Annotated in this window: 51 protein-coding genes (2 of these 51 running past the window's edge); 23 read left to right on the top strand and 28 right to left on the bottom strand. The window is 71.5% G+C overall.

Annotated elements, in window-relative coordinates:
• Positions 1–769, bottom strand: partial view of a TRAP transporter substrate-binding protein gene (locus BH708_RS14205; protein WP_076809667.1) — the 5' portion only. Its footprint begins 266 nt before the window's first position; 769 of the gene's 1,035 nt are visible here — the first part of the coding sequence; its start codon is at positions 767–769; its stop codon lies beyond the left edge, outside the window.
• Between the two features lie 404 nt (positions 770–1,173).
• Between BH708_RS14205 and BH708_RS14200 the strand changes: the two genes are divergently transcribed.
• Positions 1,174–1,971, top strand: a complete 798-nt coding sequence (locus BH708_RS14200; RefSeq protein WP_076809665.1) for an IclR family transcriptional regulator — start codon at positions 1,174–1,176, stop codon at positions 1,969–1,971.
• Here the strand turns inward: BH708_RS14200 and BH708_RS14195 are convergent.
• Both BH708_RS14195 and BH708_RS14190 read right to left on the bottom strand, forming a co-directional pair.
• Positions 1,927–2,565 carry a hypothetical protein gene (locus tag BH708_RS14195; protein WP_157235974.1) on the bottom strand — a complete coding sequence of 213 codons (639 nt, stop codon included), beginning with the start codon at positions 2,563–2,565 and terminating at the stop codon, positions 1,927–1,929. The genes BH708_RS14200 and BH708_RS14195 overlap by 45 nt on opposite strands.
• A gap of 134 nt (positions 2,566–2,699) precedes the next feature.
• On the bottom strand, positions 2,700–3,416 hold the full coding sequence (locus BH708_RS14190; protein WP_076809660.1) for a hypothetical protein: 717 nt from the start codon (positions 3,414–3,416) through the stop codon (positions 2,700–2,702).
• Positions 3,417–3,735: 319 nt separating this feature from the next.
• Between BH708_RS14190 and BH708_RS14185 the strand changes: the two genes are divergently transcribed.
• The 3 genes from BH708_RS14185 to BH708_RS14175 all read left to right on the top strand — a co-directional run bounded on the left by BH708_RS14185 (position 3,736) and on the right by BH708_RS14175 (position 7,330).
• Positions 3,736–4,698 (top strand): Gfo/Idh/MocA family protein, encoded by a 963-nt coding sequence (locus tag BH708_RS14185; RefSeq protein WP_076809658.1) that lies wholly within the window; start codon positions 3,736–3,738, stop codon positions 4,696–4,698.
• Positions 4,699–4,910: 212 nt separating this feature from the next.
• Positions 4,911–5,924: a Gfo/Idh/MocA family protein gene (locus tag BH708_RS14180; RefSeq protein ID WP_076811335.1), complete on the top strand. Its 1,014-nt coding sequence runs from the start codon at positions 4,911–4,913 to the stop codon at positions 5,922–5,924.
• A 191-nt stretch (positions 5,925–6,115) separates the two neighbouring features.
• Positions 6,116–7,330: an MFS transporter gene (locus tag BH708_RS14175; protein ID WP_076809656.1), complete on the top strand. Its 1,215-nt coding sequence runs from the start codon at positions 6,116–6,118 to the stop codon at positions 7,328–7,330.
• Between the two features lie 19 nt (positions 7,331–7,349).
• Here BH708_RS14175 and BH708_RS14170 read toward each other — a convergent pair whose 3' ends face one another.
• Positions 7,350–7,970, bottom strand: a complete 621-nt coding sequence (locus tag BH708_RS14170; protein WP_076809654.1) for a DinB family protein — start codon at positions 7,968–7,970, stop codon at positions 7,350–7,352.
• A gap of 132 nt (positions 7,971–8,102) precedes the next feature.
• The gene (locus BH708_RS14165) at positions 8,103–8,678 is read right to left on the bottom strand and encodes a DUF664 domain-containing protein (RefSeq protein WP_076809651.1); all 576 of its coding nucleotides are present in this window, start codon (positions 8,676–8,678) and stop codon (positions 8,103–8,105) included.
• Positions 8,679–8,823: 145 nt separating this feature from the next.
• Here BH708_RS14165 and BH708_RS14160 point away from each other — a divergent pair, with 145 nt between their 5' ends.
• Complete coding sequence (locus tag BH708_RS14160) at positions 8,824–9,792, top strand: YafY family protein (protein ID WP_076809649.1); 969 nt, start codon at positions 8,824–8,826, stop codon at positions 9,790–9,792.
• A gap of 214 nt (positions 9,793–10,006) precedes the next feature.
• Here the strand turns inward: BH708_RS14160 and BH708_RS14155 are convergent, their stop codons facing one another.
• The 3 genes from BH708_RS14155 to BH708_RS14145 all read right to left on the bottom strand — a co-directional run bounded on the left by BH708_RS14155 (position 10,007) and on the right by BH708_RS14145 (position 12,768).
• Positions 10,007–10,840, bottom strand: a complete 834-nt coding sequence (locus tag BH708_RS14155) for a sulfite exporter TauE/SafE family protein (protein ID WP_083713611.1) — start codon at positions 10,838–10,840, stop codon at positions 10,007–10,009.
• 232 nt (positions 10,841–11,072) lie between these two features.
• Positions 11,073–11,759, bottom strand: coding sequence for a dihydroxyacetone kinase subunit DhaL (dhaL, locus tag BH708_RS14150; protein WP_076809647.1), 687 nt, complete (start codon positions 11,757–11,759; stop codon positions 11,073–11,075).
• A 10-nt stretch (positions 11,760–11,769) separates the two neighbouring features.
• Positions 11,770–12,768, bottom strand: coding sequence for a dihydroxyacetone kinase subunit DhaK (locus BH708_RS14145; RefSeq protein ID WP_076809646.1), 999 nt, complete (start codon positions 12,766–12,768; stop codon positions 11,770–11,772).
• Between the two features lie 125 nt (positions 12,769–12,893).
• Between BH708_RS14145 and BH708_RS14140 the strand changes: the two genes are divergently transcribed.
• Positions 12,894–13,586, top strand: a complete 693-nt coding sequence (locus BH708_RS14140; protein WP_076811330.1) for a histidine phosphatase family protein — start codon at positions 12,894–12,896, stop codon at positions 13,584–13,586.
• A 73-nt stretch (positions 13,587–13,659) separates the two neighbouring features.
• Here the strand turns inward: BH708_RS14140 and BH708_RS14135 are convergent, their stop codons facing one another.
• The gene (locus BH708_RS14135) at positions 13,660–14,685 is read right to left on the bottom strand and encodes an aldo/keto reductase (RefSeq protein WP_076809643.1); all 1,026 of its coding nucleotides are present in this window, start codon (positions 14,683–14,685) and stop codon (positions 13,660–13,662) included.
• Positions 14,686–15,027: 342 nt separating this feature from the next.
• Between BH708_RS14135 and BH708_RS14130 the strand changes: the two genes are divergently transcribed.
• Positions 15,028–15,693: a bifunctional 2-polyprenyl-6-hydroxyphenol methylase/3-demethylubiquinol 3-O-methyltransferase UbiG gene (locus BH708_RS14130; RefSeq protein WP_076809641.1), complete on the top strand. Its 666-nt coding sequence runs from the start codon at positions 15,028–15,030 to the stop codon at positions 15,691–15,693.
• 47 nt (positions 15,694–15,740) lie between these two features.
• On the opposite strand, the gene BH708_RS14125 is transcribed toward BH708_RS14130, so the two are convergent.
• Entirely contained in the window at positions 15,741–16,502 is a 762-nt protein-coding gene (locus BH708_RS14125) for a glycerophosphodiester phosphodiesterase (RefSeq protein WP_076809639.1), read from the bottom strand.
• Between the two features lie 257 nt (positions 16,503–16,759).
• Here BH708_RS14125 and BH708_RS14120 point away from each other — a divergent pair, with 257 nt between their 5' ends.
• Together BH708_RS14120 and BH708_RS14115 are read left to right on the top strand one after the other, a co-directional pair.
• The gene (locus BH708_RS14120) at positions 16,760–16,960 is read left to right on the top strand and encodes a hypothetical protein (protein ID WP_076809637.1); all 201 of its coding nucleotides are present in this window, start codon (positions 16,760–16,762) and stop codon (positions 16,958–16,960) included.
• Between the two features lie 74 nt (positions 16,961–17,034).
• Positions 17,035–18,282, top strand: coding sequence for an amidohydrolase (locus BH708_RS14115; protein ID WP_076809635.1), 1,248 nt, complete (start codon positions 17,035–17,037; stop codon positions 18,280–18,282).
• 237 nt (positions 18,283–18,519) lie between these two features.
• Here the strand turns inward: BH708_RS14115 and BH708_RS20520 are convergent, their stop codons facing one another.
• The 5 genes from BH708_RS20520 to BH708_RS14090 form a co-directional block, all read right to left on the bottom strand.
• The gene (locus BH708_RS20520) at positions 18,520–21,318 is read right to left on the bottom strand and encodes a PIG-L family deacetylase (protein WP_083713610.1); all 2,799 of its coding nucleotides are present in this window, start codon (positions 21,316–21,318) and stop codon (positions 18,520–18,522) included.
• A gap of 125 nt (positions 21,319–21,443) precedes the next feature.
• Positions 21,444–22,727: a carbohydrate kinase family protein gene (locus BH708_RS14105; RefSeq protein WP_253705338.1), complete on the bottom strand. Its 1,284-nt coding sequence runs from the start codon at positions 22,725–22,727 to the stop codon at positions 21,444–21,446.
• Complete coding sequence (locus tag BH708_RS14100) at positions 22,727–23,530, bottom strand: carbohydrate ABC transporter permease (protein ID WP_076809633.1); 804 nt, start codon at positions 23,528–23,530, stop codon at positions 22,727–22,729. The genes BH708_RS14105 and BH708_RS14100 overlap by 1 nt, the downstream gene beginning before the upstream one ends.
• Positions 23,527–24,414, bottom strand: a complete 888-nt coding sequence (locus tag BH708_RS14095) for a carbohydrate ABC transporter permease (protein ID WP_076809630.1) — start codon at positions 24,412–24,414, stop codon at positions 23,527–23,529. Before BH708_RS14095 ends, BH708_RS14100 begins: the two co-directional genes overlap by 4 nt.
• 8 nt (positions 24,415–24,422) lie before the next feature.
• Positions 24,423–25,895 carry an extracellular solute-binding protein gene (locus BH708_RS14090; protein WP_253705337.1) on the bottom strand — a complete coding sequence of 491 codons (1,473 nt, stop codon included), beginning with the start codon at positions 25,893–25,895 and terminating at the stop codon, positions 24,423–24,425.
• Positions 25,896–25,946: 51 nt separating this feature from the next.
• Here BH708_RS14090 and BH708_RS14085 point away from each other — a divergent pair, with 51 nt between their 5' ends.
• From BH708_RS14085 to BH708_RS14075, 3 genes are all read left to right on the top strand, one after another.
• Positions 25,947–26,717 (top strand): DeoR/GlpR family DNA-binding transcription regulator, encoded by a 771-nt coding sequence (locus BH708_RS14085; RefSeq protein ID WP_076809627.1) that lies wholly within the window; start codon positions 25,947–25,949, stop codon positions 26,715–26,717.
• Entirely contained in the window at positions 26,714–28,210 is a 1,497-nt protein-coding gene (locus BH708_RS14080; protein ID WP_076809624.1) for a 6-phospho-beta-glucosidase, read from the top strand. The genes BH708_RS14085 and BH708_RS14080 overlap by 4 nt, the downstream gene beginning before the upstream one ends.
• 102 nt (positions 28,211–28,312) lie before the next feature.
• The gene (locus BH708_RS14075) at positions 28,313–29,065 is read left to right on the top strand and encodes a TSUP family transporter (protein ID WP_076809622.1); all 753 of its coding nucleotides are present in this window, start codon (positions 28,313–28,315) and stop codon (positions 29,063–29,065) included.
• A 31-nt stretch (positions 29,066–29,096) separates the two neighbouring features.
• Here BH708_RS14075 and BH708_RS14070 read toward each other — a convergent pair whose 3' ends face one another.
• Positions 29,097–30,662: a multicopper oxidase family protein gene (locus tag BH708_RS14070; RefSeq protein WP_216639473.1), complete on the bottom strand. Its 1,566-nt coding sequence runs from the start codon at positions 30,660–30,662 to the stop codon at positions 29,097–29,099.
• A gap of 2 nt (positions 30,663–30,664) precedes the next feature.
• Positions 30,665–31,075 carry a hypothetical protein gene (locus BH708_RS20155; RefSeq protein WP_076809620.1) on the bottom strand — a complete coding sequence of 137 codons (411 nt, stop codon included), beginning with the start codon at positions 31,073–31,075 and terminating at the stop codon, positions 30,665–30,667.
• 105 nt (positions 31,076–31,180) lie between these two features.
• Between BH708_RS20155 and BH708_RS14060 the strand changes: the two genes are divergently transcribed.
• Both BH708_RS14060 and BH708_RS14055 read left to right on the top strand, forming a co-directional pair.
• On the top strand, positions 31,181–31,816 hold the full coding sequence (locus BH708_RS14060) for a TetR/AcrR family transcriptional regulator (RefSeq protein ID WP_076809618.1): 636 nt from the start codon (positions 31,181–31,183) through the stop codon (positions 31,814–31,816).
• Positions 31,816–32,463 (top strand): hypothetical protein, encoded by a 648-nt coding sequence (locus BH708_RS14055; protein WP_076809616.1) that lies wholly within the window; start codon positions 31,816–31,818, stop codon positions 32,461–32,463. The genes BH708_RS14060 and BH708_RS14055 overlap by 1 nt, the downstream gene beginning before the upstream one ends.
• 210 nt (positions 32,464–32,673) lie before the next feature.
• On the opposite strand, the gene BH708_RS14050 is transcribed toward BH708_RS14055, so the two are convergent.
• The gene (locus BH708_RS14050) at positions 32,674–34,113 is read right to left on the bottom strand and encodes an alpha-L-fucosidase (RefSeq protein WP_076809615.1); all 1,440 of its coding nucleotides are present in this window, start codon (positions 34,111–34,113) and stop codon (positions 32,674–32,676) included.
• Positions 34,114–34,235: 122 nt separating this feature from the next.
• On the opposite strand from BH708_RS14050, the gene BH708_RS14045 reads away from it, so the two are divergent.
• Positions 34,236–35,846 (top strand): M81 family metallopeptidase, encoded by a 1,611-nt coding sequence (locus BH708_RS14045; RefSeq protein WP_083713605.1) that lies wholly within the window; start codon positions 34,236–34,238, stop codon positions 35,844–35,846.
• 302 nt (positions 35,847–36,148) lie between these two features.
• Here BH708_RS14045 and BH708_RS14040 read toward each other — a convergent pair whose 3' ends face one another.
• Positions 36,149–36,958: a TetR/AcrR family transcriptional regulator gene (locus BH708_RS14040; protein WP_076809613.1), complete on the bottom strand. Its 810-nt coding sequence runs from the start codon at positions 36,956–36,958 to the stop codon at positions 36,149–36,151.
• A 95-nt stretch (positions 36,959–37,053) separates the two neighbouring features.
• Between BH708_RS14040 and BH708_RS14035 the strand changes: the two genes are divergently transcribed.
• The 5 genes from BH708_RS14035 to BH708_RS14015 all read left to right on the top strand — a co-directional run bounded on the left by BH708_RS14035 (position 37,054) and on the right by BH708_RS14015 (position 41,942).
• The gene (locus BH708_RS14035; RefSeq protein WP_076809611.1) at positions 37,054–37,749 is read left to right on the top strand and encodes a DUF899 family protein; all 696 of its coding nucleotides are present in this window, start codon (positions 37,054–37,056) and stop codon (positions 37,747–37,749) included.
• Positions 37,746–38,252, top strand: coding sequence for an SRPBCC family protein (locus BH708_RS14030; RefSeq protein ID WP_076809609.1), 507 nt, complete (start codon positions 37,746–37,748; stop codon positions 38,250–38,252). The genes BH708_RS14035 and BH708_RS14030 overlap by 4 nt, the downstream gene beginning before the upstream one ends.
• 410 nt (positions 38,253–38,662) lie before the next feature.
• Positions 38,663–39,634 (top strand): hypothetical protein, encoded by a 972-nt coding sequence (locus BH708_RS14025; RefSeq protein ID WP_253705336.1) that lies wholly within the window; start codon positions 38,663–38,665, stop codon positions 39,632–39,634.
• 95 nt (positions 39,635–39,729) lie between these two features.
• Complete coding sequence (locus BH708_RS14020; protein WP_076809606.1) at positions 39,730–40,944, top strand: toxic anion resistance protein; 1,215 nt, start codon at positions 39,730–39,732, stop codon at positions 40,942–40,944.
• A gap of 227 nt (positions 40,945–41,171) precedes the next feature.
• A complete protein-coding gene (locus tag BH708_RS14015) occupies positions 41,172–41,942 on the top strand; it encodes an SDR family NAD(P)-dependent oxidoreductase (protein ID WP_076809604.1) in 771 nt (256 codons plus the stop codon).
• Positions 41,943–42,179: 237 nt separating this feature from the next.
• Here the strand turns inward: BH708_RS14015 and BH708_RS14005 are convergent, their stop codons facing one another.
• The 9 genes from BH708_RS14005 to BH708_RS13965 form a co-directional block, all read right to left on the bottom strand.
• Positions 42,180–42,938 carry a GntR family transcriptional regulator gene (locus BH708_RS14005; protein WP_076809601.1) on the bottom strand — a complete coding sequence of 253 codons (759 nt, stop codon included), beginning with the start codon at positions 42,936–42,938 and terminating at the stop codon, positions 42,180–42,182.
• A gap of 113 nt (positions 42,939–43,051) precedes the next feature.
• On the bottom strand, positions 43,052–44,092 hold the full coding sequence (locus BH708_RS14000) for a Gfo/Idh/MocA family protein (protein ID WP_076809600.1): 1,041 nt from the start codon (positions 44,090–44,092) through the stop codon (positions 43,052–43,054).
• Between the two features lie 38 nt (positions 44,093–44,130).
• A complete protein-coding gene (gene iolB / locus BH708_RS13995; RefSeq protein ID WP_076809599.1) occupies positions 44,131–45,033 on the bottom strand; it encodes a 5-deoxy-glucuronate isomerase in 903 nt (300 codons plus the stop codon).
• Between the two features lie 126 nt (positions 45,034–45,159).
• Positions 45,160–46,062 (bottom strand): deoxyribose-phosphate aldolase, encoded by a 903-nt coding sequence (locus BH708_RS13990; RefSeq protein ID WP_076809597.1) that lies wholly within the window; start codon positions 46,060–46,062, stop codon positions 45,160–45,162.
• Positions 46,059–47,084 carry a 5-dehydro-2-deoxygluconokinase gene (gene iolC / locus BH708_RS13985; protein ID WP_076809595.1) on the bottom strand — a complete coding sequence of 342 codons (1,026 nt, stop codon included), beginning with the start codon at positions 47,082–47,084 and terminating at the stop codon, positions 46,059–46,061. The genes BH708_RS13990 and iolC overlap by 4 nt, the downstream gene beginning before the upstream one ends.
• Before the next feature lie 317 nt (positions 47,085–47,401).
• A complete protein-coding gene (locus tag BH708_RS13980) occupies positions 47,402–47,791 on the bottom strand; it encodes a tautomerase family protein (RefSeq protein WP_076809593.1) in 390 nt (129 codons plus the stop codon).
• Positions 47,792–47,987: 196 nt separating this feature from the next.
• The gene (locus BH708_RS13975) at positions 47,988–48,992 is read right to left on the bottom strand and encodes a sugar phosphate isomerase/epimerase (RefSeq protein ID WP_076809591.1); all 1,005 of its coding nucleotides are present in this window, start codon (positions 48,990–48,992) and stop codon (positions 47,988–47,990) included.
• Positions 48,993–49,075: 83 nt separating this feature from the next.
• A complete protein-coding gene (locus BH708_RS13970) occupies positions 49,076–50,269 on the bottom strand; it encodes a Gfo/Idh/MocA family protein (RefSeq protein ID WP_076809589.1) in 1,194 nt (397 codons plus the stop codon).
• Between the two features lie 185 nt (positions 50,270–50,454).
• Positions 50,455–52,065, bottom strand: coding sequence for an MFS transporter (locus BH708_RS13965; RefSeq protein WP_076809587.1), 1,611 nt, complete (start codon positions 52,063–52,065; stop codon positions 50,455–50,457).
• Between the two features lie 398 nt (positions 52,066–52,463).
• Between BH708_RS13965 and iolD the strand changes: the two genes are divergently transcribed.
• The 3 genes from iolD to BH708_RS13950 all read left to right on the top strand — a co-directional run.
• Complete coding sequence (gene iolD, locus BH708_RS13960; protein WP_076809585.1) at positions 52,464–54,374, top strand: 3D-(3,5/4)-trihydroxycyclohexane-1,2-dione acylhydrolase (decyclizing); 1,911 nt, start codon at positions 52,464–52,466, stop codon at positions 54,372–54,374.
• A 147-nt stretch (positions 54,375–54,521) separates the two neighbouring features.
• Positions 54,522–56,021, top strand: coding sequence for a CoA-acylating methylmalonate-semialdehyde dehydrogenase (locus BH708_RS13955; RefSeq protein ID WP_076809584.1), 1,500 nt, complete (start codon positions 54,522–54,524; stop codon positions 56,019–56,021).
• A 91-nt stretch (positions 56,022–56,112) separates the two neighbouring features.
• A protein-coding gene (locus BH708_RS13950) for a TIM barrel protein (RefSeq protein WP_172805761.1) crosses the window boundary here: on the top strand, positions 56,113–56,187 show its start. It continues 858 nt past the right edge of the window; only the first 75 of its 933 coding nucleotides appear in the window; it begins with the start codon at positions 56,113–56,115; its stop codon lies beyond the right edge, outside the window.

Raw genomic sequence — 56,187 nt, 5'->3', positions numbered from 1 at the left:
TGAGGTAGTCGGGGAACATCAGGTGCTGCGTGTAGGAGTAGTACGGCGCGACCTCGTCGTGCGAGAGGTTCGCGTAGATCGACTCGTTGTTCTCGCCGCCCTCCAGGATCCCCGACTGGATCGCGGTGTACACCTCGCCCTGTCCCATCGGGGCGCCCGACCCGCCCATCAGCTCCATCATGGCGATGTTGGTGTCGGACCCGATCACACGGATCTTCATTCCCGCGAGATCCTCCGGGGTCTCGATGGGCTTCACGGAGTTGTAAACGTTGCGGATACCGCCGTGGAATCCGGCGATCACGGAGATGTTCTTGTTCTCCAGGGAGCTGAACAGCTCACCCGTGATCTCCGGGTCGTCGAGCACCCTGCGCTGGTGCTCCTTGGAGTCGAACACATACGGCAGGTTGAAGACGACGAAGTCCGAGTTGAAGTTCTCCATCAGGGAACCTGCGACCATCGCGAAGTCGACGCTCCCGGCCTGGACGAGCTCGATCGTGTCCGCCTGGGGCCCGAGCGACTCGTTCGGGAACACCTCGAGCGCACAGGCGCCGCCCGTCGCCTCGCTCATCCGCTCCCCCAGGTGGGAGAGCGCCACGTACTGCGGATGCGTCTCGGGCTGGTTGAACGCTACGCGATAGACCGTCTCGGCCTCGATCCCCGAGCCCTCGTCACCGAGCGCGCTCTCGTCGATGGGGGTGAACTGGGCGCAGGCGGTGAGCGACGTCAGCGCCAGAGCGAGGACGCCGCTCAGCAAGGCCTTGCACTTCATCGTGTCTCCTCGTCGGATCGCCGTCGGCGGCGTCCCGTGTCGATGCTTCTCCCCCGCGGGCGGGGAACCTGTCTCCGTGGGAAGGAGCGGCAGTCGAACGGCTCGAGACGCCCTCAGGGGCGATCGCGCCGACCGAATCGACTCACTCCTCGATCCCCGGCCAAGGGGTCATGCGGCCCGACGGCCGGAGGCGAGCAGGGCGAGAGCCTGCTTCCGATCCGTGGCGACGCCGCCTCAATGTGCCACCGCCGGACCGAATCCCTTGCGTTTCGCATGCCAAAACTCTAGTTTTGTTATGCGCGACAAGCATAGACTGTACAGGAGTGCCCGGCAATGCGCTGACTCCTCGGGTTCCCGCACCCGGCTCGCAACCTGTCGCGCAACCTCCCGGAGAGAAGGGACCCATGACCACCACGCCACCTCCTGATGCCTCCCCCGTCGGCAGCGTCGACAAAGCCCTGGTCCTCCTCGAGATCCTCGCGTCGGCGGGACCCGACGGGACGACCCTGCGGGACATCGCCGCGGCCAGCGGCTTCAACAAGGCGTCGGTCCACCGCCTGCTGCGGGCACTCATGCACCGCGGTTTCGCGGACCAGTCCCCGGGCGATCAGCATTACCGGCTCGGTACCGCCGCGCTCGAGCTGGGTCATTCGTTCGGGGACGGCGAGAATCTGCCGGTGCTGTTCGCCCCGGGGCTGGCGAGCGTCTCCCAACGCACCCAGGAGCTGGTCCACCTGGGGCAGATGGACGGCCCCCACGTCCTCTACCTCGACAAGGTCGAGCCCGAGCGCACCCTGCGCGTGTGGTCCAGCATCGGCAAGCGGGCCCCCGCGGCGCGCACCGCCATGGGCCGGGCCCTGCTCGCGGCCGACGGGGTCCGCGGTCCGGCGCTCGACGCGTACGCCCGCGCCACCAGGTCCTCGGCGGCCGAGCCGGGAGCGGTCATCTCCCTCGACCACCTCGCGGAAGTCGTCGACCGGACCGCAGAGCGCGGCTGGTCGATGGAGATCGAGGAGAACGAGGCCGGCATCGCCTGCGTGGGCGTGGCCCTGGTGCGCCCCGGGGGGCGCTCGGTCTCGGTCAGCGTCACCGGGCCGATCGAGCGGATGGACGAGCGGCGCCGCGCCGAGATCGGCGCCCTGCTGCGCGAGGAGCTCTCACGCCTCGCCCCCGCGGGCTTCGAGGTCGCCGCGACGAGCTGAGCGACCCTCCAGGAGACCACCGGCGATCGTGCCCAGCACGCCGGCGAGGACGCAGGTGATCAGCATCGGCCCCGGGCCGGCGATGGAGGTCAGGAGGGTCAGCGACGTCCCGGCGATCGCCGCCGTGAGCACGCCGGTCTTCGTCGGCTCCGCCCACCGACCGAGCACCAGAAGACCGGCCACGAGCAGAGCGATGGCGAGCATGCCAGTCCCCATGCCCAAAGCCGTCTCCCCCATCCCGTCGTGCACGATGACCTCGGCGCCAGACGCGTCGGGGTTCGGGACGATTCGATGTGGGAACACGGGGTAGAAGATCTGCTCACCGTGGGGCCGGAATCCGTGGGGGGCGGCGAGGCCGACGAGCAGGCCGGCGAGCACGCTCAGACGGCCGGAGCGCCCGGGGCGCGGCGCCCTCCACCGGACCGAGCATGCCGCGACCACCGCACAGAGCATTCCCACGAGAAGGATCGCGCCGATCGCGCGCTGCACGAGGACGCGCATCGTGAGCTCGCCCGGGAGGTCCGGTCCTGCACCCCCGGGAACGCGCACGAACAGCGTGAAGGCGCTGCCGAGCAGGAAGGCCCCCGCCGTCACCAGAATCGTCAGCCACCGGTGCCTCCGCGGCGCAGCGTGCACGGCAGCACAGATGACCAAGGCGGCCACAAGGGCGCGCACAGCATCCTGTCCGGCGTCATACGCCAGGAAACTCAGGATGCGGTCGGGCGTGCTCACCGCTCGGTGACCGGCTCGGCGTCGACGGCTCGTCGGGAGCGCGCCCCCGACGCCACGCCACCACCGATCGTGCCGAGCACGAGAACGACCACGATCACGATCAGCTGGGTGGACAGCGGGATGCCCGGCTCAGCGACCGTCGCGGCCTCGCCCAGCGCGCTCGCGAAGACACTGATCCCGATCAGGACGGCGGCCACGATCCCGGCCGCTGCGACCCCGATCTGCAGGGCACGGACGCGACCCCCGGCCGCGACGAGGGCGGCGACCAGCAGGGCCACCACCACGGCCTCGATCGCCACGGCGGTCAGCGCCACCAGCGCCGACTGCGTAACGCCGAACATGGCCGGGAGCGTCTGGCCGGGCTCGGCGAGCCCGATCATCACGCAGGCGAGGATGCCGACCACCGCCGTCATCGCCGAGCCCTCCGAACGGACCACGATGAACACGGCGGAGGCGATCGCGCCCAGCAGTCCCAGCACCAGGGCGACTCCGGAGATCCCGGAGGCGATCCCTCGGAAGCCCGCGAAATGCGCCGCGATCACCGCACCGACCCCGATCAGCAGACCGAGGCCGAGGGCGAGACCCGCGCCGCTCCGGAGTCGGCGGGGGGCGGCGATCACGGCGGCGGCGACGGGGAACGCGATCGGCATCGCGAGCATCACGGCCAACAGCGCGGCGGCGAGGAGCTCCAAGGGGGCCAGATCCAGCGACATGCCTCATCCTCCCCCCGCAGCGCGCGATCGGGGGCGGATTTCGCACAACCGTGACCTCCCGGTCATCTTTCGGCCCCGGAGGGCCGCGCCCATCGAATCGACCCGCCACCTGCTGATCCGCTCAGACGCCGCTCCCTGCCGGTCGCCCGGAGAGCACCTCTCGGGGCCGACCTCGCTGTCCGAAGCGGTTAAGTCTTTGGCAAAAAAGTACGGTGCGAGGGTGCGATCCACGGGCATCTCTCTGTAGGCTGGTTCACACCGTTCGCGGCTGTAAGTCCTGCGGGCACGCCGCTCCCCCGACCCTGGATCGTGAGGATTCGTGTCCGCACCGCTGCGCATCGCTGCGCTCTCCGCCTGGCATGTCCATGCCGAGGAGTACGCCCGAGAAGCCCTGAACCACCCCGATACCGAGCTGGTCGCCGTCTGGGACGACGACGTCGAGCGCGGGAAGGCCCTCGCCGCGACCGTCGGCGTGGACTTCGCCCCGGACCTCGACGCTCTGCTGGCCCGCGAGGACCTCGACGGTGTCACCATCACCACCGCCACCACCGTGCACCGCGAGGTGATCGGGAAGGTCATCGCCGCCGGCAAGCACGTGTTCACCGAGAAGCTGCTGGCCCCGACGCTCGCCGAGTGCGACGAGCTGCTGGAGGCCGCGCGGACCGCCGGCGTGCAGGTCACCGTGTCCTTGCCGCGCCTGGCCCACGGCTACACCGTGGCGCTGCGGGAGGTGCTCGAGGGCGGCACGCTGGGTCGCCTGAGCTACTCCCGAGTGCGCCTGGCCCACAACGGCTCGACGGCCGACTGGCTGCCGGCGCGCTTCTACGACCCGGCGGCGGCCATCGGCGGGGCGTTCAGCGACCTCGCCGCCCACCCCGCCTATCTCACCCAGCTGATCCTGGGCACCGACGTCACCGTCGCCTCGGCCACCTACACCGATATGACCGGTCGCGGCGTCGAGGACAACGCGGTGGTCACCGTGACCAGTCCCGATGGCGCGATCGGCGTGGTCGAGACCGGCTTCGTGACCCCGGCGAGCCCGTTCTCCATCGAGGTGCAGGGCACCTCCGGCACCCTGACCTACGGGCTCGGGGCCGACGGCGGCATGGTCCTGGACACCGGCGACGGGCCCGTCGCCCTCGACGTCCCGGCCGACGTCCCGAACCCCTTCGCCCAGTGGGTCCAGGCGATCCGCAGCGGGCAGGAGACCACCGAGAACCTCGAGCGCGCCCGGGCACTGACCGCCCTGGTCGTCGCGGCCAACGCCGCCGCGGCCGCCTGATCCCGCTCGGCGGACCGGACCGGGGTCGAGAGATGCCGTCGACCATCCCGTCCCCCACCCACCGGCCGATTCCGTAGACCGGACCCGTCGGCCACGGCCGCATCCGATCCGTCCCACCACCGCGACACCCGGCGCTTCCCACGTGCCAGATGCCGCCGACCCCGACACCCGACCCCTCTGACCACGAGCTCGACCCCATCGAGGAGCACCCCATGACCAGCACCGTGAAGTCCCCCGTCCGCATCGGCATCATCGGCGGCGGCGGCATCGCCAACGCCCACCTCAACGGCTACCGCCAGATCCCCGACCGCGTCACCATCACCGCGATCGCCGACGCCAGCGAGGAGACCCTCGCCAAGCGCGTCGAGGAGACCGGCGCGACGGGCTACGCCGATTTCACCGAGATGGTGAAAGACCCGAACGTCGACGCCGTCGACATCTGCCTGCCCCACCACCTGCACACCCCCGCGATCGTCGCGGCCGCCGAGGCGGGCAAGCACATCCTGTGCGAGAAGCCGCTGTGTCTGACTCCGGAGGAGGCCACGACGGTCTCGCAGGTGATCGAGAAGACGGGCGTGACCCTGATGTGCGCCCACAACCAGCTGTTCATGCCGGCCGTGGCCAAGGCCAAGGAGGTCATCGACTCCGGCGCTCTCGGCCCGATCTACGAGGTTCGCACCACCGACTCCTTCTTCAACGACTTCGACCCGGAGTCGATGGGCTGGCGCGGGCACACCGCCACCTCCGGCGGCGGCGAGCTGATCGACACCGGCTACCACCCCACGTACCTGATGCTGCATCTGGCCGGCGCCACCCCGGTCAGCGCGTTCGCCATGCTCTCGACCCACCGCCTGAAGTTCATGGAGGGCGAGGACTCCGCACAGGTGCTGGTGCGCTTCGACAACGGCGCGGTGGGCCAGATGGTCACGTCGTGGGCCTACGCCGCCGCGCCCGGCACGGATCGCTTCTCCGCCGTCGGTGAGAAGGGCTCGCTGAGCTCGGACGGCTCCACCTTGCGCGTGCAGCTGCGCGGCGAGGAGGTGCAGGTCTTCGAGCACGAGCAGGTGGACACCTTCGCCGCCGAGATCGCGCACTTCGTGGACGTGCTCACCACGGGCGATCGGCCGCTGAACAACCAGGTCGAGGGCGTCAGCGTGCTCGGCGTGATCCTCGCGGCCTACGAGTCCTCGACGACCGGCAAGGTCGCCGACGTCATCAGCCTCTGACGCCGCGAGCCGACGACGCGCTGACGACGCGATGACGACGTGCTGACATCGGGTCGGAGCCGGTCATGTCCGGGCGGCTCCGACCCTGAGTCAGCTCTCGAGCTCTGCGGTGCCGTGACCACACACGCTGATGGTCACGACAGCGCAGAGCTCGCCGGCCATCGTGACGTCGTGGACGCCGCTCCCCTGCCATGACCACCAGCAATGCTCCGGCCACCACATCGCCACCCGCTGTCCCGTATCGGACGCTGATCTGGCTCGCGGTCGCGACCTTCACCACCGGGATCGACGGCTACGTGCTGGCCGGCCTGCTCCCGGACATCGCCGCGGATCTCGAGGTCACCGCGGCCCTGGCCGGACAGCTGGTGTCGGTCTTCGCCCTCACCTCGGCCGTCGCCGGCCCGGTGCTCGGGGCGGCCACCGGCGGGTGGGAACAGCGCCGCACCATCCTGGCGGCGCTGTCCACCTTCGTGCTCGGCAATATGATCACCGCTGTCGCCCCGACCTATGCGCTGGCGCTGGGAGGACGCGTGCTCGCGGCGCTCGGCGGCTGTCTCCTGGCCGCGGCGGTGACCGGGTACGTCGTGCATCTTGTCGCGGAGCGGCACCGGGGCCGCGCGCTGTCGTTCGTGCTCGGAGGCTGGATGACCGCCACCGCGCTCGGGGTCCCCGTCGGCCTGATCCTCGGCCAGTCCACCTGGCGGCTGCCGCTGGTGCTGGTCTCGGTGGTCGGCGCGGTCGCGCTCGTCGGCATCGGACTGCGCCTGCCGCCGCTGCGCTATCCCTCCTCGTCACTCGTCGACCGGTTGCGGCCACTGGCCCGGCCGCGCCTGGTCGCCGGGCTGCTGGTCTCCACCGGGGTGCTGTGCGCGAGCTACACCTGTTTCACCTATGCGGTGCTGATCCTGCAGCCCTCCCATCCGGCCGGGTGGATGATCATCGTGATCATGTGCGGCTACGGGTTGGCGAGCATGCTCGGCAATGCCGTCACGGGGCGTCTGGTGGACCGCTTCTCGCCCGTGCGGGTGCTCACCGTGATCCTCGCGGCATTGCTGGTCAACTCCCTGTTCGGGGCCCTCGCCCTCTCCCTGGCCGCCCCGCTGGCCGTCGCCGCGGGGAGCCTGGCGTGGTTCCTGCTGGCGGGCATCGGCAACGGGGGCCATGCCGTCCCGCAGCAGACGCGCCTGGCGGCGATGGCCCCGGGGTCCGTCGCCGTGGTGATGGCGCTGAACGCGAGCGCGATCTCGCTGGGCAGCGCCCTCGGCGGCGGTCTCGGCGGGGTGGCCCTGGCTTCCGGGCTCTCCCCCGGTCACCTGCCGCTGATCGCGGCGGCGGTCCTGGCTCTGACGCTGCCGCTGCACCTGCTGGTGGCCCGATGGACGCGAGCGGCGGCGGCGAGGTCCTGAGGGGCCGCTGCGAGCGCCCTCATCCCCGGTGCGCCCACAGGTCCCGCAGCAGCGCGATCTCGGCGAGGTGGTGGATGAGCTCGCGGTTGATGTGGGCGACGAGGGTGGCGCGGGAGTACTCGGCCCACGGCCCCTCGGCCTCACCGACGGCGACCTGCAGGTCGTCCTCGCTCCAGGTGCGCACGCCGGCGATCCACCGCTCGTACGCGGCATCGAACTGCGCCAGAGCCTCCTGCGCGGTGTCGGGGTAGTCCCAGGTCATGTAGTCCGCGGGCGGGCCGCCGAAATGCGCATGGCTGCGCGTCCCGAGCACGCCGACGATGATGTGCCCGAACCGCCAGGCGATGGTGGTCAGCGGGGCCGGATCGGGTTCGGGGAACTCGAAGTCGATGACCACGTCCCCGGAGCCGCCCTGGATCGAGGTCGGCGGCCTCTCGCCGTCGGCCGCGCGGGGGTGGATGGTCCAGGCGGTGCCGCTCGCGGTGGGGTCGAAGTAGTACTCCGCATCGGTCAGCCCGTCGAGCTGGGGCCGTGCGAACTCGCCGACGTGGTACTCGATCTGGTCGAGCAGCACAGTGGGCAGGTCACCGTCCCTCCCGATGGGCTCTGCGGCTGCACTGTTCGGATCGTTGCTGGTCATGGCGATTCTCCTTGCTCTCGTGATCGTGCGCTCGGTCGATCTGGGCCGCGCCGTGCGGCCTTCGCGGCCCTGGGTCGGAGGCCGGCGATCCGACGGGGTCGGCCCCGTCAGGGTGCTCCGTCCGCTCGATGCTCACCAGCCCGCCGGCGGCCACTCCTGGCCGGCCGCCAGGGCGTTCAGCTCGTAGGCGCCCTTCCCGTCGATGCTCTCGCGCAGGATGTCGGCGTGCCCGGCGTGCCGGGCGTTCTCCTCGATCTGGTGCAGGGCGTACCAGCGCACGGTCCAGGTCGTCCTGCCCTCGAACCAGGGCTGGTCGGGGAACTGGCCCTCGGCCTCAGGGTCCGACGCCCGCAGGGCAGCGGTGAGATGCTCGGCGACCTGCTGGAGCTCGGCGATGAGCGATTCGGCGGTGTCCTCCTCCCGCACGGCCTCCGGCGCGATGCCGCCCTCGGCCTGGAACTGCGCCGGCGTGCGCTGCGGATCATCCCCTGCTCCCGGAGCGGCGGCGATGCGCATCGCCGCGCTGTCGGAGACGAGGATGACGTGGCGGGCGAGAGCCCCCAGACTCATCGCCGACGCGCTCGGGGTCTGACGGATCTGTGCGGGGGTGAGCCCGTGCAGGGCGGTCGCGACCTGCTCGATCTGCTGGCCGGCGAAGGTGGCGAGGCTGTCGAGCTCATGGGTGGTCTCTGCGGTCAGGAACGGCATCGTGGTCTCCTTCGATCGGTGCGGCGGCGAGCCTGAGGGCCGGCGCCGGACGGGCGGGCCCGGATGGCCCTCCCTGTGCTGTCGGATCACACCTTTCCGGCATGGGCGGACAGATCCTGTCCGCGAAGTGGGCCAGACTGCTCCCATGAGCGACGTGACCACGAGAGCCCTGCGGCTGCTCGCGCTGCTGCAGTCCCGCTCCGTCTGGACCGGCCCGGAGCTGGGCGCCGAGCTCGGCGTGACGGTACGGACGGTGCGGCGCGACATCGACCGGCTGCGGGCGATGGGGTATCCGGTGCTGACCTCGGCCGGGCACGGCGGCGGCTACCAGCTCGGAGCCGGCCGGGAGCTGCCGCCGCTGCTGCTGGGCGCGCGCGAGGCCGTCGCGGTCGCCGTCGGCCTGCGCCTGACCGCCACCTCCGGTCTCGAGGGTCTCGACGCGGACGCGCTGCGTGCTCTGGCGGCGCTGGACCGGATCCTGCCGCCCGAGGTGCGCTCGGAGGTCTCCGCGGTGGCCGAGGCGATGGGGGTGGTCGCCCGCCCGCTGCCCGCCGCCCGTGCGGAGGTGCTGCTCGCGCTGGCCACCGCCGTGCGCGACGGGCTGCGGGTGCGCGTGGACTACGAGCGCCTCGACGGGGAGCGCTTCGAGCGCCGCATCGAGCCGCGGCGGGTGCTCTCGATCGACGGACACTGGTACCTGTTCGCCTGGGACCTGGAGCGCGAGGACTGGCGCACCTTCCGGCTGGACCGCATGCATGCGGTGCACGCGAGCACCTTCCGCATCACGCCGCGGCCGACGCCCGACATCGAGGCCACCGTGCGCGCCTCCATCACCCATGGCGCCTATGCGCGGACCCTGACCGTGCGGCTGCTCGCCCCCTACACGGAGATCGCCGACCGGGTCCCGCCGCGCACCGCGACCGTCACGCCCGACGGGGACGGAGCGTGCATCCTCCGGGCGGGGACCGAGGCCGACGACCTGCACTGGATCGCCCTGCACCTGTGTCGTCTGGGCGCTCCGATCGAGGTGATCGAGCCGCCCGAGCTGGTCACCGTGCTGCAGGAGATCAGCGCCCGGGCGGCCACGGCCCACCTGGCCCCCGACGCACCGTGAGCGTCGAGGGCGGACGAGGGGACGGGCATCCTGAGACTCGTCCCACCCGAGCTGAGGACGTGCCACGCCGAGGACGGGACCTGCTTCACCGGCCTGGGCCGACGGGCAGCTGTTGGGCACCTTCCGCTACGGCTCCTCGACCATGGCCTACCGGGTCTACAAGGATGCTTTCGACGGGTTCTGGTTCACCGGGGCCTGATCCGACCGGAGCGCGTCAGATGATCAGCAGCGCGAGCGCCGAGCCGACGGTGAGCACCAGCACCGTGGACTCGAAGACCCGCTGCGGGATCCGACGGGCGATCTTCGTCCCGCAATAGGCACCCAGCAGCACCAGCGGCACCATCATCAGGTCCATGACCAGGGTGTCCCGGGTGATCAGGCCGAGGCCCGCGGAGAACGGGAGCTTGACCACGTTGACGATCGCGAAGAACCAGGCGGAGGTGCCCAGGAACGTGAGCACCGGCATCCGCATCGCGTAGAAGTACATCGACATCACGGGTCCGCCGGCGTTGGCGACCATGGTCGTGAAGCCGCCGAGCGCCCCGTACCCGGCCCGGCTGAGGGCGACCCCGAGGCGGGAGGGCCCAGCGGTCGGCGCAGGCGCCGTGCTCGTGCCGGATCCGACGGTGGTCGCTTCCTCCGTCTCCGGCGCCTTCGTCCGGGCGGCGCGGCGGCGCCAGACGGTCACCGCGATCAAGGCCAGCAGGATCACGCCGATGGTGGTGCGCACCGTGTCCCCGCCGACGGTCGCGAAGAAGACCGTGCCCAGCACGATGCCGATCAGCACGCTGGGGATCAGCCGCACCAGGGTGCGCACGTCCGGCTCGCGCCGGTAGACCCACAGCGCGGTCGCGTCGCCCACCATGAGCAGGAGCAGCAGCGCGGCGGTGGATTCCTTGGCGGGCAGGGCGAGGGCGAACAGGCCCACGGCGATCGTGCCGCCCCCGGGCATCGCGGTCTTGGACAGGCCGACGACGACGGCACCGACCGCCACCAGCAGCCAGGAGGCCGTGGCGAGCGTGGGGATCAGGGCAGCGAGGTCGGACACGGGAGTCGAAGCTACCAGCGACGATCACCGAGAGCCGTGCCGGTCCACCGCGCGTTCCAACCGTCGGTCCACCGGGCCCGCCCGCCGTCGGCGCGTCGCACGCTCCCGCCGTCGGTCCATCGCGCGCTCCCGCCGGCCCGTCGCACGCTCCCGCCCCCGCCCATCGTGCCGCTCGAGCGGGCGGGGCGGCCAGGCGGGGCGGGGCGGCCAGGCGGGGCGGGCCGAGATCCTGTCAGGCGATCCAGGAGAGGTCGACGGTGCCCGATCCGTCGGCGCCGGCGCGGGCGGAGCCGATCACGAGGGCCATGGCGGCGGAGCCGGGGTCGATGACGCCCTGGGAGGCGTCGCCGACGTAGCTGGCGCGGCCGCGGCGCGCGGTGGTCTGCGCCGTGGCGGCGGCCGCGGCGATCGCGGCGTCCTCCGCCGCGAACAGGGCCTCGACGGCGGTGGTCTCGACATCGGCCTCGAGGGTCGTGCGCAGGGCGGCGACGGCCGGGTCGAGGGCGTCGATCATCGTCTTGTCGCCCACCTTCGCCTCGCCGTAGCGCTGCACCGTGGCCTGGCCGGCGGCGAGCGCGTCGGCGAACTGCGCCGCGGTGGGAGCGTTGCCGTCCTCCGCCGCCTTCGCGAGCTCGCGGAAGAACATGCCGAACAGGGGCCCGCTGGTCCCGCCCACGCCGAGCCACGCCATGTACAGCGCGGTCAGCCACTCGCGGTAGCTGGTGGGGTCGTCGGCCTCGAGGTTGGCGTCGAGGTGCTTCACCGCGGTGCGGATGTTGGTGCCGAAGTCGCCGTCGCCGGCGCGGCGGTCGAGGTCGCCGAGGTCGTCGGCGGCGCCGACGAGGGCCTCGCGCAGGGTGAGGACGAACGCGCGGCCGAAACCTCCGGGGAGGGGGATGCTGGGGGTCTGATCGTTCATGACGTGCTCCTTACCAGGTCAGGGACGGGGTGCGGACGGGTGCGTCCCAGAGTCGGCGCAGCTCGTCGTCCAACGGCATCAGGGTGATCGAGACTCCGTGCATGTCCAGGCTGGTCACGTAGGGGCCGACGAGCGAGCGGCTGATCGTGATGCCCTCCCCGTCGAGCCGGTGGTGCAGGGCGCGGGCGACGAGATTCAGCTCCAGCGGGTAGGTGGAGCCCAGGCCGTTGACGATCGCGATGACCTCGTCGCCGCGACTCAGGTCGAGATCGTCCAGCAACGGCTCGAGCAGCAGGTCGGTGAGCCCGTTCGCGTTGGTGAAGGAGGCGCGCTTCGCCGCCCGTTCACCGTGGATCCCGACGCCGAGCTCGACCTCGTCGTCCTCGAGAGCGAACTGGGGCTCCGCGTCCCCGGGATGCGTGCCGGCGGACAGGGCGAGGCTCATGGTGCGGGCCGACGCCGCGGCGCGGCGGCCGATCGCGGCGACCTCGGCCAGGCTCGCGCCCTCCTCCGCGGCGGCGCCGCAGACCTTCTCGATGATGACGGTGGCGGCGGTGCCGCGCCGGCCGGGCCCCTCCTCGTCACCGGTGTCGGTGGCGAGGTCGTCGTCGACCAGCACCATCTCGGACTCCAGAGCGTCGTCCTCGGTGATCTCCCCGGCGATGCGGAAGTTCAGCACGTCGCCGGTGTAGTTCTTGACGATCTGGACCACGCCGCGGCCGGAGTCCGCCGCCTTGGTCGCCTCCAGGACCTGCAGGGCGGTGGGGCTGGCGAAGACGGCGCCGGCGACGGCGACGTCGAGCATCCCGGCGCCGACGAACCCCGCGTGCAGGGGCTCATGGCCGGATCCGCCGCCGGAGACCAGGCCCACCTTGTCGCGGGCGGGCTCGGCGCGGGTGAGGAAGCGGTGCTCGGCGTGCAGCGCGAGCAGGTCGGGGTGGCTCAGGGCGAAGCCCTCGAGGGCCTCGGGGATCAGGTCGTCCGGGTCGTTGACGATGCTGCGGCGCATGGATGCTCCTTCGTCGGAGGGGATGAGGCCCAGGCTACGCCGTGGCCGAGCCGCCGACGGCGGGCGGTCGGATCCGTGGGGCCTGCTGGGAGCGGCGATGATCCCGGTGCCCTATGGTCCTGGACATGCGTCTTCTCCTCCTCCGCCATGGCCAGACCTCGAGCAACGTCCAGGGAGCGCTGGACACCGAGCGCCCCGGCGCCGGCCTGACGGACCTCGGCCACGAGCAGGCCCGGGCGGTCCCCGAGGCACTGGCGGGGGAGGACATCGCCTCGCTGCGCGTCTCCCCGCTGCTGCGCACCCAGCAGACCGCCGCCCCGCTGGCGTCGGCGCGCGGGCTCACCGCCGAGGTCGCCGAGGGTCTCGAGGAGATCGCCGCCGGGGATCACGAGATGGGCCGCGGCCACGCCGCGGTCGCCGCCTACCAGGAGAACCTCGTGCGCTGGGCGGAGGGCGACCTCGACCACGCGATCCCCGGGGGCGAGGACGGGCACGCCTTCTTCGCCCGCTACGACGCCGCGCTGCGATCGATCGGCGACGAGCATCCCGAGGACGCCACCATCGCCGTGGTCAGCCACGGCGCCGCGATCCGCATCTATGCCACCGTCGCGGCGGGCCTCGCCCTGGAGACCTTGGATGACCAACCGCTGTACAACACGGGCCTGGTGGTGCTGACGGGGCATCCCGACCGCGGCTGGGAACTGAGCTCCTGGGTCAACGACCCCGTCGGCGGGGCGCAGCTGCGCGGCGACACCAGCCACGACGTCACGGCCGACGACACCACCGATGCCGTGGAGGACGCGACCGAGGACCGGTGAGATCGGGCGGACAGTTGGTCGTCGCGCACCGCCGGCCGCGCCGGCGTGGTCCGGTCCGCGACACCGTTCCAGCTCACCATCGCGGGTGGATCGACTCCCGCAGCAGCTCGTCGTAGGTCTCCCGCACGGTCTCGTCGAAGCGGGCGAGGATCTGCTGCTGCTCGTCGGTGGCGACGCTGCCCGCAGCGGCGTTGCGCCGGGCCTGCTCACCGCTGCTGGCCCCGGGGATCGCGGCGGTCACGCCGTCCTGGGCGAGGATCCAGCGCAGCGACGCCTCCGGCAGTGGCATCTCCCAGCGCAGCGCGTGCTCGAGGCGCGCGACGGCCTCCAGCCCCAGCTCGTACTCGACACCGGCGAAGGTCTCGCCCTGGTCGAAGGCCTGCCCGTGGCGGTTGAAGCTGCGGTGGTCGTTCGCGGCGAAGCTGGTGTCCGCGGAGAACTTGCCGGTGAGCAGACCGGAGGCGAGCGGGACGCGGGCGATGATCGCCACGCCCTTCTCGCGAGCCCGCGGCACGACGGCCTCGAGGGGCTTGAGTCGGAACGGGTTCAGGACGATCTGGATCGAGGCGAGATGCTCGCGCTCGAGGCTGATCAGCGCCTCCTCACACGTCTCCACGCTCACGCCCCACGCAGCGATCTTCTTCTCCGCGGCGAGGGAGTCGAGCACATCGAAGACCCGGTCGTCGCGGTAGATCTCCGGCGGCGGGCAGTGCAGCTGGACGAGGTCGAGAGTGTCCATCGCGAGGTTCTGTCGCGAGCGCTCCACCCAGGCGCGCAGATGCTCCTCGGTGAAGGACGCCGGGGCGAAGGGATCGGCCCGACGGGAGACCTTGGTGGCCAGGAACAGCGGGGCCGACGGGCCGGCGCCCTCGGCCCCGTCCGCGGCCGCGTTCCGCATCTGGCCCACCAGGCGCTCACTGCGGCCGTCGCCGTACACATCGGCCGTGTCGAAGAAGCTCACGCCCGCCTCCAGCGCGGCATCGAGCACGGCATGGGCGGCATCGTCGGAGACCTCGCCCCAATCGGCGCCGATCTGCCAGCATCCCTGGCCGATCACGGACAGCGGGCGGCCCAGCCGGGTAGGGGTGCGGTGCTGCATGGACATCGTTGACCTCGGTTCATCAGGGAGCCGCTGAGCTGCGGCGCCAGGTGCGGTGCCCAGTCTCCCAGACGGCGCCCGACCACCTCAGGCAAAGGGCCCGGTCCACTGCATCTCCCCGTCGACGACAACGTCGGACGGCATCATGCCGAGCCGCCCCACGATCCGTGGGGACGCTCCGTGGCCTGGGTGGAGGTGAGCGATGATCAGCGCGACGCCACGTTCGCGCAGGTCGTCCACGAGGAGCAGAGCGGCCCGACCCGCCTATCCGCGCCCCTGCCCCACCGGGCGTTCCGCGCACGAGCACTTCCTCACCGCCCCTGGACCTGCCACTCTCGTTCCATGGCCCACGAGCACCAGCACGCCGCCCCGCACGATCACACCGCAGCTGATCCGTCCCTCTCCCCCACCGATCACTGGGAGCAGCGCTACGCCGACTCCGAGCGCATCTGGTCCGGGCAGGTCAACGCGACCCTCGCCGAGGTGACCGCCGACCTCACTCCCGGCACCGCGATCGACCTCGGCTGCGGCGAGGGCGGGGACGTGCTATGGCTGGCCGAGCAGGGCTGGATCGCGCACGGCCTGGACATCTCCCCCACCGCCGTCGACCGCGCCCGGTCCGAGGCCTCAGCCCGCGGTCTCGAGGGTGCCTCGTTCACCGCGACGGACCTCGATGCCTGGCGGCCGGAGCCGGAGTCTGCAGACCTGGTCACCGCCTCCTTCTTCCAGTCCGAGGTGGCGCTGGACCGGGTGTCGATCCTGCGGCGCGCCGCCGCCGCGCTGCGCCCCGGCGGACATCTGGTGACCATCTCCCATGCGGCCCCGCCCTCCTGGGCCGAGCACCATCCCGCGCACATGGTCGACGTGCGTACGGAGGCGGAGCAGCTCGCACAGCCCGCCGCCGACTGGGTGGTGGAGGTCGCCGAGGACCGCCGGCGTCCCGCCGTCAGCCCCGACGGCACGCACGGTGAGCACCTGGATGCCGTCATGGTGCTGCGCCGCCGGTGAGCTCCGCCGACGGGGAGCCCCCGCTGTCGGCGCCACGGAGTGGCTGATCAGCCATCCCCGGAGCGAGCCTGCTCGTACCAGCCGAACGCCGCCTCGGGATCGTCGGCCGTGGTCCCGTCGAGCCCCAGCTCGAGCGCGCGACGAACATCGTCCTCGCTGCGGGTGGGCCAGCCGTGCACCAGCCGGCCCGCGGCGTGCTGCTCGGCGACCACCTCGGCGGTCAGGCCCTTCCACCCGCAGTACAGGGCGTCCGCGCCGGTCCGCTCGAGGATGCTCTCCAGATCCTCGTGGCGGTCCTCGGGCAGCGGCAGGCCGTGGATGATCTGACCGCGGGGGATCTGCGGCATCAGCTCCCGGGCGTGGACCAGGGCCTCGGTGTCGAAGCTGGTCAGACGCACCCTGTGAGTGAGCGCCGGAAGTTGATCGACCCGCTCGGCCAGCAGCGGCACCACGGCCGGATCCTTGATCTCGACCTGCAGGAAGACGCTGGTCGCCTTGATGGCCTCCTCGAGGGTGGTCACCCGATGGCCGCCGCGCAGCACCACAGTCTGCAGCTCGACCCATTCCATGGAGTCCACGGGACCGAGCCCGCGATCTTCCTCGGCCATCATGCGATCCAGGCTGCGGTCGTGGGTGAGCACGAGGCGGCCGTCGGCGCTGGGTCGGATGTCGAGCTCGATCTCCTGGCAGCCGACGCGCTCGGCCTCCTCGAAGGACGCGATCGTGTTCTCGAGGACGCTCGCCATCGCTCCGCGGTGGCCGACGATGGTGAACGGTCGCTCGGGGCGGGCGGGATCGCTGCTGGTCATAGTGCTGGACTCCGTCGGCTCTGTCGGATGGTGGATCGCGGATCGACCGCGGTGGCGGGGTCCAGCCTCTCACCACGAGCGTGCTTCCCGTGCCCGAACCACGCTGCGAGCTCCCGGGCGGCCACGCCCGACGGTAGGTTGACACCGACCAGAGCGTCCGGCGCGCGAGTTCGGAGCGGTTGCCGCGCGGGCGCCGACCGTCGACCGGTGCGCCGGAGGAAGCCGACCGGAGCGCCGGCGGAAATAGGGGTGGGACAGTGAATATCTTCTTCGGCCTGAGCGGGTGGGAGCTGACTGTTCTGGTCGGCATGGGCATCACCGTGCTCGTGCTGCTGGTGGTCGGAGCGGCCCTGGTGAAGCTCACGTTCTTCGTCCCCGCACCCCGTCGGGACGACGACGAGGACGATGATGGGGACGACGAGGACGGCGACCACGGCGAGGGCTACGACGACGAGTGACGGGGACTTCCCCTCGCGCCGTGCGGATCGACCCGTCGCGCCGTGCGGATCGACCCGACCGACAAGGAGAACTCATGACCGTGCTCAGCACCGCGATGAATGCCGCGCTCCAGGAGCAGACCTCCTGGCAGGAGGCGCTGCTGAAGGACTTCCACCGCCACCCGGAGCTGTCGATGCGGGAGGAGCGCACCCGCGACGTGATCGCCGCGCAGCTGACGAAGTACGGCTACGAGGTCCACGAGATCGGCGGCGGCGTGGTCGGCGTGCTCACGGGCGGCGAGGGTGGCCAGGGCGGCCGGGGCGGCGAGGGCCGCACCGTCCTGTTCCGCGCCGACATCGACGGCCTGCCCGTGCAGGAGGCCTCCGGCCTGGACTACGCCTCGACCGCGACGCAGACCGATGCGGACGGGGTCGAGCAGCCGACGATGCACGCGTGCGGCCACGACTTCCACATCACCGCCGGACTCGGCGCCGCCAAGCTGCTGGCCGAGCGTCGCGAGGACTGGTCGGGGACGTACATCGCCCTGTTCCAGCCCGGAGAGGAGAAGGCCGCCGGGGCCCGCTCCATGGTCGAGGCCGGCGTGGTCGAGCAGGTCCCCACCCCCGACGTGTGCCTGGGACAGCACGTGCTCACCGATCCGGTGGCCGGGAAGGTGGCCGTGACCTCGGGACCGGTGATGTCCACGGCGACATCGGCCCGGATCGTGGTCCACGGCGCCGGCTCCCACGGCTCGATGCCGCATCTCGGGGTGGACCCGGTGGTGCTGGCCTCCGCGATCGTCACCCGGGTCCAGACCCTGGTGGCCCGGGAGCTGTCCCCGGCGGACTTCGGGGTGGTCACCGTCGGCTCCCTGCAGGCCGGCTCCAGCGCCAACATCATCCCCGACAGCGCGACGATGCTGCTGAACTTCCGCGCCTACGACGAGGACATCCTGGACCACTTGATCGCGGGCGTCGAACGGATGGTGCGGGCCGAGTGCGAGGCCGCCCGGTCCCCGCGCGAGCCGGAGATCGAGATCTCCGACCGCTACCCGCTGACCACGAACGATGATGCGGCGGCCGAGGTGGTGCGCGACGGTTTCGTGGCGCAGTTCGGGCAGGAGCGGGTCGAGGAGATGTCCCCGGTGACCGCCTCCGAGGACTTCTCGATCGTGCCGGACGCCTTCGGGGCGCCGTACTGCTATTGGGGCGTCGGCGCCTATGCCGAGGGGCGGGAGACCTACCCCAACCACAGCCCGCTGTGGTCCCCGGACCTCCAGCCGACCATTGGCGTCGCCACCGAGGCGGCCGCGACCGCCGTGCTCGCCCACCTGCGCGGCTGACCCCGTGCCGGCCCGACGACCCCCGTCGTCGGGCCGGCTCCCCCAGCGAGGACGGGCCCCCGCCCCGTCCCCGCGTCCCCCGCAGGACCCGCACCCGGTGCCCAGAATCTAGGGGCGATCCGGGCGGAGCGCGATGGGGCGGACTCCCCCGGTCGGACTCCCCGGGGAGTTCTCCCCATGACCGGGCGGGGCGACGCGAGAGCTCGGGCCGGGTCTGCTGCACGCACCGGGACCGAGTCACTCCAGGACGGTGCTCGCGGCGGCGGTGCCGTCCTCCGTCTCCAGGGACGCGGCCAGGGTCAGCGTCCCGTCCTCGGCGACCTCCCCGGCCAGCGGCACCGCGAGCGTCTCCGTGCCGGCGCCGACCTCCCGGGCGTCGAGGGCGCCGACGATGGCGCTGCCGTCCCACAGGTACAGGCGCACCGTCCCCGCCTCCCGGGTGCGCACCCGGGCGGAGACACCGTCGGCCGTGCGCGAGACCTTGTCCAGCCGCAGGGCCTTGGCCGACAGCGCGGGCGCGCCGCCGAGGCCGGTGCCGTCGTCGGCCGCCTGGATGATCGAGGCCGGGGACTGGACGGACCGGGCGGCGGTGTCCGGGATCCGCGGCTCGACCGGGTCCGACGGGGCCTCGGCGAGCCCGGGGAGCTCGAGCAGCCCCCACCGGTAGGGGTCGGCCTGGACCCCGGGGAAGGTCGACCAGCCGATCCGGGACTGCCCGGTCCGGTCCTGGGTGTCGGAGTCGTAGACGACGACGTTGAAGCCGAGGTGCGCCGGGTCGATGCCGTCGGGCAGCTCCGAGAAGGGGATGCGGGTCTCGACCACGTAGCCCTCGTAAGGGTCGGAGATGATCGCGTCGATCCGCACGCCGGGGGCCGTCTCCTCGATCGGCCCCTGCCGGTTGTCATGGTCGCGGCCGGCGGCGGGGCCACCGATCCCGCCGTCGAACGCGGTGCCCGGCAGCGCGCCGAGGATGAACGTGGTCGCCGTGTTCTCCGAGGCGGCGCGAGGATCGATCATGATCTCGATCGAGTCGGTGCGGAAACGCTGCTTGTTGTCCTCCGGGGGCAGCAGCGCGCCCGAGGTGTCGTCCACGACCTTCACGAACACGCAGAGACTCTCGTCGTCGTAGGTCACCCAGGTGGTGCCGGAGGCGTCCTCGGGCGTCACCTCGTCCCCCTCCCAGAGGGTCCCGATGTCGATGCCGTCCCCCGGATACTCCCCGGTGCCGCGGGCGGCATCGACCTCGATGCCCTCGGTCCGGGTGGCCACCAGGCGGGGCACCAGATGCAGCCCTTGGGAGCGGGGCGCCGTGACACCGGCGGCGGTTGCCGTCACGGTGACGGGGTAGACGCCGCCGTCGGGGGCCCGGTTCGCCGTGGGCAGCGAGGCGTCGGTGTTCTCGATCCGCACCTCGATGGTGCTCTCCCCGCCCGCGGGGATCGCCTCGACCAGCAGCTGGGCCGGATCGACCGAGAATCCTTCGGGGAGGTCGAGGACCACCTCGGCGTCCTGCTCGTCCTCGGACAGGTTGTGCGCCACGACCTCGAGGGTCTCGGCGAGCCCGGAGCCGAGCGCACGGCGCGTCGGCACCAGCGTGTCCAGCCGCTGCATCCCGAGCTCTTCCGTCCACGCCAGGAACTCCGCGATCTCCGGTCGTTCGGCGAGGCCGGCCTCGACCGGGCCGGCGGTGCGCAGCGGGAGCACGTTCTGCCCGCTCGACCCGCGCGAGGAGGCCCGGGCGCGCAGGAGCAGGTGCTCACCCGGGGTGGCGTCCTCGGCGACGGTGACCGTGAAGGCCGCGGTGCGCTCCTGCTTCGCCGGCACCGTACCGATCTCCTGCGAGCCGCCGACGGACCAGCCCTGCGGCACCTCGAGCTCGACGGCGGTTCCGGGCAGGGCTCGGCCCGGGGAGCCGACCGTGACGGTCACCTCGAGGTCCTGGCCCGGCAGGACGGCGAAGCGGTCGGCGTCGATCTCCACGGTGGTGCCGAGCGGCAGTCCGCCGTCGATCGGCAGACTCGCCCCCTGCAGCGCGGCCGTGTCGGAGGAGGTGGGGTCCACCACCGGGGTCCGGGAGGCGAGCAGCGTGAACCAGGTGGCGGGGATCTGCGCGGGGTCGGTGGGCGAGGGCGGGATGGCGAACCAGCCCTGGGTGCGGTAGCTGTGGACGGCGTCGTCCCGCACGGCGCTCCAGCGCTTGCCGTGACGCTCGGATCCGGTGCCGTCCCAGGCGCCGAAGACGATGTCGCTGGCCACCTCCGGCTCGAACCCCTGGGCGACGGCGTCCGGTCCGGTGCTCGCGCTGCCGTCGGACCCCGATCGCAGGATCCTGCGCGGGGAGAAGGGCCGCAGACCCTCCTCGACGTGCTCGGGGAACACGTCCTCGCGGCCGGCGAGCAGGTATGCCTCGACGGCGAACTTCGCGGCCTGCTGGTGGTTGCCGTGGTTGCCCTCGACGGCGGAGGGGTTCATGGTGATGATGACGTCGGGCCGGGTCGCCCGGACCACGCGGATCACGCGGCTGAGCACCTCGGAGCCGCCCCACACCTCGTCGGTCAGCGGGGCCGAGAGGGTGTAGAAGAAGTCGACGGCGTCGAGGTTGACGACGTGCTCGATGCCCGCGTAGCCGACGGCGGTGCGCTCCTCGGTCTCGCGGATCAGTCCGAGGGCGGGGCCCTCCTCGAGGCCGACGGCGTTGCCGCCGCCCTCCCCGCGGGTGACGGTGATGACCCCGGCCCGCTGTCCCGCGAACTCGTTCCACTGGCCGAGGGCCGCGAGCGTCCACGCCTCGTCGTCGGGATGGGCCCCGATGTACAGGATGTCGAGGTCGACGGTCCCGTCGGCCAGCGCCCTCTCCTCCGGGGTGAGGGAGCTGAGGTCCAGGGCGGTGGCGCCGGCGGCGAGGCCCAGCGCAGCGGACCCCTGCAGCAGTCGGCGCCTGCTGAACGGACCGCGCCGGGCGTCGGCTGATCGGAGGTCGGTCGGCGCGGCCGGATCGATGCAGGAGGAGGCGTTCACGGGGGCAGGGTGCGACATGGGGTTCTCGTCTCTCACGGGGCGCCGCGGCGATGCGGCACGAGGTCGGGATGTCTCGAGATGGTCTCGGGCGGCTCCCGCGACCTCGCGTCGTCGCGCGGCCGCGGCAGCTCTCGATGCCCCGCTCAGTGCTTGCCGGCGTCCGAGCGCAGGGCGAAGGTGCCCTGGGCGCGGCGTCGGCCCTGGACCTGGTGGTCGGGGACGACGTCGTCGAGGAATCGGTAGCCGTCGCGGGTGTAGGCGGCGCGCAGGTCCCCGCCGTCGGCCGCGTCGGAGAGGTGGCGCCACCAGTCGGTGATGTCGCCCCAGCCGGGGGCGGCCAGGGACCCGCCGAACTGCTGGACGGCCAGCGCGGAGCAGAGCGAGGCGAACTTCAACCGCTCGGCCAGCGGCCAGTCCGCGAGGCTGCCCAGCACCATGGCGGCGGCGAAGACGTCCCCGGCACCGGTGGTGTCGATCGCGGTCACGGGCACGGCCGGGCAGTAGGCCTCCTCGCCGGTGGAGGCGTCGATCGCGTAGGAGCCGGCGGCGCCGTCGGTCACCACGGCCAGCGGCACCTTCTCCGCGAGCGCCCGCACGGCCCGGTCGGGGCTCTCGGTGCGGGTGTAGCCCATGGCCTCGACGGCGTTGGGGGTGAAGGCGTGGCAGTGGGCCAGCGGCGCGAGGTCGGCCAGGTCCCAGCGGCCGGTCTCGTCGAAGCCGATGTCGGCGAAGATCTTCGACCCGCGACGGGCGAGGTCCGCCCACCAGCCGGTCTCTCCCGCCAGGTCGACGACGGCGGCGCGGGCCGCCGGGGCGCGGGCGATCATCACCGAGAGCGGTTCGGGCAGGTCGTGGCCGTGGGTGACCATCGCCCGGTCGCCCTGGGCGGCGACGGAGGCGGTCAGCGGCGAGTGGAAGTCGGGGAAGCGCCTCGAGGCGGAGAGGTCGATGCCCTCCTCGTGCGCCATCGTGTGCCACATCCAGTCCGCGTAGGCGTCGTCGCCGAAGCCGGCCACCAGCCCGGTGCGCAGGCCGAGGCGGGCGGCGGCGACGGCGAGGTTCGCGATGCCGCCGGGGCTGGATCCCATGCCCTTGCTCCACAGCTCCTCGCCGGGAGCGGGCAGACGCTCCAGCCCGGTGAAGACGATGTCGAAGAAGACGGTTCCGGACAGCAGCACGTCCAGCGGCGGGTCCTCCTGGCCGCGGGTCGCGGCCAGGGGATCCCAGTCGGAGGCGGCGTCGATGGCGGCGGCCTCCCGGGCGGTGAGCCAGGGGCGCTCCGCGGCCGACGTCGGCGGGGCCGGGTCCGCCGGCGCGCTGTCCGTGGTCGGGGAGTCGGGGTCCGACGGCGGACGGCTCGGCGCGGGACGGGCCGCGTCAGGACGGTCCGGGGCCGGGGTATCGGGGGTCGGTCGGTTCTCGGTCATCACTTCACGGCTCCTTCGAGCATTCCGCGGATGAAGTGCCTCTGCAGGAACAGGAACATGATCACCATCGGCAGCGCGACGATGACGGCTCCGGCCGAGAGCAGGGCGAGCTCGGCGGTGTACTGGCCCTGGAAGTTGGACAGACCCAGCGGGGCGGTGCGCAGGTTCCCGCCGGGGGCCATGACCAGGGCGATGAGGAATTCGTTCCAGGTCCACATGAACACCAGCACCAGCAATGTGGTCAGGGCCGGGACCGAGGCGGGCACGACCACGCTGCGCAGGGAGCGGACCGGACCCGCCCCGTCCAGCGCCGCGGCCTCCAGCAGGCTCACGGGCAGGGTGCGGAACTGGGCTCGCAGCCAGAAGGTGCCGAAGGCGACGGACTGGGCGATCTGCGGCAGGGCGATCGCGGCGTAGGTGTCGGTCAGGCCCAGGGACCGCAGGTCGAAGAACAGCGGGATGACGGTCGCCTCGGTGGGGATCATCAGCCCCAGCAGGAACACGTAGAACAGCACGGTCGAGCCGCGGAAGCGCATGGTTCCGAAGGCGTAGCCGGACAGCACCGACAGCGTCACGGCGGCGGTGACCACGATCGCGGCGACGATCAGGGAGTTGCCCAGCGAACGGCCGAAGCCGCCCACCTGCCAGGCCTCGACGAAGTTGCCCGGATGCAGTCCGGCCGGATCACCGATCTGCGGGGAGACGGCCGTGGCGAGGATCGTGAGGATCGGGGCCAGGGCGAACAGGGCGAACAGCACCAGCACGACGTAGTTCATCGTGCGCTCAGCGGCGGAGACCCTCATGACGCGCGTTCCCCGATCCGGGTGACCAGCACGTTGATCGCGAACACCAGGAGAGTGAGCACCACGGCGACGGCGCTGGCGGAGCCGACCTCCCGCAGCTGGAACGCCCGGTAGTACACCTCGTAGCTGGGCACGGTGGTGGCATTGCCGGGCCCGCCGGAGGTGGTCATGTAGACCAGGTCGAAGGTCTTCAGCGCGGCGATGATCGTCAGCACCAGGGCGACGACGATCTCGCCGCGCACCGAGGGCAGGGTGATGGCGAAGAACTCCCGCACCGGGCCGGCGCCGTCCAGGCGCGCCGCCTCGAAGAGGTCGTCGGGAATGCGGCTCATGCCCGCCAGCAGCAGCAGCATCACCAGCCCCATCTCCAGCCAGGTGCCGATGAATCCGACGGCGGGCAGCGCCGCTCCCGGATCGCCCAGCCAGCCGCGGGCCAGATCGTCGAGCCCGACGGCGCGCAGCAGCTCGTTCAGCGGTCCGTTCGGGGCGTAGATGTTCCGCCAGGCCACCGCGACCACGACCAGCGCGATCACCTGGGGCAGGAAGATCACCGAGCGGAAGAAGCCCATCCCGCGCACCTGCCCGCGGCGGAAGATCGCGGCCAGCACCAGACCGATCGCCAAGGGCAGCAGGGCGTAGAACGCGATCAGCACGAGGGCGTTGCCGATGGCGGCCCGGAACGCCTCGTCCCCGGCGAGGTCGACGTAGTTCGCCAGGCCCACGAAGGTCGAGGGCCCGAATCCGGGCCAGTCGTACAGCGAGAACTGGGCGGCCCGGACCAGCGGGTACAGCGAGAACGCCGCATAGACGGCGAACGCGGGCAGGATGAACAGGTACGGGGTCACGCGCGAGCGCACGACCGCCGAGGGCGGGCTCTTCGACATCGGCGGCGTCAGCCCTCCGCGGTGAATTCCACGTAGTCGGTCTGCAGCTCCTCCGCGGCGCCCTCCGGGTCGCTCTGGCCGCCGATGACCTGCTGCAGGGCGGATCCGGCGGTGTCGGCGAAGGTCGGCGTGGCGTAGTCGAGGTAGGGCAGCAGCACCCCGTCGATCGAGACCTTGTCGAAGGCCTCGTAGATCTCCTTGTTCACGCCGGATTCCGGGGCGAGCTCCGCGGTGCGCAGCACGGGCATGCCGCCGGCCTTCGCGATCAGCTCCATCGCGGAGTCCGAGGTGATGTAGTCGATGTAGGCGGCGGCCGCGTCGGCGTTCGCCGCGGCGGCCGGGATCGAGAACGGGAGCCCGGTCCCGCCGGTGGTGGCGAGCTTCCCCTCGACCCCCTCCGGCGGAGCCATGAAGTGCAGGTCCTCCCCCATCACGGCCTCCATGTCCGGGCCCAGCCAGGAACCGCCGATCAGCAGCACGCCGTCGCCCTCGGTGTACTCCGCCCACGCGGTGTCGTAGGCGAGGCCGTTGGGCGAGCCGCCGAGCGCTCCGCTGCTCGCCCAGTCGGCGAGCTGGGTGAGGGCATCGACGCTCTCCGGGCTGGTCCAGTCCGCGCCCTCGTTGCCCATGGCCAGCTTGATGATGTCGTCGGTGGGCACGAAGTCGGCCTGCAGCGGGCCGAAGACGTGCAGCGCCGGCCACTGCTCGAGGTTGCCGAGTTTGATCGGCAGCTCCCCGGCCTCCAACGCGGTCTCGACCAGGGAGTACACCGCGTCCCAGGACGCCGGGGGCTCGACCCCCAGAGCCTCGAGCTTCGCCGCGCTGTAGAAGATCCCGCACACCTCGCCGGTCTGCGGGAGTCCCCACAGGGAGCCCTTGCCGAAGGTGACGGCGTCCGCGGAGTAGCGCATCTTCGACAGCACCGATTCGGGGAAGCGGTCCTCCCAGCCGTAGGCCTCGGCGTAGCCGGTGAGGTCGGTGAGCTGCCCGGCCTTGACGAACTCGCCCATGTCGCCGCGGGCGTTGTTGACCTGCAGGACGTCCGGGACGTCGTTGCCGGACAGCGCCAGACCGGACTGCTGCTGCAGGTCGTCGAAGGACTGCTTGACCCGATCGATCGTGATGTTCGGGTACTCCTTCTCGAACGCCTCGATGAGCGATTCGATGGCGTCGTTCTGGGCGCCGCGGACCTCCTGGTCCCAGACCTTCAGGGTGATCTCGCCCATCGCCGCCGGATCGGTCTCGATGTCGGAGGCGGAGGGCCCGGAGCCGCCGCGGTCGCTCGCGCCGGAATCGCTCTCGGAGCCGGGGGCGCAGGCCGCGAGGAGACCGAGGCCTCCGACGGCGGCGCTCGTGCCGAGCAGATGACGACGGGACAGACGACGCATGGGGTCCTCCTGGATGCGGGCGGCGACAGCCGCGGTGCTGTGGCGCAGAGCACCATGGTGCCACACCATGCTCGCATATGCAGGCTCGTGCACAGTCACGCTCGTTCATGCTCGAGATTGCGCGGACGGTGCTACGGTGACGCCATGCTCAGCGAAGAACGCCACGAGGCCATCGTCGCCCTCGTGCGCCGCCACGGCTCTGCGACCGTCAGCCGCTTGAGCGCGGACTTCGCCGTCTCCGAGGCCACCATCCGCCGCGACCTCGAGCTGCTCTCGGACTCCGGCGCGGTGCGCCGCGTGCGCGGCGGGGCCTGCGACGTGCGCGGCAGCATCCGCCCCGAGGCCGACGTGAGGGCCTTCGCCGACGTGGCCACCTCCGCGTCGACGGCGAAGCGCCGGATCGCCGAGCGCGCCGTGGCCTGCATCGCCGAGGGCGACGTGATCGCCCTGGACATCGGCACCACCGTCGCCGCGATGTGCCCCCTGCTCGCGCACCGGTCGCTGACCGTCGTCACCGCCTCGCTCGCCGTGGTCCAGGCCCTCGCCGAGGCGCCCGACGTGGACATCGTCGTGCTCGGCGGGCTGCTGCGCCCGAACTACCAGTCCCTCGTGGGCACCCTGACCGAGTCCGCGCTGCGCCAGGTGAGGGTCGATACCGCGTTCCTCGGCACCTCCGGGATCCGGCCCGACGGGACCGTGCTCGACTCGACCCCCAGCGAGGTTCCGGTCAAGCGCGGCCTGCTCGAGGTGTCGACCTCGGCGTTCCTGCTGGCCGACCACGAGAAGCTGCCCGGCTCGGGCTTCCTCGAGGTCTCCTGCCTGAACAGGTTCACGGGCCTGATCACCGACCGCTGCCCCGATCCCGATGCACTCACCCTCCCCGAGGGGGAGGACCTGGAGGTCCTGCTGCCATGAAGCTGACGATCCTAGGCGGCGGCGGATTCCGCGTGCCCTTGGTGTACGAGGCCGTGGCCACCGGCGCCACCGGACTGCAGGTCGACGAGATCGCCCTGCAGGACGTCGACGCCGGCCGGCTGCACGCGATCGCCGACGTCATCGCCGGGCTGCAGGCGCAGCTGCAGGCCGACGGACGGGTCGCCCATGCCCCGCACCTGAGCACCACCACCGATCTGCGCGAGGCCGTCACCGGGGCCGACTTCGTCTTCAGCGCCGTGCGGGTGGGCGGCGCCGAGGCCCGCACCGTCGACGAGCGCGTGGCCCTGGACCTGGGGCTGCTGGGCCAGGAGACCATCGGCCCCGGCGGCCTCGCGTACGCCCTGCGCACCATCCCTGTCGCCCTCGACATCGCCCGCACGATCGCCGAGGTCGCGCCGAGGGCGTGGACCATCAACTTCACCAACCCGGCCGGCATCGTCACCGAGGCGATGCGCTCGGTCCTCGGGGACCGCGTGGTGGGCATCTGCGACACCCCCATCGGGCTGGTGCGGCGGGTCGGTCGCCTGCTGGGCATGGACCTCGTCGCCGGCGAGCGCGGTGCCGAGGTCGACTACATCGGGTTGAACCATCTGGGCTGGCTGCGCTCGGTGACGGTCGACGGGTCCGATCGCCTGCCGGGCCTGCTGGCCGACGACGCCGCACTGGAGGAGATCGAGGAAGCGCGCCTGATCGGGAAGGATTGGGTCCGGGCCGACGGGGCGCTGCCGAACGAGTACCTCTTCTATTACCTGCACACCACCGCGGCCCTCGAGCGGATCACCGCCGCCGCGACCACGCGCGGGGAGTTCCTCGCCAAGCAGCAGGGCGACTTCTACCTCGCGGCGGCAGACGCCGTCGCGCCGGCCACGCCGGCCACGCCCGCCACGCCCGCCACGCCCGCGATGGAGCCCACGTCCGCGCATGCGGTCGCCCCGACGGACGCGTCCTGCTGCACCTCGCCGCTGGAGCTCTGGCGCTCCACCCTCCACGAGCGCGAGGCGACCTACATGGCCGAGTCCCGCGACGAGGAGCGCCGCGAGGAGGACGTCGCCGGCGGCGGCTACCAGGAGGTGGCGCTGCGGCTGATGACGGCGCTGGCCACCGGCCGGAGCGAGCGGATGATCCTCGACGTCGGCAACATCGCCGCCGATCGACAGCAGGCGCCGGCCTCCGAGCGGATCGTCCCGGAGCTTCCGGCCGACGCCGTGCTCGAGGTGCTGTGCGAGGTGGACGGCACCGGCGTGCACCCGCTGCCCGTGGCACCCCTCGAACTGGGACGGCTGGGCATGATGAGTTCACTGCGCGCGGCCGAGCGGAAGATCCTCGAAGCTGCCACCACCGGCTCCCGCGATGCCGCCTGGCAGGGCTTCGCCACGCATCCCCTGGTCAGCTCCCCGGAGCTGGGGGCGAAGCTGGTGGAGGGCTACATCGCCGGTCACCCGCAGATCGCGGAGCTGCTGGGCCCCCGCTGACGGACGCCCTGGCGGCCCCACGCGCTTCCCCGAGAGGATGGTGTTCGATCACCGACACCGACCAGGAAGCGTGTGAGCCGCCGTGGACCATGAGCTGATCGTGTGACCCTCGCGACGTCGATCTCCCTACTCGCCCTCGTCCTCATGGCCGCGACCATCCAGCGGGTGGTCGGCCTGGGCCTGGGCATGCTCTTCGCGCCCTACGCGGTCGTGCTGATCGGGGCGCACGAGGGGATCATGCTCGCCAACTTCCTGGGCACCCTGATGCCGATCCTGCTGCTGCCCCGGATCTGGTCCGACATCGAGTGGCGCACGGTCGCCTGGATCGGACTGCCCGCCGTGGCGGTGATGCCCGCGGCGGCCTGGGTCTCCTCGATCTCCCCGCCCGGCCCGCTGTATCTCGTCGTCGCCTCCCTGGTGCTGCTGAGCCTGATGATCTCGGTGGCGCTGGTGCGCGTGCAGAGGACCGTCGAGGGGCGACGTGCCCAGGTCATCACCGGCATCGGCTCGGGACTGGGCACCGTCCTGGGCGGGGTGGGCGGACCGGCCGTGACCGTGTACGCGGTGCTCTCCCGCTGGCCGGTGCTGCCGATGGTGGCGACCCTGCAGCCGCTGTGGATCCTGGTCTCGTCGGTCTCCTTCGCCTCCAAGCTGGCATGGGACGACGGTCAGCTGCCCGACATGCCCGCCGGGATGTGGATCGCGATCGCGGTGATCGTCGTCGGATCGATCTTCCTCGGCGAGGCCGTGCAGAAGCGGCTGCGGGAGAAAGCCATCCAACGCATGGTGATGGCGATGGGCTTCGTCGGCGCTCTGCTCGCGCTGGGCACCGGGGTGCGGCTGCTGGTGGGCTGACCAGGTTCTCCCGGGTCGCCGCGGAGAGCCATCAGACCACGTCGAAGTTCGCCATCATCATCATGTCCTCGTGCTCGAGGTTGTGGCAGTGGAAGACGTACCGGCCCCGGTACCCGTCGAAACGGACGATGATGCGCGCCGTCTCGGCCGGCCGCAGGTCGATGGTGTCCTTCCACCCGCCGTCGAACGGTCCGGGGCCACCGGTTCCGCGCCCGAGCACCTGGAAGGGCGACAGGTGGAGGTGGACCGGGTGGTGGAAGTCGCCGGTGAGCTCCCAGATCTCGGTGCTGCCCAGTTCGACGGTCGCGTGCACCCTGTGGGGATCGAACGGCTCGCCGTTGACGACCCATCCGTGCATGCCGTCGATGGACTGCGAACGGAAGGTCATCGCGCGACGCCGGACAGCATCGGATTCCTGCAGCACGTCGATATCACTGCTCAGCTGGTCCGGGATCGCTCGATCATCGCTCACCCGGCGCGTGATGTCGAAGCGCATCACGTCGGCGGTGGTGCCCGAGCCCAGATCGTTCACGAGCCGCACCTGCGCCCCCGGCGCCAGCGATCGGAAGTCCACCAGTACATCGAAGCGTTCGGCGGGGGCGAGGGTCAGCTCCTCGTGCCGCATCGGCTCTGCGAGCAGCCCGTGATCGGAGCCGATCTGGATGATCGGGAGGTCGGTCTCCTCTCCGTCGACCTCGAGACGCAACCGGTACCGCCGTGCGTTCGAGGCGTTCAGCAGCCGCAATCGGTACAGAGCGGTGTCAACCTCGTGACGGGGCCACGCCCGGCCATTGACGAGGATGACGTCTCCGAGCATGCCCGACTCGTACGGACTGCGCACGCCGGGCGGGTCGACGAGGTCGGGATCGAGACTCGGGTACAGGAACTGCCCCTGGGCATCGAAGGCACGATCCATCAGGGCGAGCGGCAGTTCTCGCTCCCCGTTGGGCAGATCCAGCCGCTCCTCCTCGGCGTCCGTGACCAGGTGGAACCCGGCCAGCCCCCTCCACACCGCCGGCCCGGTGAAATCCATGCGGTGATCGTGGTACCACAGCGTCGCGCCGCGCTGCTGCAGCGGGTACTCGTAGGTGCGGGTGCGAACCGTCGTGTCCCGGCCGTGTCCGGACCCTTTCCAGGTGGCGTCGGGCAGGATGAGATCGGTGGGGTATCCGTCGTGCTCCGGCGGTGTGACACCGCCGTGCAGATGCACCACGGTGGGCACGGGGAGGTCGTTCGTGTGCGTGATGACGGTGCGCCGCCCGACCTCGGAGCGGAAGGTCGGCCCCGGGAAGCTGCCGTTATAGCTCCAGACCGTCGTGCGGTAGCCCGGCAGCACGTCGATCGGCACCGGATACTGGCGCACGTGGTACTCATCGACCCCCTCGGCACGACGGACGGGAGCCGCCTCCGGGGGCATGACCAAGGGGCTGCGGAACGGCGGGGGCAGCGGAATCTTGCTGCGCAGGATCGAGCCGGTGGAGCTCTGCCCGCGCCAACCGGCCACGGTGGGGACCGCCAGCACACCGGCCGCCACGGCTCCCGCTCCGACCCCGAGAGCGGTGCGTCGGCTGATCCCGGGACGACCGCTTCCAGCCACGGTCACCGCCTGCCCTCTCGCCGCACGGACGTCCAGGCGTACCAGGCGAGCAGCCACACCAGGCCGATCAGCACCACACCGAGCGGCACGTGCAGCCACACCATGCGCGCCGCACCGGTGCCGGCCTGGGCCTGGGACACCGCGAACACCCCCAGGGTGCCGAGCAGCGGCAGCAGCGGCCCTCGGGCGACCCATCTGAGCGCGCCCGCGGCCAGCAGCGCGAGCACCATCACGACGTCCAGGGTGGTCGTGCCGACCTGGTGGAAGCGCAGGAAGGCGTAGTCGCCCTGCAGGAACTGCCCGGCCGACACCGCCTGAAACAGGTATCCCGCCGCCGCCACCGTGAGCAGGACCCGCCACGCCCACAGGAAGGGGGCAGTGCTGCGCTCTCGCCGTTCGGTCGCATCTGTCATGCGGAAAAACTACAGTGTTCGCGCTTATCTGTCTACAGTGTAGACATCGAGCACGGGAACGACGGAACGACGGAACGACGGAACGACGGTGCAAGGATGGTGCGCATGAGCAGTCAGCAGTCAGCACGATCCCTCACCCGCGCGAGCATCGCCCACGCCGCCCTGGGCCTGATCGACGCGGCCGGGATCGACGCGTTCTCGATGCGCAAGCTGGGCGCCCGGCTCGGGGTGGATGCCATGGTGATCTACCGCCGATTCGAGGACCGCGAGGACCTGTTCGACGAGGTCGTCGCAGAGATGCATCGGGGCGTGGACGTTTCGGGGCTGCCGTGGGAGGAGCCCTGGCCGGTTCTCGTCCGCGCGTACGGCACCGCTCTGTGCGACGCACTGTTGGCCCACCCCCCGGCGGTGCTGCTGTTCGCGCGCCGACCGGTCCGCTCCGCGGACGCGACCGAGTGGGCGGTGCGAGCCCTGCTGAAGATGGCCGACGAGGGCGTCCCGAGCCCGGATGCGCTGCAAGTGGCGCGCTGTGTCAACGAGTTCGTCGTCGGCCACGCGCTCGCGATGAGCAACCAGGACGAACAGGCGAAGCGCAGCGGCCGTCCGGAGGAGGGCTCGGCCGGATTCTCCGTCTTGGCCGCAGCCGCGGCGAGCACAGAACGCGGGGGCCACTTCGACCTCGGCCTGACGGCGATGATCGACGGACTGCGTCGAGCAACGCTCCCTCACCAGGGGGCCTGATGGCCGCGACGATCACTGCCGTGGGCGGGCTCGGGTTCGTGATGGTCGCGATCGCCGTCAACATCATCTACGGCCGAAGCGGTCTGCCGCTGCCGACTGCGGGCGGGGATACCGAGCAGGTCACCGCGGCATTCGACGGCGCCGGGTCCGCACTGCGGCGCTCTGCGGTCCTCGCGCCTCTCTCGTGGCTGTGCCTGACCGTCTTCGCCGCCGGACTGGTCGCGCAGCTGTGGGGCACCACGCCGACGGCGCAGACCTGGGCGCTGGTGGGCCTCGGCGGGGTTCTCCTGCAGAACGCGACCTTCACCGTCGTCGAGGCTCTGCGGTTCGCCGTCGCCGAGGGCGCCGCACGAGCCCGCGGCACCGTCGGCGGGCTGTGGATCCTGAGCATCGTGCTGTTCGGGTTCAACCAGGTGTTCCTGGCGGCTGCTCTGCTGGGCTTCACCCTCGCCGGTCTCATCGCCGGCCTGGTTCCGGTGTGGCATGCCGTGATCGGATTCCTGGCTGCATCACTGCTGTTCGTCGCCGCGTCCGCGACGCCGTACCGCATCTCGCGCCCCCATGTCTCCGGGCTGATGGGCCTGGTGGGCTGGCTCGGCTGGATCATCTGGATCGTCATCTACAGCGTGGTGCTGCTGGCCAGCTGAGCCAGGCCCTCGGCAATGGCGGCCCGAGCCCCTTCGACCACTCGACCTGTGCCTGGTGAACGATCGACTCCGGCTCCCGCGACTGTTCGACCTGAGCGTCGCAAATGTTCGACCTCTCAACCGGGGACAGGCGATCGAGGAGGTCCTGTCGGGGGCGGACGTCGTCGTCGAATTCGGGAGTGACCAGGTCTTCTTCCAGATCTGTGAGCGTCACCGCAGAGGCAGATCCACGACCGAGACTGCTCGTTCCCCCGCCCCAGGGATCAGCGTGATGCGATCGCTCGTGAGCCACACGCCAGGTGTCCGTACATCACCTGCGGCCGACGTGCTGGTTGCGCCGGATTCGGCACCGGCCATCGGCACGTGCGCGATCTCCCGGACCGCGGCCGACACCGACTTATCGAGCGTCACCGGGCCGACCGATGGATAGAGCAGCAGCACATGCAGCACCTGGCTCCCGCCGGCCCCCTCGGTCCCGTCATTCCCGTCGGCCGCCGGCCCGAGCGTGAAGCGCACCCCCTCCGGCGGGGTCCGCACCGCCTCGTGGAACCAGGGCCGGGTCCCGTAGATCGCCGTCCCGAGCCGGCCCAGCCACTCCCCCAGCTCCGTCAGGGCACTGCGCTGCAGGTCGGGGATCGACCCGTCGGCGCGGGGGCCGACGTTGATCAGCAGGTTCCCGTTCTTGGAGACCACGTCGGCCAGCAGGCGGATCAGCGCGGTTCCGTCCAGGGCGTGCTCGGCGGACTCGTCGGCGTTGTATCCGAAGGAGAGCCCGAGCCCGCGGGTCGATTCGAAGACCTCCTGCTGCACCTCGGTGATGTCCTGGTATTCGCGGGTGAGCACACCACGGACGGGCACGCCCCAGCGGTCGTTCACGAGGCCGTCCGGCACGGCGGCGAGGTGCTCGCGGAAGAGCTCCTGGAGGGCATCGGGCCCGTCGGCCTTGCCGGCGTCGGGCCAGTCGATGTCGTTCCACAGCAGGTCCGGGGAGAAGCCGTCGATCAGCTCGCGCAGCTGGGCGGCGGTGAAGGCCGCGAACTCCTCGTCGTTGCGGCGCAGCGCGAACAGATCATCGTGCGAGGTCAGGGGCGGGAACTCGCTGGCGTGCCAGTCGTGGGCCCCCGAGTAGTACAGCCCCAGGCGCAGGCCGGCCCCGCGCACGGCGGCGGCGACCTCGGCGATCAGATCCCGGCCCGGACCGCGCCGAGCGGCGGTGAACGGCGTGGTCGCGGAGTCCCACAGACAGAACCCGTCGTGGTGCTTCGTCGTCGGCACCACGTAGCGGGCACCGGCCCGTCCGGCCAGGTCGACGATCCCGGCGACGGCGTCGGGAGCAGGATGCCAGTCGTCGGCGAAGTCCTCGTAGGAGTGCCCGACGCCGTAGAGCCGCTCGTGCCGCTCCCGGGTGGGGCTGCCCGCGATGCGCACGGTGTTCGCGTACCACTCGGCGTACTGGTGGCGGGCGTAGGCGGTCTCGGCGGTGACGTCGCGACGATCCAGCACGTCCGCCCAGGCGGGCACCGAGTACAGACCCCAGTGCACGAACAGCCCGAGCTTGGCGTCGCGGTACCAGCCGGGCACGGTGAGGTCCGGGTAGGCCGTCGCCGGGGCGGCGTCGGCGGGACCGTTGCGGTCATCGAAGCTGATCATGGGTGGGCTCCTGCGAGCGCCTCGGCGCGCTCATGGCGGTTCGACCGTCGGGATGGCGGGAACGACGGACGGGTGGAAGGATGTCCACACCAGTATCAACCGCTTAAGCCTCGGGAGCATCCATGTCTGCCACGACACCGTCCCCGTCTCCGTCCGGGCGGGACCGCCCTGCCGCAGGGGATGGCCCTGCTGCCGGGGACGGCCCCGCCGGACCCCGCATCGGCCTCGCCGGGATCGCGATCGAGTCCTCCACCTTCACCCCCTACCGCTCCGGGGCCGACGATTTCGAGGTGCGCCGCGGGACCGCGGAGATCCTGGACCGCTTCCCCTTCTTCGCCGATGCCTCGGAATCCGGACGGGTGCTGCGCGGGGCGGCGGACTACGTCGGCGTCCTCCACGCCCGCGCCCTGCCCGGCGGGCAGCTCGAGCGCGAGGTCTACGAGGGCTGGAAGCGCGAGATCGTCGAGGGACTGGCCGCAGCGCACGCGGAGCAGTCGCTGGACGGCTTCTTCTTCGACATCCACGGGGCGATGAGCGTGGTGGGGCTCGAGGACGCCGAGGGGGATCTGATCACCGCGATCCGCGGCACGATCGGCCCCGACGTGGTGGTGGGCACCGCGATGGACCTGCACGGCAATGTCTCCGAGACCCTGTTCGAGGCGTGCGACCTGCTGACCTGCTACCGCCACGCCCCGCACATCGACGCCTGGGAGACGCGAGAGCGAGGTCTGCGCGATCTCGTCGCCGCCGCGGCCCGGGTGCGGGACGGCGGTGCCCTGCCGTACAAGGCGCTGGTGCACGTGCCGATCCTGCTGCCCGGGGAGAAGACCTCCACCCGGATCGAACCGGCCGCCTCGATCTACGGCGGGATCCCCGCGCTCACCGAGCGCGACGGCATCACCGACGTCTCCTGCTGGATCGGCTTCGCCTGGGCCGATCAGCCCCGCTGCCAGGCCGCGATCGTCGCCGTCGGGGACGACGAGGCGGCGGTCCAGGACGCCGCCCTCGAGCTGGCCGGCTCTCTCTGGCAGGCCCGTCATCGCTTCGAGTTCGTCGCCCCGACGGGCACCTTCACCCAGTGCCTGGACCGCGCGATCGCCTCCGAGGCCCGCCCGTTCTGGATCTCCGACTCCGGGGACAACCCCGGCGCCGGCGGCGCCGACGACACCACCTACTGCCTGGCCCGGCTCCTGGACCGCGAGGAGATCCTCTCCGGGCAGGTCAGCGCGATGATGGTCTCCCTGGTCGATCCGGTCTCGGCCGACACGGCGTGGGAGCTGGGCGTCGGCGGGCGCGGGGGGTTCACCATCGGCGGCCGGATCGATTCCCGCGATCCGGGACCGGTGTCGCTGCGCGCCGAGGTGGCGGCGCTGGACGAGTCGGGGCCGACGGGCCGCGCCGCGGCGCTGCGGGTGCTCGACGGGGAGCGGCTGACGGGACTGACCGTGGTCGTCACGGGGCGGCGCTCCCAGTGGGCGCGGCAGGAGATGTTCGCACGGCTCGGGCTGTCGATGACCGGATTCGACGTGGTCACCGTGAAGATGGGCTACCTCGAGCCCGAGCAGTACGAGGCCGCCGCGGACTGGCTGCTGGCCCTCACCCCGGGCGGCGTGGACCAGAACCTGGTGCGTCTGGGCCACTCCCGGATCCGCCGGCCCATGATCCCCTTCGACGACGAGATCCCGGCCCCCACCACCGAGGACGTGCTCACCGGCGGGGGCCCCCGAAGCTGACCGTGGCCGACTCGCAGGGCCACGTGGCGGTGCGTGCGGTCACGTGGGGCTGCGTGCGGTCACGCGGTGCCGTGTACAGCCCGTGAGGTGCGTCGCGGGCTGCGCGATGCGGCGCGGGCTGCGCGATGCGGCGCAATCTGCGCGGCACCCACGAGGCGCTGCCCGGGGCCCCAAGACCCGACACGCCTCGAACCTCTTGCCCGTTCCACCGATACGCATCGCGGATGAAACGGATCGATGGATCGGACGGGGCGCCTCTCTGCGTGTCGTGCGAAGAGTTTGCCGTCCGTGCATCGCGCGGCTCACCGGATCCCCGCGATGATGTCGTCGACGACGCGCTCGGCGACCTCACGCACCACGGGGCGGGGAGCTCCACGCAGCGGACCGTGCACCATCAGTTCGGCGCACCCGTGCACCGCCGACCAGCAGGAGAACTCGGCCCCACGCCGGCGCTCGAGGGACAGCGCACCGGTCGCCGCGCACTCATCCAGCGCAGCCACCAGCTCTGCGAAGGGCGGCACCCGCCGCAGAGCGGGCGAGCTCGCCGGATCGGTGCCGCTCGCGGGCGAGCTCGCCGGGTCCTCGTTTCTCGCGGGCGAACTCGCCGGAACGGCACCGCTTCGCAGCGAACTCGCCGGAACGGCGGCGCGCCCGGGCGCGCCGTCCGGACCGGATTCGCTCGCGGTCCCGGCCCCCGGACGGGCACCGTCCGCCGATGACGCCCGTTCGGTCGAGGACCGGCCCTCCCCGTCGGCCGGCCCGAAGAACGCCAACTCGAACCAGCCCGGTTCCTCGATCGCGAAGTCGATGTATCCCAGACCTACGCCGCGCAGGCGCCCCAGGGCAGCCGTCTCCCGATCTGCGGACCGGGCGCTCCTGTCCCGGGTTCGCATCCGGGCGACCATGCGGACCTGGATCTCCTCGGCGAGGGCGCTCATCAGCGCCGAGCGGTCGCGGAAATGACGGTACGCAGCCGCCGGCGAGACGCCCACGCGACGCGTCACCTCGCGCAAGGACAGCGTCCGGGGATCCGTGCGGGCGATCTCCAATCCCTCGGCCAGCAACGCCGGACGCAGGTCACCGTGGTGATAGGGACGAGACCTCTCCGACACTCTTGACGACCCTCCCGACGAAGTTTACGGTGTTCACACCCAAAGTGGACAGCGTTCACATCGGACTGTAGCGCACCGTCTCGAAGGAGAGCACGATGACCACGACCGCGACGCCTCACCCACCAGTCGTCGACGACTCCACCTGGCGCGCCGAGCTGGCCGAGCTCCGTGCCCGCGAGAAGGCAGCCACCCGCGAGCTCGACGCGATCGCCGCCCAGCGTCGTCGCCTGCCGATGGTCGAGATGCCCGAGTACACGCTGGAGTCGAAGGACGGGCCCGTGCGCCTGGTCGACCTGTTCGACGGCCGGTCCCAGCTGATCACCTACCACCACATGTGGTCCCCGGGAGCCGAGTGGCAGTGCGGCGGATGCACCGGCTTCACCCACCAGTTCACCCGTCTCGACTTCCTGCGCCGCTACGACGCCCGTTTCGTCGTCGTCACGCAGGGATCGATCCGGGAAGCACTCGCCTACCGGGAGAAGGTCGGCAACGACATGGACTGGTACTCGACCGCGAACAGCTCCTTCGGGGCCGACGTCGACGCCCCGCCCGGTGGTGGCTTCGCCGTGAACGTGTTCCTCCGCGACGGCGACACCGTCTATCGCACCTGGCACACGACCAGCCGTGGCGTCGAGCAGCTCTCCTACACCTTCGCCCTGATGGACGTGCTGCCCTGGGGCCGCCAGGAGGCCTGGCAGGACGTCCCGGACGGGTGGCCGCAGGGCGAGGCCTACGAGCGGTGGCTCGACTCCCCCGACATCGCAGGACTCTACGGGAGGACCTCTGCATGACCACCGACCTGCACACCTCCGCCGAGACCGCTCGACTGCATGCCGAACACACGATCCGCGCCACGCCCGAGAGCGTCTTCGCCCTGCTCACGGACCCGTCGAAACATCATCTGACGGAGCCGACGGACTGGGTGCGCGGATCACTGGAGACCGATCCCGCTCGGATCACGGAGCTCGACCAGGTGTTCGGGATGGAGATGTTCCACGTCAACGCCGGCGGGCGGTACGAGATGCACAACCGCGTCCTCGTCCTCGAGCCCGACCGGGCGATCTCCTGGGCGCCGTCGCAGTACGGGGCGGACGGCACCCTGCAGGGGGGCGGGTGGATCTGGCGGTACGACCTCGCTCCTGACCCGGCCGGTTCGCGGGTGCGACTCACCTTCGACTGGACGGCGACTCCGCCGCAGCTCGCCGTGGAGCTGGGGTTCCCGCCCTTCGAGAAGGAGTTCCTCGACCGCTCCCTCGCCGCCCTCGCCGACGCCGTGGAGGACAGCTCTGCGTGACCGCCATCCGGCCGGAGTCAGGGCCGGGCTAATGCCGAGGGCGAGGGCCGAACTGCCCTTCACGGTCCGCCGGGTGACGCCATGGCGCGCTGTGCTTCCCCTCATGGCTGTGCTTCCCCTCATGGAAGTGGGCTGCGCAACCGCAGCCGCGCCCGAGACCTGGACGGGCGCGCCCACGACATGATCGCCGTCATGGCGGTCATCGAGCACGCGCGCCCACCCACGCGCACCCACCGAGGCGCCCGTTCCCCGGTGCCGTAGGGCCAGCCCCCTGGAGCCGCCCAGGTGCTCGCGATAGCCTTCGAGCACGCCATGACGAGGCGCCCGCGGCCGGATAGGCCGGCCCCGGCTCGGTCCCCGACTCCGCGGACTGCCTCGTCTCCGCCGTCCGGAGGGAGCAGCGGATCCGTGTGAGTGACGGGAACGGAGAGCCGGCCCAGAGGCCGAGCACAGGGGACGGCACGTCCCCCGACCCCGTCGCGCCCGAGAACGCCACCGCCGCCGAAGACCCTGCGGCGCCCCGGGACCGCGCCCGGGAGGGCGCCGCCTCATCCGCGGACCCCGTCGCCCCCGGCGACGTCGACCTGCCCTGGAAGGCCACCCCGGAGCGCCGGAACCTGTGGGGCCCGATCGAGAAGCCGCTCGAGGGCACCGTCCACGACCCCGCCTCCGGCGCTGTCGGCCGCCGCCGCTCCGGCCTGTTCTCGCTGGGCATACCCCTTCTGGCGGGCGGCCTGGTGGGTGCGGCGTGCCTTGTCGTGGGCCTCGGGACCGCGATCCTCGGTCCGCTCGGGGCCCTCGGCATCGCCGCCGGCGCCGGACTCCTCGCCGCCGGCGGCAGCGGGGTGGCCGTGCGCGCCCTCCGCTCCCCGCGGACTCCGCAGGTCACGAGCGGCCCCGTCGGACCCCAGGGCACCGCGGAGATGCTCGAGAAGGTCCGCGGCGCGACCGCCGAGACCCGGGAGCGCACTCGGGCTCTGCGCCGCCGGGCCTCCGAGCCGACCGTCGGCCTCACCCTGGAACATGTCGAGACCCTGCTGCGTCGGATCGACGCCCTCGCCGACTCGGAGCAGCTGCGCGCCCAGCGCCCCTACGAGGGCGAGGTGACCATGCTCGAGGGGATGGCCACCCGGTACCTGCCCGAGCTGGTCGACGCCGCCGCCGACATCATCGGCTTCCTGGAGACCTTCGCCGGCAGCGCGCGGCAGGAAGCGCTGGAGAACCTCGAGGGCATCGACCGCCAGCTCGCCGTGCTCGGCGACGGGCTCGAGCAGATCGAGAGCGACCTCGTCGCCGGCGTCTCCCGCTCCCTCGAGGTCCATGCCGAGTTCCTGCGCACCCGTTTCGCCGACCAGCACCTGAACCCGATCATCGACGTGTAGCACCCCGCGTCCACCGACTCTGCCGCCTCCGTCGCTCCCGTCGTCCCCGTCGTCCTGATCTCATCCTTCCACCGCACCCCGTCGAGGAGACCCCGATGAACAAGCTCGAACCGCCCACACCCGCCCCCGAGATCGAGGCCTCCGAGCCCGTCGAGCAGATCGAGGAGGACGAGGCCGTCTCGATGCTGACCGAGCTGCCGGCCGAGCAACAGCAGGACCTCGAGAACCGGGCCGATCAGTGGTTGGACCAGATCACCGCCTTGAACCCGCATTCCCAGGAGTTCTCCGCGCAGGTCGACGCCCTGGGGTCGGTGGCCCGTCGGACCTTCGAGCGGACCTCCGGCACGTCCTCCCGCTTCATGGAGCAGTCGCTGCGCGAGGCGAAGGGCTCCGGCAGCGCGCAGGAGTCGGTCTCGAAATCCCTGTCCGAGCTGCGCACCACCATGGAGGATCTCGCGCCGTCCGACGACACCTTCGTCGACAAGGCGCTGTCGTTCCTGCCCGGCCGGAACGTGGCCAAGCGCTACTTCCGCAGCTTCGAATCGAACCAGAAGCAGCTGGACGAGGTGATCGCCGCCCTGGGCCGCGGCCAGGAGATGCTCCAGCGCGACAATGCCGAGCTCGCGGTGGAGCGCCGGGCTCTGTGGGACGACCTCGGCGCCCTGCAGAAGGCCTCTCACCTGCTGGGGCTGCTGGACCAGCAGGCCGTGCGCCGCGCCGAGAAGGCGCGTGCGGAGGGGAAGGCCGACGACGCGAACGCCCTGGAGCGCGATGTGCTGTTCGCCGTGCGTCAGCGCCGCCAGGACGTCGCCACGCAGATCGCCGTGACCGTGCAGGCCTACCTGGCGATGGGCCTGATCGAGGACAACAACACCAAGCTCGCCCAGGGCGTGGACCGGGCCCGCACCACCACGGTCACGGCCCTGCGCACCGCGGTGATCACCGCCCAGGCGCTGGAGAACCAGAAGATCGTCCTCGACCAGATCGACGCGGTCAACCGCACCACCGACTCCCTCATCGACCGCACCTCGCAGATGCTCGCCGACAACACCCTGAAGATCCAGGAGCAGGCCACGAGCTCGGGCGTCTCCCCGGAGACCCTGCAGAAGGCCTTCGACAACCTGTTCACCACGATGGACGGGATCGACGCCTTCCGCACCCAGGCCAACGAGAACTTCCTGTCCACGGTCACGGCGCTGGAGCACCAGGTGGAGCGGGCCCAGCCCTACCTCGAGCGGATGCAGAAGGACCCGGCCGAGGGCGAGTCGCTCGAGAAGAACGCCCGGGACCTGCTCGAGATCGAGGACTGAGCACCCCGTCGGCACCGGGAGTCCCGCGGGGTCGCCGCAGGACCCCCGACGGGCTCCCGCGGCACCGTTCGGCCCCGTCATCCCGGCGCGTCGCAGCACATCGCCACAGGTCGGCGGCATGCGCGCACCCGAGGCCTTGAGATTGGTCAACCGGTTGTGCAGACTGGGGCAGCGAGGCGCTGCCCGCGCCGACAGCCACGACGCTCCCTTCGAACGGATGGTCACCGATGACTCGTCTCGCCTCCCGCACCGCCCTCGTCACCGGGGCCGCCTCCGGCATCGGCTTCGCCGTGGCCTCCCGGTTCGCCCGCGAGGGGGCCCGAGTGGTGATCGCCGACCGCGACGGGGACTCCGCGGCCAGTGCGGCGCAGAGCATCTGCGAGGAGACCGGCGAGGGCACCGCTCGGGCGCTGACCGTCGACATCTCGGACGAGGCGGCCGTCGAGGCGGGCTTCGCCGAGCTGAGCACAGCGGGCTGGGCCCCGAACGTCGTGGTCGGCAATGCCGGTGTGCAGCTGTTCGGACAGGACGCGAAGATCGCTGAGCTCGAACTGGCCGCCTGGCAGCGCACCGTGGACGTCAATCTCACCGGCACCTTCCTCACCGTCAAGCATGCGGTGCGCTCGATGCTGGCCACCGGCGGCGGCTCGATCATCCTCACCGGCAGCCCCACCGGCGTGACCGGGGAAGGCAACGACTTCACCGCCTATGCGACCACCAAGGCCGGCATCCACGGCCTGACCCGCACCGTCGCCGCCGCCTATGCGGCCGACGGGATCCGCGTGAACACCGTCGTCCCGGGGTACACCGAGACCCCTCTGGTCACGACGATCTCGGACGATCCCGCCGAGCGCGCCGCGATCGTCGGCCGCATTCCGCTGAGCCGCGCCGGCTCCGCGCACGACATCGAGGGGATCATGGTCTTCCTGGCGAGCGAGGAGAGCGCCTTCGCCACCGGGGCCCAGTTCGCCGTCGACGGCGGCATGACCGCGCTGTGAGCGGCGAGGACTCCGCACCGACCCCGTCCGCGGGCTACGGAGCCCAGCGCACCGGCGTCGACGACTCGCGGCAAGCCAGTCCGGAGCTGGCTGCCTGGACCATCGCGAGCGCTGCGGCCCTGGCCGTCCCCGGGGTCGCCTCGCTGACCTCCTTCGAGCAGCGGGGAACCGCAGCCGCGATAGGTGACGGGACCGCGCCCCGGCTCGCCCCTGACGGCGCGAACCGCGCACCCCGCCTCAGGAGTCGACGAGCGTGACCTCGAAGGAATACCGCGAGGCGCGGTAGACGTGGTACCCGAACTCGACGACGCTGCCGTCGTTGGCGAAGGACTTCCGCTCCATGGTCAGCAGGGCCGCGCCGACCTCCTCGTCGAGCAGCTCGGCATGCTCCTCGTCGGCGACGGTGGCACCGATCCGTTCGTGCGCGAGCACCGAGACGATGCCGGCCTCCCGCAGCGAGGCGTACAGGCCGCTGTCGGCCAGGCTCGCGCGGGAGGGGGCGATCCGCTCGGGCACGGTGTTGCGCATGACGGCCAACGGCTCGTCATCGGCGTACCGCACCCGGATCAGATCCAGCACCTGCTCTCCGGGGGCGAGCTGGAGGCGGTCCACGGCCTCCGCCGACGGCCGCCCGACGCGGTACTCGATGATCTCGGTGCGCGGGGCCTTGCCGGCCGTGCGCAGGTCGTCGTACAGCGAGGTCAGCGCCACCTGCCGGTTCACGGGGGCCTGCACCACCTGGGTGCCCACGCCGCGCTTGCGCACCAGCATGCCCTTGTCCACGAGCTCCTGGATGCCCTGGCGGACCGTCGGCCGGGACAGGCCCAGACGTCGGGCGAGGGCGACCTCGTTCTCGATCCGGGAGCCCGGGGTGAGGTGCTCGTCGTGGATGGCCCGCTCGATCGCCCGCGCCAGCTGCAGGTACAGCGGGTCGGCCGAGCCGCGGTCGATGTCGACCTGCAGAGGGGTGGTGCCGTCGTCAGTGCGTGGGCCCATGACCCCTCCTCGTCGTCCGTGCCGTGCTGCTGCGGGGCGCCGGCGCCGTCATCCGGCGCGTCCCGCCCGTCCCGTGCCGCCTGCGCTTCCCGCGCGTCGTCCCCAGTAGAGCATCAGGGACGCGGCCGCGTGGCCACCGGGACGAATCGGCCGGCGGTCAGCGACTCCTCGGCGGCGGCGCAGGTGGCCGCGGCGAGATAGCCGTCCCAGGTGGTCGCCGAACGCTCGGCGACGAAGCTGCCGTCGGCCACGGCCGCGACCCAGGCCTGCACCTCGGCGTCGTAGGCGTCGACGAAGCGGGGCCGGAAGTCGGGGTGGATCGCTCCGCTCCATCGCCCGCCGGCCTGCTGCGTGGTCACCCGATGGATCTCCTGGCCGATGGTGGCGATCCCCGCGGAGCCGAGCACCTCGGTGCGCACCTCGTAGCCGGAGTCGGTGTTGACGTACAGCTCATCGGTGATGATGCGGCCGGAGGCGGTGCGGAACAGTAGGAGCATCGGGTCGTGCTGGCCGTCGTCGGCCCGCGGCCCGGGAACCGGCAGCACGGTCTGCACCTCGGTGACCACCTCGCCGAGGAAGTAGGAGATCGCATCGATCTCGTGGACTGCGGAGTCGTGGACCATCATCGTGTCGTCGAAGCCGGGCAGGGTGTGGGCGTTGCGGTGCTTGCAGTTGATGACGCTGATCTCGCCGAGCTCTCCGACGTCCAGGGCGTCCTTGAGCTCGGCGTACTCGCGGTCGAAGCGACGCATGAACCCGAGGGAGACGTAGGCCCGACCGGCCGCCTTCTCCGCCTCGACCACGGCGTAGGCGTCCTCGGGGGTCATCGCCAGCGGCTTCTCGCACAGCACGGGCTTCCCTGCGTCGATGCAGGCGGTGGCCTGTTCGCGGTGGAAGCGACCGGGGCTGGCGATGAGCACGGCGTCGACGTCGTCGGCGGCGATCAGCTCCTGCCAGGACTCGGCGACGCGGCATCCGGGCGCGCCGGCGGCGACCTTCTCGGCGGTCCCGCGCACGTAGTCGTCGACGACGCTGACGCGGGCGCCCTTGATGCGCTCGGTGATCCGCGCGACGTGGTCGGCGCCCATCTGGCCGACGCCGATGACGCCGACGCGCACGTCCGGGGGGATATCGCTGCGGGCGGTGGAGGTCATGAGGGTCTCCTGCGGTGTGGTCGGGATCTGGGTCGCGGTCAGCGGAAGTCGCCGGCGCGCGGATCGGTGCCGAGCTCGTCCCAGGTGCCGCGCACCCAGGTCTGCTCGGGGTGGTCGGTGATGTTCCAGGCGCGCTCGGGCTCCGGGCCGGCCATCACGTTGAGGTAGTACATGGCGTGGCCGGGGGCGGCCGCGCAGGGGCCGTGCCAGCCGTGCGGGACCAGCACGCTGTCGCCGCTGCGCACCTCGCTGAGCACGTCGATCTCGGTGCCTTCGCCGCTGGAGGTGGTCCGGTGGTAGCCGAAGCCGGGGCCGCCGTCGGGGGCGTCCTGGATCTCGTAGTAGTAGATCTCCTCGAGCTCCGATTCGCGGTGCTCGCCGTCGTCGACCGTCGTATCGTGCTTGTGGGCGGGGTAGCTGGACCAGTTGCCGCCGGGGGTGATGACCTCGCAGGCGATCAGACTGTCCATCTCGTCGAAGGAGCCGACGGTCCCGAAGTTGCGCACGAGGCGGGTCATGTTCCCGCCGCCGCGGACCTCGACCGGGACGTCCTCGGCGCGGATCAGCGCGACCGGGTGCTCCGTCGTGGCCACGGCCGTGGCCAGGGCGAAGCGGCCGCCGTCGGCGGAGGAGACGGTCAGCTGGGAGCCGACGGGCACGTAGAGCACATCGGTCGCGCCGGCGAACACGTCCGTGCGGCCGCGCAGCGAGTACCGCTCGCCGCCGACGGAGACGTCGCAGCCGCCGTTCAGCGGCACCACCATCACCTCGACACTGTTCGCGGTGACGATCTCGCTCTCGTCGGGGCCGAGGGCGAGCACGCGCAGCCCGGTGTGGACCCAGCCGTCGCGGGCTCCGGGGTCGATGATCGCCTCGTAGGTGCCGCGGCCGGTCGAGCCGGCGGGCAGGTGCAGTTCGGCGCTGTCGGGAACGGTCGTCATGATCTCTCTCCTGTCGAAAGGGCCGGTCGATGAGGTGGGCCGACGAGGCGGTCGATGAGGTGGGCCGACGGGGCCGACCGACGCGGCCGGTCGACGACGCAGAACCGGCGACACCCCGCGGGCGGCTCAGCGGAGCATGTCCACGGACGCGCTCACCGCGGCGGTGACGTCGTCGTCCGCGGGATACAGCAGGGTGCGGCCGACGACGAGCCCGCGCACGTTGGGTCGGTCCAGCGCCCGTTTCCAGGTCGCGCGCAGGGTGCCGGGGTCGTCGTCGGCGGGGTCGCCGCCGAGGATCAGGGCGGGCAGCGTGGTGGCGTCCATGACCCGCTCCATGTCCTCGACGGCCGGCAGCTTCAGCCAGGTGTAGGCGCTGGTGGCGCCGAGGCCCTGGGCGATGTGGATGGATCGTATGACCGCCTCGGGGGTGAGGTCGTTGACGATCTTCCCGCCGCCGGGGCGGGAGGACAGGAACGGCTCGACCATGGCGATCAGCTCGTGGCGGGCCAGGTCGGTGACGGCCTGCGCGCTGGCCTCGAGGATGAAGGAGGTGCGGTCGTCGTCGAGGTCGATGCGGGTGAGCATCTTGCCGCCGTCGAAGCCGGAGGCGGCGATGGCGGACGCGTCGTAGGCGGTGAAGCGGTCCTCGATCTCCCAGGAGCTGCCCTGCAGGCCGCCGCGGTTCATCGAGGCGAAGACGATCTTGTCCTCGAGAGCGCCCAGCAGGAGCAGGTCCTCGAGGATGTCGGCGGTGCCGAGCACCCCGTCGACCCCGGGCACGGCCAACGCCTCGCGCATGCGGTCCAGCAGCTCACGGCGGCTGGCCATCGCCTGCGGGCGGCTGCCGACGCCGAGGGCGCCGCGGGCGGGATGGTCTGCGGCGATCACCATCATGGTGCCGTCGGTGTCGGCGACGGTGCGGCGGCGACGGGTGGCCGCGAGGCGGGCGATCCGGCCCGGGTCCTCCAGACGGACGCGGGTGACCTCCTCGTAGGTGCTGACGAAGCCGGTTCCGGTCGTCGTGCTCATGCGGTCTCCTCCTCGGTGACGCCGCGGTTGCGCAGGGCGCTGAGCATCTGGTCGACGGTCCGGCCGTGATTGGGGTCCTCGCCGGCGATCAGCGCGTCGATCTCCTGGGAGGTGGGCATGGCGGTGGAGCACTCCAGGCGGCTGGTGACGATCGCGCCGGCGGCGTTGCAGCGGGTCAGGATGGTCTCCAGGTCCTGGCCGGCCAGCAGGCCGTGGCACAGGGAGCCGCCGAAGCTGTCTCCGGCGCCGAGACCGTTGATGACCTCGATGAGATTCGGGGCGACCTCCACGCGGTGCTCGCGGGTCTTGCCGAGCACGCCCTTGGGGCCCTGCTTGACGATGGCGATCTCGACGCCGGCCTCGAGCAGGGCGTCGGCCGCGCGCTCGGGCTCCGTCTCGCCGACGGCGACCTCGCACTCCTCCTTGTTCCCGACGGCGACCGTGGTGTGCGCCAGCGCCTCGCGGTACTGCGCGCGGGCGTCCTCGACGGAGTCCCAGAACATGGGCCGGTAGTCGAGGTCGAAGACGGTGTGGGCGGTGCGGCCCCGGGCTTCCAGCGCCGCGAAGTGCGCCGAACGACTGGGCTCCTCGGACAGCCCCGTCCCGGAGAACCAGAACAGCGGGACCTCTCTGATCGCGTCGAGGTCCAGGTGCTCGGGGGCGACCTGCAGATCCGGGGCGCTGGGCCGGCGGTAGAAGTACAGCGGGAAGTCGTCCGGCGGGAAGATCTCGCACAGGGTGATCGGGGTGTTCAGCTCGTCGTCGGTCACGACGAACCGGCCGGAGGCGCCCAGGCGCTCCATCTCCTGGACCACATAGCGGCCGAGCGGGTCGTTCCCCACGCCGGTGATCACGGCGGGGGTGTGGCCGAGGCGCGCGGCGGCGACGGCGACGTTGGTGGGGCTGCCGCCGAGGAACTTGCCGAAGCTGTAGATGTCCTCGAGGCCCTTGCCGATCTCCAAGGGGTAGATGTCGACACCGCTGCGACCGAAGGTGATGATGTCGAGGTCGGGTGCTGCCATGATCTCAGAGCCTCTCTGCGTCGAAATCCGGGCGGTGACCAGGGGTGTTCCGCTGGGTCGTGCCGCTCGATGGTCCTATCGTCCCATGCTTGCGCTTCTTTGTCCAGACAAACTGTCGAATATGTTCGGGGGTGCCCAGAACTCCCCGCGAGAGTGGTCGGGGCTCCCCGCAGGGGTGGTCGGGCCGCCCCGCGGGGGTCGGGGGCCCGACGGGAGGTGCTCGGGGCTCCCGAGGGGAGGCTGTTCAGGGCGCCGGTGGGAGGCTGCTCGGAGAGCCCGGGGTGAGGCTGCTCGGAGCTGCTCGGCGCGAAGAGCGCTCACAGCTCGCCGGTGAGGAACTGTGCCCGTCCGTGGCCGAAGGACCAGTCCTCGCGGTCGTTGTGGACCACGGAGAGAATGAGGTCCTCGGGCCGGACCAGGTCCGCCGCCGCGAGGCGGTCGGCGAGCGCGGCATAGACCGCCTGCTTCTGCTCGGTGCTGCGGCCCTGCTGGGTGACGTGGATGATCACCACGCCGTCGCTGCGCTCGATGCCGAGCCCGGTGTCCTCGGCGAGGATCGAGCCGACGGGCAGGGTCTCGAGGATCTGGTAGCGGTCCCCGGGCGGGGCGGCGAACAGCTCGAGCATGACGTCCTGGACGATGTCGGCCATCTGGCGTGCCTGCGCCGGGGTGCGGACGTCCTGCTGGGTGATGCGGACCAGGGGCATGATCGATTCCTTGTCCGGGCTCTGCGAGCCCTGGATGCGGTGTGGGTGCGGCGGTGGTGCTCCGGGAGGCGACGTGGGTGCTGTGGGTTCGCGGTAGGCGGTCGAGACGGTCTGACGCGTCGGTATGAGGGGCCGAGAGCGACGCGTCGGACGTCATCGGCGTGCAGGGCAGGACGCGAACCGCGGCCGGCTCGCCTCACACCCGTGCGCGCTCGGCGGCGGCGAGCAGGGTGCGCGCCCCGCGCTCGAGACCCTCGACCTGGCCGAAGGCGGCGTCCTCGTGCTCGATGTTGACGTGCAGGTCAGGGTTCACCGCGGCCAGCGCTGTGAGGAATCGAGTCCAGTAGTCCACGTCGTGCCCCTCCCCGAGTGCCACGAAACGCCAGGCGGGATCGGCCGGCCACGTGGAGCAGTGGTGCCCGATGCCGGTGGGAGTGCGAAGGGCCGGATCCTCGGGGACCGGGTCGAAGGCGGTGTCGAGCACGCCGCGGGTCGCCGCGCCGGGGAGCACCGCGGTGTCCTTGGCGTGGACGTGGGTGATGTGGGCGCCGAGGCGCTCGATGCCGTCGATCGGCTCCATTTGCTGCCAGAACAGATGGGAGGGGTCGAGGTTCACGCCGATGTTCGTCGGCTCGACCCGGTCCAGGAACTGCTCGAACGTGGGCGGGGAGAACACCAGGTTGCGGGGGTGCATCTCGAAGGCGATCTGCACGTCGTGCTGCCGGGCGAGCGCGTCGATCTCCCGCCAGAACGGGACGGCGACGGACCACTGGTACTCGAGGATCTCGAGGTCGATGCCGTTCCACGGGTTCACGATCCAGGCAGGGTAGCGCGCGCCCGCATCGGTGCCGGGGGTGCCGGACATGGCGACCACGTCGCGCACGCCCAGCTTCCCGGCCAGCTCGATGGTGCGGCGCAGGTCATGGGCATGCCCGATGCCCTCGGTGGGCAGCGGGGACAGCGGGTTGCCGGAGACCGTCAGACCGGTCAGCGCCATCCCCTTGTCCTCGAAGACCCGCAGGTACTCCCGCCGCGCCCGCTCGCTGCCCAGCAGGGCGTCGACGTGCGCGTGGGGGGCGGGGATGAACCCGCCCGTGTTGATCTCCGCCCCGTGCAGGCCCGCCAAGGCGAGGACGTCGAGCGCCTCATCGAGGGTGCGGTCCTGCAGGCAGGCGGTGTAGGCACCGTAGGTGAAGGTCATGGGTGAGGGTCCTTTCAGCGGGTTGCTCCGGGCCGGGCGGCCGACGGGTCCGGATGGCGCGGCCACCGGGCCCGGCGGCCGGATCAGTCGATCGAGATGGCACGGCCGCCGTCGGCGGCGGAGCGGGCGACGGCGTCCAGGACACGCATCTGGCGGTGCCCCTCGGCGAACGTGGCGCAGGGCGGCAGCGCGCCCTCGGTGATCCCGGCGACCTGCTGCAGGAAGGCGTGCGCCTGGTAGGTGAACTGCTCGATCTGGTTCAGGCCGACGCCGCCGAAGGCCATCGAGGAGCCGTTCCCGAAGTAGGGGAACTCGGGGTTCACGAGCACCTGGCGCATGCCGCCGAGGCCCTGGGGCGAGGAGCCGTCGGCGATCTGGATCTCGCCGGTGCGGTCCAGGGACCAGCTCGCGGTGCCGTCGGTGCCGAGCACGGTCAGCGCCTTGTAGTTGGGCAGGCCATGGGCCACGCGGGAGACGGAGAAGGTGCCGGCCGCCCCGGAGGCGAAGCGGGCGGTGAAGGTGGCGACGTCGTCGTTCTCCACCGCTTCCTTCGGGGAGCCGGCGGAGGCCGCGACCCCGCGTCCTCCCGCCACGGCGCCGCCGGCGACGGGACGCTCGGCGATGGTCTGCACGAGCTGCGCGCCGGAGACCTCGACGACGGGGCCGAGGATCAGCTCGGCGGAGTCGACCAGGTGGGACCCGACGTCGCCGAGCGCCCCGGAGCCCATCGGCCCCTTGTAGCGCCAGGCCATGGGCACGTTCTCGTCGGCCCCGTAATCGCACCAGTAGCGGCCGTCGAGGTGTGCGATCTGCCCCAGGGACCCCTCGGCGGCGAGCTTCGCGAGCATGGCGACGCCCGCGTTGCGGCGGAAGGTGTAGCCGGTGGCCAGCACGAGGTCGGGATGTTCCTGCTCCAGCGCCGCCATCGCCTCCGCGTCCTCGAGGGTGCCGGCCAGCGGCTTCTCGCACAGCACGTGCTTGCCCGCTGCGGCCATGGCCTCGGCGATCTCCCGGTGCAGGGCGTTGCCGACCACGATCGAGACGATGTCGATCGAGTCGTCCTCGGCGACGTCGCGCCAGTCGCCGACGGCCTTCTCGTAGCCGTAGCGGGCGGCGGCGTCCTCCGCGAAGGGCAGGTGGGCGTCGGCGATCGCGGCGAGCCGGACCGGCGGCAGGCCGAGGTCGTAGACGGTGCCGGCCTGGCGCCAGGCGTTGGCGTGGGTCCTGCCGGCCATGCCGGCGCCGATCACGGCCACGGACAGAGGTGCTGCGGTCATGTCAGGTCCTTTCCCGGGAAGGGGTGAGGTGGTGCGGGGTTCAGGTGGGGGTGCGGGGCACAGGAGGCGTCGAGACGGTCTGACGCGTCGGTATGAGGGGTCGAGAACGACGCGTCAGACCTCATCGGCGCCTCATCGGCGCCTCATCGGCGCGGGAACTCGGCGCGGGAACTCGGCGCGAGAGCTCAGCGCAGGCGGATGACGCCGCCGGCCTCGCGGAACTCCCATTCGATGCGCTCGAGGGTGAACTTCTTGGTCTCGGGGATGCGCACGAAATACCAGATCACCGCGCCGATGTTGATCGCGGCGAAGATGCCGTAGGTCGCCACCGGGCCGAGCCCGGACATCATCACGGGGAAGGTCACGGTGACCACCAGGTTCGCGATCCACAGGATCATCACCGCGAAGCCGTTGGCCGCGCCGCGGATGGCGTTGGGGAAGATCTCCGAGAGCATCACCCACATCACCGGGCCGGGGCCGGACTGCATGCCCAGCATGAACAGCACGATCACGACCACCACGAGGTAGGGGACGAAGCCGGGGACGTCCTCGGAGACCGCCCCGTCGGCCGTCAGGTACGGATGGATGCCGAACAGGAAGATCGCGGTCATCGCGATCAGCGAGAGCGTCAGGATCGTCTGGCCCACCAGCAGCACCTGGCGTCGGCCGAAGCGGCGCAGGGCGAGCAGCCCGGCGGCCGAGCCGATCACGGACGCCACCCCCGTGAAGACGTTGAGGACGATCGAGGCCTGGGCGTCGAAGCCGGCGGCCATCAGCACCTTCGGGGCGTAGTACATCATCGTGTTCACACCGGTGAGCTGCTGGAGGATCGCGAAGACGCCGCCGAAGATGATGATCGAGCGCAGCCAGGGGACCCGCAGCCCTGCCCGGAGACTGAGCTTCTCGCGCTTGTCCTCGGCGCGACGGTTCGCCTCCATCTCCGCGATCTCGACGGCCACGTCGTGCCTGCCCTCGACGCGCACGCGCTTGAGGTTCGCGATCGCCGTGACGAGCTCGCCGCGGCCGATGTGCCAGCGGGCCGATTCGGGCATCATCCGGATGCCGAGCCACAGGGCGATCGCCGGGATGGAGCAGAGCACCAGCATCCACCGCCAGGCGTGCCCGTTGCCGTCGGAGACGGCCACGCCGCCGATGCCGGACAGCAGGGACCAGGAGATGGACTCCCCGGCCTCGTAGGTGCCCGAGGGGTCCTCGGCGACGACGGCCCGGGGGCCGCCCTGCATCGAGGCGATCAGGGCGTTCATGACGAAGGCGACGAACTGGCCGGTGACGATCATCAGCTGGTCGACCGCGACCAGCATGCCGCGCTGCTCCTTGGGAGCCGTCTCGGAGAGGTAGACGGGCACGGTGGTCGAGGCGCCTCCGACGGCCAGGCCCAGGACGAAGCGCGCCGGGTAGAGCACCCACAGGCTCGGGGAGAGGGCGCAGGCCACGGCACCGACGAAGAACACGAGGGCGAGCATGGTGATGTTGTGTCGGCGACCGTAGCGGTCCGAGAGGCGACCGCCGACGACGGCGCCGACGGCGCAGCCGCCCAGCAGGAACCCGCCGACCAGGCCCTCCTCGAGGGAGGTCAGGGCCAGGCCGCCGGCCTCCTTCGGCATGTACATGTAGGGCAGCGCACCGGAGATCACGCCGGTGTCGTAGCCGAACAGGAAGCCGCCCAGGCAGGCGACGACGGCGAGGAAGCCGATCGAGCGCTTGGGGCCGGCGGCCGCGGTGGTGCGGACGAGGTCGGGGATACGGGCTCGTTCCGCGTGGTGGGCTTGGCTCATGTTCCCTCCTTGGAACGTGAGTCCGGCGCGAGCGGGGCTCGTCGCGTCGGGCGCCGGCCCGGTGACCGGCGGCGAGTCGGGGTCCGAGGGCACGCACCACATGTCATGCGTGTGTCACCACATGGATGCAAAATGTTCGGTCTAAGTGTCTGGGACTCACTGACTAACCGGCAAGCTAGCACAGAGATCCGGGCCCGCGGAAGGTGCGATGCGGGCGGATCTCCAGGCAGCGACGCCCCACCAGCACACTCTCGGGAAGAATCTTGTCCTGACAAACTATTGACAAGCGCGGAGAGCGTGGGCATGCTGGAGCCCATGAACTCACCGTCGAGTCCCTCGCGGCCGACGGTGCCCCTCGAGATCCGTCCCCACCGCGGATCGCGCACCACGGAGGCAGCATGAGCGACCCCACGTCGGCCCGCACCGGCACGATCCGACTCACCGTCGGCCAAGCCCTCGTCCGCTTCCTCGCCGCCCAGTTCACCGAGCGCGACGGCGTGCGCGAGCGCTTCCTGCCCGGCACCTTCGGGATCTTCGGCCACGGCAACGTGGCCGGCCTCGGCCAGGCGCTGCTGCAGAACGCGACCGACCCGGCCGAGGGCGAGAACCCGATGCCCTACTACCAGGCGCGCAACGAGCAGAACATGGTCCACACCGCCGTGGCCTACGCCCGCACGAAGAACCGCCTGCAGGCCCTCGCCTGCGCCGCCTCCATCGGCCCCGGGTCCACCAACATGATCACCGGGGCAGCGCTGGCGACCGTGGACCGCATCCCGGTGCTGATCCTGCCCAGCGACATCTTCGCCACCCGCACCGTGGATCCGGTGCTCCAGCAGCTCGAGGACGAGTCCGGCGGGGACGTCTCCGTCAACGACGCCTTCCGCCCGGTCTCGCGCTATTTCGACCGCATCTGGCGGCCCGAGCAGCTGATCCCGGCCGCGCTGCAGGCGATGCGGGTGCTCACCGATCCCGCCGAGACCGGCGCCGTGACCCTCTCCCTGCCGCAGGACGTGCAGGCCGAGGCCCACGACTGGCCGCTGGAGTTCTTCCGCGAGCGCACCTGGCACGTGGCCCGTCCCGTTCCCGAGCCCGCCGCCCTCGACCGCGCGGCCGAGGTCATCCGCTCCGCCCGCCGGCCCGTGCTGATCGCCGGCGGCGGAGCCGTCTACTCCGAGGCGAGCGCGGCGCTCGCCGCCTTCACCGACGCCACCGGCATCCCGGTCCTGGACACCCAGGCCGGCAAGGGGGCGCTCAGCGCCGACCACCCGCTCGCGATCGGCGGCGTCGGCGCGACCGGCACGAATGCCGCGAACGACCTCGCCGCGGAGGCCGACGTGATCATCGGTGTCGGCACCCGTTACACGGACTTCACCACCGCCTCCCACACCGCCTTCCGCCACCCCGAGGCGCGGTTCGTGAACCTCAACGTCAAGGCCTTCGACGCCGCCAAGCACTCCGCCACCATGGTCGTCTCCGATGCCCGTGCCGGCCTCGACGCCCTGCGCGAGGCGCTGGGCGGATACCGCAGCCCGGCCGAGCACGCCGCCCGCGCACAGACCCTGCGGGCCGCGTGGGAGGAGCTGATCGAGCCCTGCTTCCAGCCCCACGACCAGGAGCTGCCCGCCCAGACCGAGATCTTCGGCGCTCTGAACGAGCTGATGGGCGAGAAGGACATCGTCATCAACGCCGCCGGGTCCATGCCCGGTGACCTGCAGGCACTGTGGAAGGCCCGCTCCCCCATCCAGTACCACCTCGAGTACGGCTACTCCTGCATGGGCTACGAGCTGCCCGCCTCCCTCGGCGCGAAGATGGCCCGGCCGGAGTCCGAGGTGGTCGCGATCATCGGCGACGGCACCTTCCAGATGGCTCCGCAGGAGATCGCCACGATCGTCGCCGAGCGGGTCAAGGTCATCCTGGTGATCCTGCAGAATCACGGCTGGTCCTCGATCGGTTCGCTCTCCCAGTCCCACGGCTCCCAGCGCTTCGGCACCAAGTACCGCATGCGCGACGAGAGCACCGGGATGCTGGACGGGGAGAAGCTGCCCTTCGACATCCCCGCGAACATCCGCTCCTACGGCCTGGAGGTCCAGGAGGTCTCCAGCGCCGTCGACTTCCGCGACGCCTACCGCCGGGCCGAGGCGTCCCAGGACGCCACCGCGATCGTGGTGAACACCGACCTGTACGGACCGAACCCGCCCGGCAACGGCTGGTGGGACGTGCCCGTCCCGCAGGTCTCCCGCCTGGAGTCCACCCAGCGGGCCTCGGCCGAGTACGAGGCGGACAAGGCGCCCCAGCGCCACTACCTCTGACCCGAACAGACTCCTGATCACCCGGGATCCGCCGGCCGCACGGACCGGCCCGGCTCCCCGTCACCTCCGGCCGCGCCATCCCGCCGCGCCCGCCGGGGACCACGCAGACCATCACCCGGACCGCTCAGCACACCGAGGAGAACACCCATGGGATACGACGTCCAGCACTGGATCGACGGCCGTGAGGAGGCCGGAACCGCCGGCAGCACGCAGCCGATCATGAACCCCGCCACCGGTCAGGAGGTCGGCAGGCTGCACCTCGGCGACGCCGCCACCGTCGACCGCGCCGTCGAGGTCGCCACCGCCGCGCAGCGCGCATGGGGCCAGGTCTCCCTCGCCAAGCGCACCCAGGTGATGTACCGGATGCGCGAGCTGCTGATCGATGCGACCGACGAGATCGCCGTGCACATCTCCCGCGAGCACGGCAAGACCCTCGGCGACGCGAAGGGCGAGATCGCCCGCGGCCTGGAGACCCTCGAGTTCGCCACCTCCATCACCCAGGACCTCAAGGGCGGCTTCTCCGAGAACGTCTCCACCGGCGTGGACGCGCACACCATGCGCCAGCCGCTCGGCGTGGTCGCCGGCATCACCCCGTTCAACTTCCCGGCCATGGTGCCGTTCTGGATGCACCCGATCGCGATCGCGACCGGCAACGCCTTCCTGCTCAAGCCCTCGGAGCGGGACCCGTCGGCCTCGAACGTCGTCGCCCGTCTCTACCAGGAGGCCGGCCTGCCCGACGGCGTCTTCCAGGTGGTCCACGGCGGCAAGGACACGGTCGACGCGCTGTGCACCCACGACGGGATCTCCGCGGTGTCCTTCGTCGGCTCCACCCCGATCGCGCAGCACGTCCACCGCACCGCCTCGGCCGCCGGCAAGCGCGTCCAAGCCCTCGGCGGCGCCAACAACCACGCCGTGGTGATGCCGGATGCGAACATCGCCTCGGCCGCCTCGCAGGTGGCCTCGGGAGCCTTCGGCTCCGCCGGCGAGCGCTGCATGGCCGTCCCGGTCGCGGTCACCGTCGGCGATGCGCACGAGCCGTTCCTCGAGGCCATCAAGGCCGAGGCCGAGAAGCTCGTCGTCGGCCCCGGCGACGACCCCGGCACCGACATGCCCCCGGTGATCACGCCCGACGCCCGCGAGCGCGTGATCCGCATGACCGACGAGGCCGAGCAGGCCGGCGCGACGATCCTCGTCGACGGCCGCGACCTGGTCGTGACGGGCCATGAGAACGGCAACTTCGTCGGCCCGATCGTCATCACGGACCTGGAGAGCACGCACCCGACCTACACCGACGAGGTGTTCGGGCCGCTGCTGGTGGTCATGCACGTGAACAACTTCGACGAGGCGGTCGAGCTGGTGAACTCCTCGCCGTTCGGCAACGGCACCGCGATCTTCACCGACTCCGGGCACTACGCGCGGCGGTACCAGGAGGAGATCCAGGTGGGGATGATCGGCATCAACGTGCCGATCCCGACGCCCGTGGGCTACTACTCCTTCGGCGGCTGGAAGGACTCGCTGTTCGGCGAGCACCACGCGCACGGTCCCGAGGGGCTGGGCTTCTACACCCGGCAGAAGGCCGTCACCACCCGCTGGCCCGCGCAGAACGAGACCGTCGAGTCCTCGATGAGCTTCCCCACCCACGACTGATCCCGTGCTCGGGGCGGGGTCGGCCGCGCCGGTCCCGCCCCGACATCACGGAGTTGCCCCCTCACCGTCCCGTGCCGCAGGAGATGTCCCCATGACGATCGACCGTTCCCGCAACCCCGAGCCACCGTTCGACAAGCTCACCATCGGGGTGTGCCCCGACCAGTGG

This window comes from Brachybacterium sp. P6-10-X1 (genome assembly GCF_001969445.1).
Classification (GTDB): domain Bacteria; phylum Actinomycetota; class Actinomycetes; order Actinomycetales; family Dermabacteraceae; genus Brachybacterium.
The sequence above is the reverse complement of the archived record's forward strand: the minus strand, read 5'-3'. Positions and strand labels throughout refer to the sequence as shown.

Bases quoted from the DNA above. Each gene is read 5' to 3' on its own strand.
- BH708_RS14200 (WP_076809665.1), top strand. From the start codon at position 1,174: ATGACCACCACGCCACCTCCTGATGCCTCCCCCGTCGGCAGCGTCGAC.
- BH708_RS14190 (WP_076809660.1), bottom strand. From the start codon at position 3,416: ATGTCGCTGGATCTGGCCCCCTTGGAGCTCCTCGCCGCCGCGCTGTTG.
- BH708_RS14180 (WP_076811335.1), top strand. From the start codon at position 4,911: ATGACCAGCACCGTGAAGTCCCCCGTCCGCATCGGCATCATCGGCGGC.
- BH708_RS14175 (WP_076809656.1), top strand. From the start codon at position 6,116: ATGACCACCAGCAATGCTCCGGCCACCACATCGCCACCCGCTGTCCCG.
- BH708_RS14170 (WP_076809654.1), bottom strand. From the start codon at position 7,970: ATGACCAGCAACGATCCGAACAGTGCAGCCGCAGAGCCCATCGGGAGG.
- BH708_RS14165 (WP_076809651.1), bottom strand. From the start codon at position 8,678: ATGCCGTTCCTGACCGCAGAGACCACCCATGAGCTCGACAGCCTCGCC.
- BH708_RS14160 (WP_076809649.1), top strand. From the start codon at position 8,824: ATGAGCGACGTGACCACGAGAGCCCTGCGGCTGCTCGCGCTGCTGCAG.
- dhaL (WP_076809647.1), bottom strand. From the start codon at position 11,759: ATGAACGATCAGACCCCCAGCATCCCCCTCCCCGGAGGTTTCGGCCGC.
- BH708_RS14145 (WP_076809646.1), bottom strand. From the start codon at position 12,768: ATGCGCCGCAGCATCGTCAACGACCCGGACGACCTGATCCCCGAGGCC.
- BH708_RS14140 (WP_076811330.1), top strand. From the start codon at position 12,894: ATGCGTCTTCTCCTCCTCCGCCATGGCCAGACCTCGAGCAACGTCCAG.
- BH708_RS14135 (WP_076809643.1), bottom strand. From the start codon at position 14,685: ATGCAGCACCGCACCCCTACCCGGCTGGGCCGCCCGCTGTCCGTGATC.
- BH708_RS14130 (WP_076809641.1), top strand. From the start codon at position 15,028: ATGGCCCACGAGCACCAGCACGCCGCCCCGCACGATCACACCGCAGCT.
- BH708_RS14125 (WP_076809639.1), bottom strand. From the start codon at position 16,502: ATGACCAGCAGCGATCCCGCCCGCCCCGAGCGACCGTTCACCATCGTC.
- BH708_RS14115 (WP_076809635.1), top strand. From the start codon at position 17,035: ATGACCGTGCTCAGCACCGCGATGAATGCCGCGCTCCAGGAGCAGACC.
- BH708_RS20520 (WP_083713610.1), bottom strand. From the start codon at position 21,318: ATGTCGCACCCTGCCCCCGTGAACGCCTCCTCCTGCATCGATCCGGCC.
- BH708_RS14105 (WP_253705338.1), bottom strand. From the start codon at position 22,727: ATGACCGAGAACCGACCGACCCCCGATACCCCGGCCCCGGACCGTCCT.
- BH708_RS14100 (WP_076809633.1), bottom strand. From the start codon at position 23,530: ATGAGGGTCTCCGCCGCTGAGCGCACGATGAACTACGTCGTGCTGGTG.
- BH708_RS14095 (WP_076809630.1), bottom strand. From the start codon at position 24,414: ATGTCGAAGAGCCCGCCCTCGGCGGTCGTGCGCTCGCGCGTGACCCCG.
- BH708_RS14085 (WP_076809627.1), top strand. From the start codon at position 25,947: ATGCTCAGCGAAGAACGCCACGAGGCCATCGTCGCCCTCGTGCGCCGC.
- BH708_RS14080 (WP_076809624.1), top strand. From the start codon at position 26,714: ATGAAGCTGACGATCCTAGGCGGCGGCGGATTCCGCGTGCCCTTGGTG.
- BH708_RS20155 (WP_076809620.1), bottom strand. From the start codon at position 31,075: ATGACAGATGCGACCGAACGGCGAGAGCGCAGCACTGCCCCCTTCCTG.
- BH708_RS14060 (WP_076809618.1), top strand. From the start codon at position 31,181: ATGAGCAGTCAGCAGTCAGCACGATCCCTCACCCGCGCGAGCATCGCC.
- BH708_RS14055 (WP_076809616.1), top strand. From the start codon at position 31,816: ATGGCCGCGACGATCACTGCCGTGGGCGGGCTCGGGTTCGTGATGGTC.
- BH708_RS14050 (WP_076809615.1), bottom strand. From the start codon at position 34,113: ATGATCAGCTTCGATGACCGCAACGGTCCCGCCGACGCCGCCCCGGCG.
- BH708_RS14045 (WP_083713605.1), top strand. From the start codon at position 34,236: ATGTCTGCCACGACACCGTCCCCGTCTCCGTCCGGGCGGGACCGCCCT.
- BH708_RS14035 (WP_076809611.1), top strand. From the start codon at position 37,054: ATGACCACGACCGCGACGCCTCACCCACCAGTCGTCGACGACTCCACC.
- BH708_RS14030 (WP_076809609.1), top strand. From the start codon at position 37,746: ATGACCACCGACCTGCACACCTCCGCCGAGACCGCTCGACTGCATGCC.
- BH708_RS14020 (WP_076809606.1), top strand. From the start codon at position 39,730: ATGAACAAGCTCGAACCGCCCACACCCGCCCCCGAGATCGAGGCCTCC.
- BH708_RS14015 (WP_076809604.1), top strand. From the start codon at position 41,172: ATGACTCGTCTCGCCTCCCGCACCGCCCTCGTCACCGGGGCCGCCTCC.
- BH708_RS14005 (WP_076809601.1), bottom strand. From the start codon at position 42,938: ATGGGCCCACGCACTGACGACGGCACCACCCCTCTGCAGGTCGACATC.
- BH708_RS14000 (WP_076809600.1), bottom strand. From the start codon at position 44,092: ATGACCTCCACCGCCCGCAGCGATATCCCCCCGGACGTGCGCGTCGGC.
- iolB (WP_076809599.1), bottom strand. From the start codon at position 45,033: ATGACGACCGTTCCCGACAGCGCCGAACTGCACCTGCCCGCCGGCTCG.
- BH708_RS13990 (WP_076809597.1), bottom strand. From the start codon at position 46,062: ATGAGCACGACGACCGGAACCGGCTTCGTCAGCACCTACGAGGAGGTC.
- iolC (WP_076809595.1), bottom strand. From the start codon at position 47,084: ATGGCAGCACCCGACCTCGACATCATCACCTTCGGTCGCAGCGGTGTC.
- BH708_RS13980 (WP_076809593.1), bottom strand. From the start codon at position 47,791: ATGCCCCTGGTCCGCATCACCCAGCAGGACGTCCGCACCCCGGCGCAG.
- BH708_RS13975 (WP_076809591.1), bottom strand. From the start codon at position 48,992: ATGACCTTCACCTACGGTGCCTACACCGCCTGCCTGCAGGACCGCACC.
- BH708_RS13970 (WP_076809589.1), bottom strand. From the start codon at position 50,269: ATGACCGCAGCACCTCTGTCCGTGGCCGTGATCGGCGCCGGCATGGCC.
- BH708_RS13965 (WP_076809587.1), bottom strand. From the start codon at position 52,065: ATGAGCCAAGCCCACCACGCGGAACGAGCCCGTATCCCCGACCTCGTC.
- iolD (WP_076809585.1), top strand. From the start codon at position 52,464: ATGAGCGACCCCACGTCGGCCCGCACCGGCACGATCCGACTCACCGTC.
- BH708_RS13955 (WP_076809584.1), top strand. From the start codon at position 54,522: ATGGGATACGACGTCCAGCACTGGATCGACGGCCGTGAGGAGGCCGGA.